General features: G+C 42.0%; 26 protein-coding genes and 1 pseudogene (2 of these 27 running past the window's edge). 20 read left to right on the top strand and 7 right to left on the bottom strand.

Translation table 11 applies throughout. From position 1 onward, the window contains the following. Nucleotides 1-1868, top strand: partial view of a beta-galactosidase, LacZ type gene (gene lacZ / locus DWW10_RS08075; protein WP_022391594.1) — the 3' portion only. Its footprint begins 1228 nt before the window's first position; only the last 1868 of its 3096 coding nucleotides appear in the window; its start codon lies off the left edge, out of view; it ends in the stop codon at nucleotides 1866-1868. 79 nt (nucleotides 1869-1947) lie between these two features. After that, nucleotides 1948-2931 (top strand): glycoside hydrolase family 43 protein, encoded by a 984-nt coding sequence (locus DWW10_RS08070; protein WP_022391595.1) that lies wholly within the window; start codon nucleotides 1948-1950, stop codon nucleotides 2929-2931. 196 nt (nucleotides 2932-3127) lie between these two features. Here DWW10_RS08070 and DWW10_RS08065 read toward each other — a convergent pair whose 3' ends face one another. Further along, entirely contained in the window at nucleotides 3128-4009 is an 882-nt protein-coding gene (locus tag DWW10_RS08065) for a helix-turn-helix domain-containing protein (RefSeq protein ID WP_007210253.1), read from the bottom strand. A gap of 202 nt (nucleotides 4010-4211) precedes the next feature. On the opposite strand from DWW10_RS08065, the gene DWW10_RS08060 reads away from it, so the two are divergent. The 3 genes from DWW10_RS08060 (at nucleotide 4212) to DWW10_RS08050 (ending at nucleotide 9712) form a co-directional block, all read left to right on the top strand. After that, a complete protein-coding gene (locus DWW10_RS08060) occupies nucleotides 4212-5234 on the top strand; it encodes an efflux RND transporter periplasmic adaptor subunit (protein ID WP_182021369.1) in 1023 nt (340 codons plus the stop codon). Nucleotides 5235-5295: 61 nt separating this feature from the next. Continuing rightward, the gene (locus tag DWW10_RS08055; protein WP_118421213.1) at nucleotides 5296-8403 is read left to right on the top strand and encodes an efflux RND transporter permease subunit; all 3108 of its coding nucleotides are present in this window, start codon (nucleotides 5296-5298) and stop codon (nucleotides 8401-8403) included. After that, nucleotides 8396-9712, top strand: coding sequence for a TolC family protein (locus tag DWW10_RS08050; protein WP_118421214.1), 1317 nt, complete (start codon nucleotides 8396-8398; stop codon nucleotides 9710-9712). The genes DWW10_RS08055 and DWW10_RS08050 overlap by 8 nt, the downstream gene beginning before the upstream one ends. Here DWW10_RS08050 and DWW10_RS08045 read toward each other — a convergent pair. Then, entirely contained in the window at nucleotides 9709-13761 is a 4053-nt protein-coding gene (locus DWW10_RS08045) for a hybrid sensor histidine kinase/response regulator transcription factor (protein WP_118421281.1), read from the bottom strand. The two genes, DWW10_RS08050 and DWW10_RS08045, sit on opposite strands and share 4 nt — an antisense overlap. Nucleotides 13762-13868: 107 nt before the next feature. Then, nucleotides 13869-14492, bottom strand: a complete 624-nt coding sequence (locus DWW10_RS08040; RefSeq protein ID WP_022391741.1) for an HU family DNA-binding protein — start codon at nucleotides 14490-14492, stop codon at nucleotides 13869-13871. A gap of 447 nt (nucleotides 14493-14939) precedes the next feature. On the opposite strand from DWW10_RS08040, the gene DWW10_RS08030 reads away from it, so the two are divergent. Next, entirely contained in the window at nucleotides 14940-16901 is a 1962-nt protein-coding gene (locus tag DWW10_RS08030) for a carbohydrate-binding protein (protein ID WP_022391742.1), read from the top strand. Nucleotides 16902-16985: 84 nt separating this feature from the next. Here DWW10_RS08030 and DWW10_RS08025 read toward each other — a convergent pair. Further along, a pseudogene (locus DWW10_RS08025) lies at nucleotides 16986-18199 on the bottom strand (glycoside hydrolase family 28 protein). Nucleotides 18200-18478: 279 nt separating this feature from the next. Here DWW10_RS08025 and DWW10_RS08020 point away from each other — a divergent pair. The 8 genes from DWW10_RS08020 (at nucleotide 18479) to DWW10_RS07985 (ending at nucleotide 36654) form a co-directional block, all read left to right on the top strand. Beyond that, nucleotides 18479-20884 (top strand): glycoside hydrolase family 2 TIM barrel-domain containing protein, encoded by a 2406-nt coding sequence (locus DWW10_RS08020; RefSeq protein ID WP_022391745.1) that lies wholly within the window; start codon nucleotides 18479-18481, stop codon nucleotides 20882-20884. Between the two features lie 184 nt (nucleotides 20885-21068). Beyond that, nucleotides 21069-24359, top strand: a complete 3291-nt coding sequence (locus tag DWW10_RS08015; protein ID WP_022391746.1) for a SusC/RagA family TonB-linked outer membrane protein — start codon at nucleotides 21069-21071, stop codon at nucleotides 24357-24359. Nucleotides 24360-24374: 15 nt separating this feature from the next. Continuing rightward, nucleotides 24375-26426: a RagB/SusD family nutrient uptake outer membrane protein gene (locus tag DWW10_RS08010; RefSeq protein ID WP_022391747.1), complete on the top strand. Its 2052-nt coding sequence runs from the start codon at nucleotides 24375-24377 to the stop codon at nucleotides 26424-26426. A 196-nt stretch (nucleotides 26427-26622) separates the two neighbouring features. After that, nucleotides 26623-27999 (top strand): family 43 glycosylhydrolase, encoded by a 1377-nt coding sequence (locus DWW10_RS08005; RefSeq protein WP_022391748.1) that lies wholly within the window; start codon nucleotides 26623-26625, stop codon nucleotides 27997-27999. A 14-nt stretch (nucleotides 28000-28013) separates the two neighbouring features. Further along, entirely contained in the window at nucleotides 28014-30359 is a 2346-nt protein-coding gene (locus DWW10_RS08000) for a glycosyl hydrolase 115 family protein (protein ID WP_022391749.1), read from the top strand. A gap of 55 nt (nucleotides 30360-30414) precedes the next feature. Next, entirely contained in the window at nucleotides 30415-32487 is a 2073-nt protein-coding gene (locus tag DWW10_RS07995; protein ID WP_259320448.1) for a six-hairpin glycosidase, read from the top strand. A 99-nt stretch (nucleotides 32488-32586) separates the two neighbouring features. After that, a complete protein-coding gene (locus DWW10_RS07990) occupies nucleotides 32587-34284 on the top strand; it encodes a polysaccharide deacetylase family protein (protein ID WP_022391751.1) in 1698 nt (565 codons plus the stop codon). Nucleotides 34285-34326: 42 nt separating this feature from the next. Continuing rightward, a complete protein-coding gene (locus tag DWW10_RS07985) occupies nucleotides 34327-36654 on the top strand; it encodes a glycosyl hydrolase 115 family protein (protein WP_022391752.1) in 2328 nt (775 codons plus the stop codon). Nucleotides 36655-36715: 61 nt separating this feature from the next. Here the strand turns inward: DWW10_RS07985 and DWW10_RS07980 are convergent, their stop codons facing one another. Then, nucleotides 36716-40741 (bottom strand): hybrid sensor histidine kinase/response regulator transcription factor, encoded by a 4026-nt coding sequence (locus tag DWW10_RS07980; RefSeq protein WP_118421216.1) that lies wholly within the window; start codon nucleotides 40739-40741, stop codon nucleotides 36716-36718. A gap of 320 nt (nucleotides 40742-41061) precedes the next feature. On the opposite strand from DWW10_RS07980, the gene DWW10_RS07975 reads away from it, so the two are divergent. The 3 genes from DWW10_RS07975 to DWW10_RS07965 all read left to right on the top strand — a co-directional run bounded on the left by DWW10_RS07975 (nucleotide 41062) and on the right by DWW10_RS07965 (nucleotide 48723). Further along, nucleotides 41062-44028, top strand: coding sequence for a SusC/RagA family TonB-linked outer membrane protein (locus DWW10_RS07975; protein WP_022391754.1), 2967 nt, complete (start codon nucleotides 41062-41064; stop codon nucleotides 44026-44028). An 11-nt stretch (nucleotides 44029-44039) separates the two neighbouring features. Continuing rightward, nucleotides 44040-45710: a RagB/SusD family nutrient uptake outer membrane protein gene (locus tag DWW10_RS07970; RefSeq protein WP_022391755.1), complete on the top strand. Its 1671-nt coding sequence runs from the start codon at nucleotides 44040-44042 to the stop codon at nucleotides 45708-45710. Nucleotides 45711-45822: 112 nt separating this feature from the next. Then, a complete protein-coding gene (locus DWW10_RS07965) occupies nucleotides 45823-48723 on the top strand; it encodes a glycosyl hydrolase 115 family protein (RefSeq protein WP_022391756.1) in 2901 nt (966 codons plus the stop codon). A gap of 104 nt (nucleotides 48724-48827) precedes the next feature. Here the strand turns inward: DWW10_RS07965 and DWW10_RS07960 are convergent, their stop codons facing one another. Further along, nucleotides 48828-52148: a beta-galactosidase gene (locus DWW10_RS07960; protein ID WP_118421217.1), complete on the bottom strand. Its 3321-nt coding sequence runs from the start codon at nucleotides 52146-52148 to the stop codon at nucleotides 48828-48830. 173 nt (nucleotides 52149-52321) lie between these two features. Here DWW10_RS07960 and DWW10_RS07955 point away from each other — a divergent pair, with 173 nt between their 5' ends. Then, on the top strand, nucleotides 52322-52939 hold the full coding sequence (locus DWW10_RS07955) for a NanQ anomerase/TabA/YiaL family protein (RefSeq protein ID WP_118421218.1): 618 nt from the start codon (nucleotides 52322-52324) through the stop codon (nucleotides 52937-52939). A gap of 182 nt (nucleotides 52940-53121) precedes the next feature. Here the strand turns inward: DWW10_RS07955 and DWW10_RS07950 are convergent, their stop codons facing one another. Continuing rightward, nucleotides 53122-53922: a gamma-glutamyl-gamma-aminobutyrate hydrolase family protein gene (locus DWW10_RS07950; protein ID WP_118421219.1), complete on the bottom strand. Its 801-nt coding sequence runs from the start codon at nucleotides 53920-53922 to the stop codon at nucleotides 53122-53124. A gap of 194 nt (nucleotides 53923-54116) precedes the next feature. On the opposite strand from DWW10_RS07950, the gene DWW10_RS07945 reads away from it, so the two are divergent. Both DWW10_RS07945 and DWW10_RS07940 read left to right on the top strand, forming a co-directional pair. Then, nucleotides 54117-56273, top strand: a complete 2157-nt coding sequence (locus tag DWW10_RS07945; protein ID WP_118421220.1) for an elongation factor G — start codon at nucleotides 54117-54119, stop codon at nucleotides 56271-56273. 275 nt (nucleotides 56274-56548) lie between these two features. Continuing rightward, nucleotides 56549-57671: the 5' portion of a sensor histidine kinase gene (locus DWW10_RS07940; protein WP_007660040.1), read on the top strand. 419 nt of this gene lie beyond the right edge of the window; only the first 1123 of its 1542 coding nucleotides appear in the window; the start codon lies at nucleotides 56549-56551; its stop codon lies off the right edge, out of view.

The raw sequence follows: 57671 nt of genomic DNA, 5'->3' as shown, positions 1-57671 counted from the left end.
AGGCTAATATCGAATCACACGGTATGGGTTATCGTGAAAAGACACTGGCAAAACGCACCGACTATGCCAAGGCTCACATGGAACGTAACCAGCGCAATGTACAACGCGGCTTCAACCATCCCAGTATCATTTTCTGGTCATTGGGTAACGAAGCCGGTTTCGGACCTAATTTTGAAGCTTGCTACCGTTGGATCAAGAACGAAGACTCCAGCCGTGCCGTACAATACGAACAGGCACACGGAAACGAATTTACCGACATCGACTGCCCCATGTATGCTGATTACAAGCACATGGAAAAATATGGTCAACGTACAGATGCCAAGAAGCCTCTTATCCAGTGTGAATATGCCCACGCTATGGGTAACTCACAGGGTGGTTTCAAAGAATATTGGGATCTGATCCGTAAATACCCCAACCTGCAAGGCGGTTTTATCTGGGACTTCGTAGACCAGTCCGTTCGTTGGAAAGGTAAAGACGGTGTAACTATCTACGCTTATGGCGGTGACTTCAACCGTTACGACGGTTCGGACAAGAACTTCTGTGATAATGGTCTGATCAGCCCCGACCGTATTCCCAATCCGCACATGTACGAAGTGGGTTACTATTATCAGAACATCTGGACAACTCCCGCTGACCTGAAGAACGGCGAAGTGAACGTGTACAACGAAAACTTCTTCCGTGACCTTTCCGCCTACTATCTGGATTGGCAATTGCTTGCTAACGGTAAAGTAATTCGTACCGGTCGTGTAGAAGACCTCAACGTAGCTCCGCAGCAGACTGCCAAAGTGAAATTGAACATCGGCAAAACCTGCGAATGCAAAGAATGGTTGCTGAATGTAACTTATCGTCTGAAGAATCGCGAAGGCTTGCTCCCTGCCGGATATGCCGTAGCCAAAGACCAACTTGTACTGAACCCCTACAAGGCTCCTGCCATGGACTTGAAGAATGTGGAAGTTGTGAACACTCCCACCATTGCTCCTCAAATCCAGGAAAACGACTGGCGTTATTTGATTATCAACGGTGATAACTTCCGTTTGGAATTCAACAAACATACCGGTTACCTGAATCGCTACAACGTAGCAGGCACGGAATTGATGAACGAAGATGCCGAACTGGCACCTAACTTCTGGCGTGCACCTACAGACAATGATTTCGGTGCAGGTTTGCAACAGAAATTCGCTGCCTGGAAGAACCCAGGTCTGAAGCTGACTTCCTTCAAATGGGAAACAGTAGACAATCAGACTGTGGTACGTGCAGAATACGAAATGAAGAATGTTTCTGCCAAACTGGATCTTACTTATGTAATCAATAACAAGGGTGCTGTAAAAGTGACTCAGAAGATGACTGCCGATCCGGAGGCTAAAGTTTCTCATATGTTCCGTTTCGGTATGCAGATGCAGATGCCCAAGACTTTTGAAACTGTAGAATATTATGGCCGTGGCCCGGTAGAGAACTACAGTGACCGCAATCATTGTACAGATCTGGGATTGTATCGCCAAAGTGTAGATGAACAATTCTATTCTTATATCCGTCCGCAGGAAACAGGTACGAAGACTGATATCCGCTGGTGGAAGCAACTGAATGATGCCGGACGCGGTTTGCAGATTGTAGCTGACGCTCCGTTCTCTGCATCAGCCCTGCACTATACTATCGAGTCTTTGGACGATGGTTGGGAGAAGGCCCAGAACCACTCTCCCGAAGTGAAAGAGGCTAACCTGACAAATCTCTGCATCGACAAGGCTCAGATGGGCTTAGGATGTGTGAACAGTTGGGGTGCATGGCCGTTGCCACAATATCAGTTGCCTTATGGTGACTATGAATTTACGTTCATTCTTACTCCGGTACAACACGGTATAGAAATTGAATAAGTAAATCTATCTCAATTTTCCTCCTCCCAGGAGGAGGGGAATTGAGATACTCTTTAATTATACTCATTATTATTATAGCATGAAGAAAAGAGAACTATTACTCCTTTTATTCTCCTTGTGTTCTGTCCTTGTATCTGCCCAGCAGAAAGTCCCAAACCGCTTCCGTACCAACATCCCTCTCGATTCCATCCACCTGAGTGACCCTTGCATACTGGCCGATAAGAAAACCTCCACTTATTACATGACCGGTACTGGCGGCCTCCTCTGGAAAAGCAAAGACCTTGCCCGTTGGGAAGGCCCTTATCGTGTAGCAGAAACTGATCCTAACTCCTGGATGGGCCCTAAACCCGAAATTTGGGCAGCCGAACTGCACGAATACAACGGAAAATATTACTATTTCGCCACTTTTACGAATAACGCCATCAAGATTGATACCGTAAAAGGAAACGTCATCCCCCGTCGTGCCAGCCACATCCTGGTCAGTGATAAACCGGATGGCCCTTATAAACCTATGAAAGACCCCACTTACCTGCCCGAGAATATGCCTACCCTTGATGGCACATTCTGGGTGGACAATGACGGCAAACCTTATATGATTTATTGCCACGAATGGCTGCAAAACTGGAACGGTACGATGGAAAAGATCGAATTAAAACCCGATTTAAGCGGTTCCATCGGTAAAGGAAAGATTCTTTTCCGTGCCAGTGACTCTCCCTGGAGCCGCGAAAAGATGGAGGACAAAGTATTGCCCAATCGTGTAACCGACGGACCATGGCTTTTCCGCACAGGTACGGGCCGGTTAGGTATGATATGGACAAGCTGGGTATTCCAGGACTATACACAAGGCGTTGCCTATTCCGAAAGCGGAACTCTGGATGGCCCCTGGATACAAGAGAAAGAACCAATCACTCCGCCTAACTTCGGACATGGAATGTTGTTCCGTACTTTGGATGGTGAGTGGATGATGTCGGTTCATAGTCATAAAGATGTGAATGGGCGATATATTCGTATTCCACACCTGTTTAAAGTCGATTTATCGGGAGATAAACTGAAAATTGACTGATTTATCACCTTTTATGAAACAATTGTGCTACTACTGAATAGAAATTTCACCCTATCTTTGCAACATCGACAATAGGTTATAGATTAACATAAGATTGGTATTAATAAACAAAGGGTAGTTTTTTAAGTCACAGTTTTCAGTAGGTAGTATTTATAAGAGAGGGCAATCTTCGAATCAAGAAGATTGCCCTTTTATATTAACCATATGAAGATTCCCTGTACTGTTTAGGCGACATACCCAAATGCTGTTTTACGTACTTTCCAAAAAAAGACAGATTGGGGAAATTCAGTTCATTGGCTATTTCTTTAATACTCTTCTGAGAGTTTCTCAACAGATACAAAATATCTTTCACCATGTATTGAGTGATGAGTTCGGAAGCCGTCTGTCCACTGACTTCTTTGCAGACTGCCGATAAGTACTTAGGAGTAACATACAGTTGGTTAGCGTAGAATCCAATCATGCGTTCTTTGGGGTATGATGAAGACAAGAGACTGATGAACTCCTTAAATAAGTTTTCGCCCGAGGTGAATGTCGGTGGTTTCAGCTTGATGAAGCGTTCCAGTGCATCATGAAACTCATAAAGAAATGCTTGGATCAGAGAGTCGATCAGTTCCTTTTGATGTTTGCAGGGAGTGCCCAGCATTTTAGAACGCAACAGGGAATAGTATTGGCAAAACAACTCTGCCTCTTCTGCATTCAGTGAAAGAATGGGGATTTTCTCAATGAACATTTTCAAGTCCCAGCTTTCACCTGCTATGAGGAGTAATTGCTTCATGTACTCCGATGACAGACAGATGCAACGGCATTCAAAATCAATACTTATCATACTATTTTCCAATATGATATTAGGATGGCAAATGAACAAATCGTTCACGTGTATCATTCGCGATTCTCCATTGATATAGAGTGAACCTTTTCCTTTTACGCACAACAAGATGATGTATGCCTCAACTTTTACAGCCTGTTCTATATTTAAACTTTGCAATTCATCAATGATAGCTATGCGGCTGTCATTATATACAGATATCTTTTTTACCAAGACATCATCCAAACATCCTGATCTCAGTTTTGCCTCCATACACTATATTTCTTTTTGGTTGCAAATAAACAGAATATCCGGTAGATGTAGATAATAGATATTTCCAGAATAGTGTCCTATTTAGCTTATTTGATATTTGTTTTGAAAAATAGAACACTTCTGTGGTAATATGGAAATTAAGCCCTTTTGATAAATCATTTTCCTTTGCACCGGAAATAATGAACTAAAAATGGAAAAAAGTATGAGACAACTTTGTAATGTAACGGTGCTATTGCTATTATTTGGCCTGACGAGTTGCCAGAATAATGGAGACAAACAGACTACTATGAGTCCGGTAAAGGTGAAAGTTTTACGAGTTTCTTCTTCTGAGATAGATGGAACGGAACGTTTTTCCGGTACGGTGGAAGAAGCGAACAGCACTTCGCTTAGCTTTTCGATTATGGGAACGGTGAAAACGGTACATGTGGGTTTGGGTGACCGGGTAGCGAAAGGCCAACTTATTGCTACGGTCGATCCGCTTGCCATGCAGAGCAGCTATGATGCTGCCAAAGCCTCACTGGAGCAAGCGGAAGATGCCTATCGGAGAATGAAGGAATTGTATGATAAAGGAAGCCTTCCCGAGATAAAGTGGGTGGAAGTGCAGAGTAAGTTGCAACAGGCAAAGTCAATTGAAGAAGTGGCGCGCAAGAATCTGGACGATTGCAAACTCTATGCGCCCTTCAGTGGAATCATATCGGAAAAGATGGCAGAGGTAGGGCAGAATATAATGCCGGGCTTACCGGTGGTCAAATTAGTGACAGCCAATCAGCTGAAAGTGAAGATTGCCGTTCCGGAGACAGAGATTGCCGCCATTGCCACGGGACAAAAAGCAACGATTACCGTCTCTGCCTTGAACGGGCGTGTCTTCGCGGGAACAGTAACAGAGAAAGGAATTGTAGCCAATCCGCTTTCACGCTCATACGATGTCAAGATACGGGTGGATGATGCTGATAAAGAGTTGATGCCGGGTATGGTGGTGGAAGCGGTCTTGTCCGGTACGGGGATGGGAACACTTCATGTTATTCCTGCCCACATTGTCCAACTGGACGAACAGAACCGTTCCTTCGTCTGGGTGAATGCCGGAGGAAAAGCCAGTAAACGCATTATCCAATGCGGAGGATTTACAAGTGAAGGAGTCGTTGTGCTGTCCGGTTTGGAGGAGAGTGAGGAAATCATTGTGGAAGGACAGCAGAAGGTATGTGAGAATACATCCGTAGTTTTATGACTATTCTATATAATGAGGAACAATCAAAATATTAGTCACATCACCGACAAAATATAAGATAATGAATAAGAAACGTAACGCAGTAGAATGGGCGATGCACTATCGCCAGATTATAATTCTCGTTGTGTGTTGCCTTGTTGCTTTTGGAATTTACAGTTTGCCGAATATGCGCAAGAATGAATTTCCAGACTTCACAATCCGTCAGGGTATTGTAGTGGCAGTAGCTCCGGGCAACACGGCAGAGGAAATGGTGGAACAGGTAGCCAAACCCTTGGAAAATTATATTTTCAGCTATAAAGAAGTGAAGAAAGATAAGACTTTCTCCATGAGCCGCGATGGCATTGTCTACATTCAAGTACAACTCAATGACGAGCTGAATAACAAAGATGAATTCTGGAGCAAGTTCAAGCACGGTGTTTCCACTTTCAAGGCGCAATTGCCCAAGAATGTACTGGCTGTACAGGTGATGGATGATTTTGGCGATACTTCCGCCTTGCTCATCACTATGGAAAGCGTGGACAAGACCTATCGTGAACTGGACGACTATATAGATGCCCTGCAAGACCGCCTGCGCCGTATCAACAGCATCGGCCGTATGACGGTAAGCGGAATGCAAAAGGAACAGATCTCCATATACCTGGATACCCATAAACTTTCGCAATACGGGCTGACTGAACAGACACTCGCCGTTACCCTTTTTACGAAAGGTTTCACTACTTCGGGCGGTCGGGTGAAGAATCCTGTATATGTTCAGCCTGTCTATGTGGCTAAGTCATTGAATACGGTACGCGATGTGCAGGAACAAATTGTTTATACTGATCCGATGGGAAATAACATTCGTCTGAAGGACGTGGCCCGTGTGGTAAAAGAATATCCTGCTCCCGACAGCTATATCACTAACAATGGTAAAAAATGCCTTTTGCTAAGTATAGAGATGAAGAAAGGCAAGAACATCGTTCAAATGGGAGAGGAGATAAACCGGACGATTGCAGAGTTCCAACCGTCATTACCGTCGGATGTCAACCTTTTCTGTATCACCGATCAGAGCCAGGTCGTAGGAGATAGTGTGGATAATTTCCTGCACGAACTGTTGGTTGCCATTATAGCGGTGATTATAGTGGTGATGCTCCTGTTGCCTATGCGTGTGGCACTGGTAGCCGCTTCCACTATACCTATTACAATATTCATATCACTGGGATTGTTTCATGCCTTTGATATCGAACTGAATACCGTGACTTTGGCGGCTCTTATTGTAACCTTGGGGATGATTGTGGATAACTCAATCGTCATTATCGATAGCTATCTGGAAAAGTTGGGTGAAGGTGTGTCGCGCTGGCATGCTTCGATACAGAGTGCCACGCATTTCTTTAAATCGATATTTTCGGCGACGTGTGCCATCAGCATCACCTTTTTCCCCTTCCTTATCACAACAACAGGACAGATACAGGATTTTCTGGTTAGTTTCCCTTGGGCCATCAGCATCGTGTTGGGAGTATCCTTGTTAGTGGCTGCATTGCTGGTGCCGTTCATGCAATTCTATTTCATTCGCAAACCGATGGAGAGCGCAACAAATAAGAATGGAAAAAAGAAATTTTCCTTTCTCGATACCTTGCAGAAATACTATAATAAATTACTGGATCTCTGTTTCACCTGGCCCCGTATGACGATGGCTTTAGGTCTTCTTTCTATTATCATAGGCATCGTCCTGATGGGTAAACTGCCGCAAAGATTGATGCCGATAGCGGAACGCAACCAGTTTGCTGTGGAAATTTCCCTGCCTACGGGAACCGCTGTAGAGAAGACCGGCCAAATAGCCGACAGCCTGGAGCATATCCTGCGCAATGATTCGCGTGTAGTGTCTGTGGCATCCTTTGTGGGGTGTGCTTCTCCACGTTTCCAGACAGCCTACGCTCCGCAGATAGCCGGGACTAATTTTGCACAATTCATTGTCAATACGGTAAGCAATCAAGCGACGGAAGACCTACTGAATGAATATGCGCCTAAGTATACCGATTACTTCCCGGAAGCCTTGGTACGCTTTAAGCAACTGAGCTATAACGAAGCGACGTACCCTGTTGAAGTACGCCTCAGCGGTGAGAATATCGACACATTACGTCGTGAAGCCGACAAGGTGACGGCACTGTTGCGCTCCATGCCCGAACTGGTATTGGTAAGCACTAACTTTAATGATCCGCTTGCCACTACCCGCATTGTACTGAAAGAGGATGAAGCCACCCGGTTGGGCATCAGTAATGTAATGCTGGAAACCACCCTTGCCATGCGTTACGGCAGTGGTATCCCCGTGGCAACCGTTTGGGAAGGTGATTACGATATTTCTGTCAAGTTGAAGAACTCCCAGGCAGATTCGGCCAACAGTTGTGATTTGGAAGACGAACTCATACCTGTTGCCGGAGGACTGGCGAATGTACCTTTGCGACAAGTGGCCGATGTGGTTCCGGCATGGGAGAACGGTCAGATTGTACGTCGCAACGGCATTTATACGATTACTGTCATGGCAGACCTTCAGCGCGGTGAGAATGGTATGGACGTAACCGGCAAAGTACAGAAAGCAGTAGCGAATCTTTCATTTTCTCCTGATGTAACCCTGACTTATGGTGGTGACCTGGAAGATAGTGAAGAGAAACTGCCTCCCATTCTGGCCGGATTGCTGATTGCTGCCGCTATTATCTACTTTATCTTGCTGATCCATTTCCGTAATGTCAATATTGCCTTGCTCATCTTTGCCTGTATGGCCCTTTGCGTGTTTGGAACGGCTGTAGGAGTACTTGTGCAGGGCGTGGACTTCGGCGTAACCAGTATTCTGGGCGTTGTTAGCCTGATGGGTATCATTGTGCGTAACGGTATTATCATGATAGACTACGCTGAAGAATTACGGAAAACGGAAAAGTTGGGTGTACGCGATGCCATTTATCATTCGGCCCGTCGTCGTATGCGTCCCATCTTCCTTACTTCGGCAGCTGCATCCATGGGTGTCATCCCGATGATATTGGGAGGCAGCGGACTGTGGATGCCAATGGGAACCGTTATCTGTTACGGCACACTCATCACAATGGTATTTTTGCTTACAGTGCTTCCGGTCTGCTATTGGTTCATGTTCAGTGGCTCTACACGTAAGCGCATAGCTATGGAGAAAATGGAAAATGAGTAAAACAATCAATAGATACAGCATTATGAAACAGGGATTGAATCGATATATATTTCTTTTGTTAGTAGGTTTCACACAGTTGGTTCCGGTTTCTGCCCAGCGTGTGTATACTCTGGACGAATGCCTGCAACGGGCTCTTGAAAACAATGTGCGGATAAAGAATGCCGGCAATAATCTGGAAATAGCCAAACAAGGCAGTCAGGAAGCATTCACCAAGTATTTCCTTTCTTTGAGTGCGACAGGTACGGGATTTATGGCCGACAAAGGATTACTCCAGTTGGACATGGGACCTGGAATGCAAATGTCACTTATGAAGAAAGGAGTGGTAGGGGGCGTATCGGCCTCGATGCCGCTTTTCACGGGAGGGCAGATTGTAAACGGTAATAAGTTGGCGAAGGTAAACATTCAGGTTAACCGGTTGCAATATAACCAGTCGGAAAATGAAGTGAAACTTACTACTGAGAACTATTACTGGCAGGTTGTGATGTTGAAAGAGAAGTTGCAGACCATTACCGTGGTCGAGGCACAGTTGGCTAATCTGCTGAAAGATGTCGAAGCTTCGGTAAATGCCGGAGTGACAACGCGCAATGATCTGCTCCAGGTACAGTTGCGGCAGAACGAGATAGAGAGCAGTCGCAGCCAGATTGAGAATGCGTTGACGCTTTCACAACAAGTGCTGGCACAGTATATAGGAGAAGATTCCGGAATTGTGGATGTTCCTCCTGTCGCTGGCGAAGTCTTGCCGGAACATCCGCAGGGACTTTACAGGAACCCTGAGTCCTCTCTGGTTCTGACCAATGAATATCACTTGTTGCAGCAGAACCTCAAAGCCAATAAGCTGCAACGCCGCATAACCGTTGGCAAATATCTGCCTACCGTTGCCATTGGCGGTGGATATATGTATGACAATCTGATGGATAAAGACCACCCTTTCTGGATGGGTTTTGCCACAGTTTCAATTCCTTTATCCGGTTGGTGGGGCGGTTCGCATGACGTGCGGAAACAGGAACTCCAGGTACGCAATGCCGAGAATCAGCTTACGGACCAGAGCGAACTGCTTATCCTCCGTATGCAACAGAATTGGAACGACCTGACGGATGCTTATAAACAGATGCAAATATCCATGCGATCCATTGAACAGGCCATGGAGAATCTTCGCCTGAATACGGACTACTACAAGGCCGGAACCTGTACGATGAATGACTTACTGGATGCCCAAACGCTTTTCCAGCAAAGTAAGGACCGCTATGTGGAGTCTTATGCCCGGTATGAGGTGAAGAAGTGCGAATATTTGCAGGCTACGGGGCGTTAGTCTTGCGATTTCCGTAACCTGATATATTCTGATGGTGCCATTCCATATTCCTCCCTGAAGCAGGAGCGGAAATATCCAAGGTCATTGAAGCCGCTTGCATAGGCTGCTTCTGAAATATTATGCCCTTCTTCCATCAGTAACCGCAAACTGTTTTTCAGTCTGATTTTCCGGATGAGTTCATTGCCTGACATTCCGGTCAGGCTCTTGATCTTCCGGTAGAGTGTGGAATGACTCATGTTCATTTTTTCCATCATGAAGGACATGTCCATCTTTTCCATGTCTATATTTTCCTCTACGATGGTGGTGAATTTGGTCAGGAATTCTTCATCCAGCTTATTTAGTTTGATGGTTTCTTCCTGTTGTTCTGGTTTCAACTCTTTGGTGCGGTTGGCTACTATAAGTGCCAGCTTTTTGCGGGATTCCAGCAGGTTGTGTACACGGCTGTTCAACAGTTTGGCACTAAAGGGCTTGGTCAGATAGGAGTCTGCACCACTTTCGTATCCTTCTTCTTTATCCTGGATGGAATCTTTGGCTGTGAGCAGAATGACGGGGATATGGCTGGTGCGTATATCTTCCTTCACCAGCTTGCAGAGTTCGATGCCGTCCATTTCCGGCATCATGATGTCGCTGATGATGATGTCCGGAATATATTTCTGCGCTTGCTCTAAGCCCTCCTTACCGTTCGTTGCTGTCAAGATGCGGTAGTTACTGCTGAATGAAGTGGCAATATATTCGCGTATATCGTCATTATCTTCCACTACCAGTACTACAGGGCGGGTATCAGTCTCTTCTTTTTCTTCTTCCACCGTTTCCGCGATTTCTGTCTCTTCCTGTGCGAGCGTTTCCTTTTCCTCTCTGTGCAGCGCATTCGGGTACGTGTTTTCAGTCAGAAGACGGAAAGTGAAAGTCGTTCCTTTACCTATTTCACTTTCCACTTGGAGTGTTCCTTCGTGCAGGTCGGCAAGCGACTTTACTAAAGCAAGTCCTATGCCCGTACCGGATGCCTGATGTTTCCCCTTTGCCTGATAGTAACGGTCGAAGATATGAGGAAGTGCCTCAGCATCTATGCCATATCCGGTATCGCTTACGATGATTTCCGTATACTGATTTCCTCCATCATCGGCTGAACGCAGGATCAGGTTGATTTCTCCTTCTGAGGTATATTTTATCGCATTACTCAGCAGATTGTTCAATATGGTGGAAATGACATCGGTATCGAAATAAATCTTTGCATCTTTTGCTGCAATATTGATGCGGAACTTCACTTTCTCATTCCTGTTCAGTTCTTTATAGCGCAGTCCTGTTTCTGTCACCAAGCTACTCAGGTTCCCTTTCGCTACGGTCAGTTTCCGGTTTTGCGTTTCTGTCTTGCGGAATTCCAGTATCTGATTGATAAGGTTCAACAATCGTAGTGCACTGCTGTGAATGACCTTAATCTTATTACCGTAGAAAGCTGGTATTTTCGGATCATTAATCAGATCTTCCAACGGTCCGAGTATCAATGTCAGCGGTGTGCGTAGTTCATGCGTAATATTGGTATAGAAGCGCAGGCGTTCGTTATTGAGTTCCTGTTCGTTCTGGCTCTTCTTCTTCTCCAGTTCGAGTGAGCTTTCCAACAGCAACTTGCGTTTGTAGAAACGGAACCAACTGTAGATGCCCAGCAATACCAGCAGGATGTAGAAAATCTTTGCATACCACGTCAACCATAGTGGCGGATGGATGTATACTTTCAATGTTGCCACATGATTGTCGTCCCATTCCTGATTTCTCAAACGTGCCTTTACCTTAAAGGTATATTCACCGGGAGAAATGTTGCGGAATGTAATCTGGCTCTCGCCTAAAGTATTGGTCCATGTATTCTCCAAGCCTTCTATCAGATATGCATACTCTACCTGTCCACTTTGTGAATAGTCCGATATGGAAAATGTGATTCGGAAAGAATTTTGGTCATATGGTAAGTCAATGTGCCCGTTTGTAATTGGAATCAATGCTTCCGCCCGGCGACTTTCTATCTGGTTATTGAGGTGCCTGCATTCCATGATCTGTACAGGGGCTACTTGGCGGTCCGTAGTCAGGCTTTGCGGATTGAAGTAACAGACACCGTTCAGTGAGGCGAAGTAGAGAGTACCGTCCGGTGTGCAGCAGGCCGAACCTTCTATGAAATTTCCCATCGGTATCCCGTCCCGGTAATCATAGTTTTCAAATTGCAGTTTTTGCTTGTTCCATAAAGAAATGCCATTGTTGGTACTGATCCAGATATTTCCTTGTAAATCTTCCTGGATGCTGCGTACGAAAGTATCTTCAAGCCCGTGGCTGTAACCATAGAGTTCAAATTCTTCCGGTTTACTGGTATCTTTTATATAACCAATACCTTTACGGGTTGCTGCCCAGACACCGCCTTGCGCATCCATAAAGAGAGAATTGATTCCGTTGGTTTTAAACCCATTGTTGTGGTCCAACCGCGTAACTGCCTTATAATCCCGGTCGAATATCGTTATTCTGCCACCATAGGAACCTATCCATAGCTTTCCCTGTCGGTCGCGCAAAATACCGTATATGGATTTATCGGATAATTGTCGGATTATATCTTCCTCTTTCCGTATGACTCCGTCTTTATAGGTGTATATGCCGTATTCGGCACCTACCCATATTGTTCCGTCAATGTCTTTGAAGAAGGAAAGAATATCTATGTTGTTCATATCGAGTTTGATTCGCTCTATCCGATTGCTTTTAGTGTCAAGCTTCAGCAGACCGTCATCGTATATTCCAAGTAAAAAAATGCCTGGACTATATTCTGAAAGAGAGAATACTTGCCCGTAAGGTCTGGATAAATATTTCGTGATGTCGAAACTTTTCAGTTGTTTATTGTCTTTAAATACAACTGCCTCATTTTCTCCCCCCAGCCATATCTCTCCTTCACTGTCCTGAAGTAGTCCCCAGACAGGTTTGTTTGTCTGTTTGTTTTTACCTTGGGTGGTGTAGGGAAGTACATGGAATATAGGTTGGGTATGACTGATAAAGTCCACTCCGCTGCTATAATTACCTATCCATATATTGCCAAACTTGTCTTGCAACAGGCTTCGTATATTTCCTGATGAAAGTCCATGTTTATCCATCGTTGCAGTGATGTTATAGAACTGTACGTTTTGGGGAGATTTGAAAGTGATGTTATGCAAGTCGAGTATACTGATTCCGCCGATGTCACTGGCTATCCATAAGGTGCCATCTTCCATTTCCTTGATGTCATATATATGGTCGGCTATCAATGAATGTGGATTATTGGACTCGTGTTTGAAGATGGTAAATTCATCTGTCTTTGGGTTCAGTAATCCGAGTCCTTGATTTGTGCCCACCCAGATATTCTCCAGATGGTCTTTATAGATTGTATAAACGCTGTTTCCGGGCAGGCTATTGGGGTTCTCTGGTATATGTGAGAGGTTGCGGATTGTTTTGTTTTCCAAATCAATGATACTCAATCCACCTTGTGCGTGTCCTATGTACAGATGCCTTTCTCCGTCATCGAAAGCGCACCAGCTTGACGGTTTTAGTTCCCCTTTGATCCGATCTGATAATGAGGTGTATTTCTCATCCTTTTTGTTATAGTGTATTATTTGGCCTGTGTGACCAACAATCCATATTCCGCCATCAGAAGCAGGAGCCAAGTATGAGACATTGTTGATTGCAATATCTTCTGAGGGTATGCATCTTCTGAATTGCTCTGTAGAGCAATCGAGTATATACAATCCGCTGTTACTTCCTATCCATAATTCATCTTCTTCTTCATTGTAGAGTAGCGTATTCAGCGCATCATTTCCCAATTTGGAATTAGTACTTTTGTAAGTGGTGAACTTAAGTCCGTCGAACCGGTTCAGTCCCAGTACGGTTGCAATCCAGATACATCCCCGTTTATCTTGCGCAATGTCCTGGACATAATTATTCGATAACCCGTCTTCTATACTTAGGTGTTGTAATATGTAAGGCTGCGCCGTGCCGCTTGTTGTAAAAAGCAACAAAAACAATAGAATCAATAGGGATGAATGTCGTTCCATAATCAGTTTGGTTATGAATTTGTCTTTGCAACAAAAATACAATAAATTCGCGTTACAGCTATTCCAAACAGGCGTTTTGCCCAATTTGTCCCTGCTGTTTGACGAATTTACCTTTGTATATATACCTTATGTGTGCCTCGTCCGGAAGTTGTAATACCACTTTCCGGATTCTCGGCCCATTTCCTTAACTCTACAGAGGCAGTAGTGGGGCGCAACCCTGTTAGCTGGACATAATTCCTGACCGTCATATAAGGATGTCCGGTAAGATATTGCTTTGCCTGTTCCAGGCGTTCTTCCGGTGTATATTTCTGCGAGGAACGGCGGAATTTCTGTTGCGAACGTTCCAGATCACAGTTATAATTGGTATTGTGAATCAATGATTTCTCTGCTCTGAAGTTGATGCTGCCTACTACGATGCTTCTTGCATTTCGTCGGGTGCTATCTGCTTCTCCGGTTTCCCGTTCTTTGTCTATGCGCAGAGCCAGTGAGGGAACAAAGGTTCCTATTCCATCCAACTTTACCGATTTCCCTTGTCCCATTTGGTAAGCCAGTTCATCGGCCAGTTCCTGTAGCAGACCTTTGATGTCACCTCTGGTAAATGAACTCTTTTCGGACAGTATCTTTGTGATGTAATCCGTACTTGCTTGTCCGGATTGTACGAGGCGGGGATAGAGTATGCGCTTCCCGTCTTTGTTTGGCAGGTTCATCTCCTGCATTTCATATTCAGCCATAAATAGATTTATTTAGTAGTTATATGTTTCCTGTTTGCTCTGTATAGGGAAGAAATCTGCTCTCTATTCGTATAAAACTTATTTTCTCTTTATACAAAACCTGTCAAAGTTAATAAAAAAGTATATTCATAGTCTGCGAATATAAAAATGTAATTTACGAATTCATATTTGTAGATTACGAATATATAAATGAATCTGCAATTTATAACTTTTTATTCGACGCCGCAAACTTTCCTCTGCATTATTAGGAACTTTCTGATGAAGAGAAGAGAACTTTTTCATTAACATGGGACAACTTGATTGCATATTGACCATTTTCACCCTTCTCTTCTCCCGATATCTCACTGCTTGTTCCGAAGTCAAACCCGTACTTTTGTCTGTCTCCTTTTGGTATGGGAGTATTGTAATTTAATAAGTCTTTTATCATTTAAAATCAGTAGAAGTATCATGAAAACGAACCTTTTCGTAAACAGAACTACAATTTGTATGAAGTCTGTTATTTTATTATGTATGGCGCTCTTACTTCCTTCTGCCATTACAGGCAAGGGGAAAAACTCTCAGAAGAAAGTAATTTCTTATGTAGACACTTCACTCAACGGTTCACAGAAGTATGTGCTGAGAGTGGACGACAAACCTTTCTATATGACCAATGTACAGGTGCGTTTCGACAAATTGCGCTACCGTTGGAATTGGGATATAGCCACCTGCGAAAGATTAATTAAAGAAACTGCCGCACTGGGATTCAATACCCTTTCCATCCCCATTCATTGGGTGGAAGTGGAACCGGCTAAAGACAAATTTGACTGGACCACCCTGGATCTCTACATGGGACTGGCACAGAAATATAATTTTAAGGTAGAAATACTTTGGTTCGGGCAGAACAGCGGTGGACATGTACAATGGCTGAAGCCCGACCAATTGCGAACTCCCGATTATGTGATGCACTCTCCGAAAGCCGGTGATTTCCAGTCTTTCTCTACGGCAGGTAGTTCTAAAGAAACTACCAGTGAATTTACAATCCGGCGTGATATCTCAGACTATACCTTAGACTTGAATGATAAGAAGCTATGTGCCCGTGAGGCCTATGTTTTAGGAAAAGTCATGGAGCATATCGCCCGCTGGGATGCGGAGAACGGAGCCAGACATACCTTGATCGGTGTGCAACTAAACAATGAAGTACGCAGTTTTCCGTCATCCACTATTGTAGAATATATGAGCGAATTGGGACGGGCTGTAAAAGAATCCCCTTACTCGGTATGGACACGAATGAACTGTACGTATGTCGATCTCTACTCCATACTTTATACGAATGAACAAATGCGTTCAACAACCGGTACTTATATAGACTTTGTAGGTATCGATACATACCGCCACCATTTCCAGACGGAAGACAGTTTTGCGGAAAGTACACGTACCAATGTGCCTTATATGGGAAAGAATTTTCGTATGATTATGGAGATAGGGGCTCGTGTACCCAATATAGCTCAGTTGCACCTTGCTGCTTTGTCCGGTAATAATGCTTTTGATTACTATGAACTGTGCGGCTCGGACGACTTGGGAATTTTTGTACAGGATGAGAAAGACGGTTTCGCACCTCGTGGTATCTATCTGGAAGATGTGAAGTTGGTTAATAAAATGCTGAATAGTGTCATGGCGGATATAGCGGTGAATGCCAGCAGATACGGTCTTTTTGTGCATAACTGGAAAGGTGATTCGCTGATGCCTACCGTAGGAGTCGAAGGTATCTCCTTTACTCCGGGATATATTAACTCACAGGCGGTTAGCATCCTTCGTAGCGGCAGTGAGATAGTGCTGGCTACTTCTAAGGGTGGGGTTTTCTCCTGGCCTGATTCTCTGAATATCCTATCTGCAAGTAAGGGATACTTTGACGCTCATAATAATTGGGTGGACGAAGGTGCTGTTGATTTCCAGACGGATAAGCGGAAACACATTGTTACGTTGGATGCGGGAATTTGTCAAACTGTTCGTTTGGTTCGTGCTGCGCAACCGATGCCATCTGTGGTTTGTCCTGCGGAGCACATGGAGTTTGGTGGGGGTGTGGTGTTGGAAGCTGATGCGGAAAATTGCATCGGTTTCACCGGAGCTGGTTATCTGAACTTTCCGTTGGCAGGTGGATATGCTATCTGGAAAGATGTGGATGGAAAGAATGGAGGACAGAAAACTATCAGATTGCGTTATGCCAATGGGAAGTCGCAAGTCGCTACTCCCAACCTGATAGTGAATGGAGTGCAGAAACGCCTCCGATTGCCTTCTACCGGTTCGTGGGATACATATCAGTATGTGGAAGTTGCTGCCGAACTTAAACCTGGAACAGGTAATGTGATTCGTTTGGAGTCCAGATGGGATGGCGCCGGACATGTGGCTGAACTTCAGTTTATGGAAGAATAAAGTTGTATTGAGAATAGAGAGTAATTAAAAAGGTGTTACCTGGCGACGGGTAACACCTTTTTAATAGGGGTAACTCTGAGAGAATTATTTATTAGTAATGTATCTGTCCAATTCCTTCAGTAAGGTAGTATCTATACTGCCGTAGGTGATATTTTCCGTGATTATATTCTCAATATTTTCCACCCGGTTTACGCTGTCGGCGATGTAACCCACATGTATGTTTTTGAGCTCGATGTCTTTTACCGGTAGTTTTTTATCTCCTCTCATTTCATAAATCATCTTTGCAGATTCGCAAGTGATGTTATTCATGTGGATACCTTCGATACGAGTGATGCGTTCTTCATAGGTGGGAACCAGATCTCTCCATTGATACAGAACATCCGTATCTATTTCAAAAACTCTCAGCGTGCCTCCCGTCTTTATGTTCTCCATATAAATGTTCTCTACAAAGGCACCCCGGCGATGGTTGGTCTTTATAAAGAAAAGACGGTGGACAGAGTTAGGGGCAGTACAGTCGTGCATGTAGATATTACGGATACCGCCGGATATTTCGCTGCCGACTCCAAGTAATGTTTGTCCATCCTGAATGATGCAATTGCGTATCACGATATTCTCGGTAGGAGTATTCAGACGCCATGCATCGCGGTTTCTTCCGGCTTTTATAACAACGGCATCATCTCCTTGATTGAATGTGCAATTCTCTATCAGGAAGTTGCGGGTCATTTCTAAGTCGATGCCATCACTGTTGTGGCCATGGGCTTTCACATTCAGGTTGCGGACGTTTACCATACTTTCCACAAATCCATGTGGGGCTTTAGCATTCCTTCTCCGGTGATGGCTATATTTTCACATTCAAAGGCATAGACGAGTGGTGAGTAGTTGTAACATTCCATCCCTTCCCATGAGGTCATTACTGCCGGCAGGTAATCTTCCGGATTATCCGTGAAGCGGACTACTGCATCTTTTTCCAGGTGGAGGTTTACATTGCTTTTGAAATGTATGGGACCTGTCAGCCATTCACCGGCAGGAATGACCACACGCCCTCCACCGGCTTTATTGCAAGCTTCGATAGCTTTACTGATAGCTTCTGTGTTCATATGTTTCCCTCCTTCGATGGCACCGTAATCCGCTATGGAGTAATCTTTCTCAGGAAAGATACATTCTCTGATCGGTTCCATGGGGAAAGGGGCAGCCACTTTAATCTCATTGTAAGATACCTTTGGAGAGCTGCAGGAAATAAACAGGAGACATACAAAACTTACAAGGTATAAATGATATACCGCATAGTGCTTTTTCATAATAGTTATATTTTAAATTAGTAAATTATACTTTTAATAATTAAGTGTCTGATTGCAAAGATAAAGCTGGTAAGAGTATGTCGATAGGGACAGATTGATCATTAAACAAGGGTAAATATGGCATTCCATGAATTGGAGAAACTGGTTTGCCTTTATTTATCCATGATGAACTATTTGCCAATGGTATCTGCCCGATTACTTCCTGTTCTTTAAAGTAAAATCGGGTATTTTTGCCTATGAGAACATCCTTTATTAACTTTATAATTAAAGAACACTTTTATGGTAAAACAAAGAATGATCAGTAGGGAGGTTATAATACTTTTAGTATTTGTATTTTTGCCGGGTTCATACACTATGGCCAATCGGCAACGTATCAATTTTGATTTTGACTGGTGGTTTCATCTGGGAGACGAACCAGATGCTTTGAAACCGGGATTTACACCTTCCGCATGGAAATGGGAAGCGGTCCAGCTGCCACATGACTGGTGTGTACACTTGCCTTTTGATAGAGAGGCAAAACCGGAAAACGGCTTCAAATCCGGAGGGGTGGGGCTGTACAAGAAAGAGTTTCATATCCCCTTATCTTATAAAGGCAAAGCGGTTTCCATTGTTTTCGACGGTATATATTATCAGTCAACTGTATATGTAAATGGAGAGAAAGTTGGATTTCACGCTTATGGATATACCAGCTTTGAATATGATATTTCTTCGTACTTGAAGTATGGTGAGGATAACTTGATAACAGTACATGTGAATCATACGGATGCTTCGCGATGGTATACCGGATCGGGTATTTACCGTCATGCCTGGTTGCAGGTGACTGAACCGGTACACGTAACGACTTGGGGAACTTATGTCACTACCCCGGAAATAAACAAGGATGAAGCAAAAGTACGGATACGTACCAGTGTAGTTAACAAGACTACTCAGGATGAAAGTGTACAAGTGTTGCAACTGTTGGTGAATAAGCAGGGACAACCCATTAAGATGAAAGGTAAGAAATTGGAAACTACGACTTCCCTGCACATTCCGGCTAATGACACAATGGACGTCGAACAATATCTGGTGGTGGATAATCCACGCTGTTGGTCGGTAGACGATCCTTATCGTTACTTTGTGCGTACTATGATAAAGAAGAAGGGAAAGACAGTAGATACTTATCAAACTCCGTTCGGCATCCGTACCCTTGAATTTAGCAGTACAGAAGGATTTAAACTGAATGGGCAGCCTATGAAGTTTAAAGGCGTGAATCTGCATCAGGATGCCGGTGGACTGGGAACTGCCATACCTGATCGTGCTTTTGAGCGCCGTCTCAGCATTCTGAAAGAATTCGGATGTAATGCAGTGCGTTGCAGCCATAACCCTCCGGCACCGGAATTCCTTGAAATATGCGATACACTTGGACTTTTAGTTATTGATGAGGCATTCGATGCCTGGAAAACAGGCAGCCTGTATTATGGTAAGTTGTTTGATGAATGGTGGCAGCGTGACCTGGCGGACATGATAATAAGGGATCGGAATCATCCTTCCATCATAATCTGGAGTATAGGCAATGAAACTCGGGAAGCTTTCCTGAAGACGGATGAAGGGATAAAGCGGGGCCGGATGATGCAGGACTTTGTTCATCAGTTAGAACCTACGCGTCCGGTTATGGTAGCTATGGCACCCAATTCACAGAACCAGTTCTGTGAGGTCTTTGATATCGTCGGGTATAACTATCAGGAGACCAGAATGCTGCAAGACCATCTCACGTATCCTAAGCGGTTGATGTTGGGAAGTGAGGTTTATCCTTATTATACGGCTGCACATCCGACCTCTTCACGTGACTATATACCATATAATTCATGGAACTATGTGAAAGATAACGATTTCATCTTAGGTTCGTTTATCTGGGCGGGTGTAGACTATTTGGGTGAATCTGTAGGCTGGCCCAGTAAGGGGTGGGCAAGTTGTCCGTTCGATATGTGTATGGTAGAGAAACCGGTTGCTGCCTATCATCGTGCAGTCTGGAATGATGAACCTGTTTTGAAATTGGCTATTGTTGATAACTCGCTCAATATAGATCCGGGAAAGGATCATTGGCAGTATCCTTTGATGGTGGATAACCTGAACTTGCCGTATATGGATGACCGGGTATTGGAATATCGTACAATGACTAATTGTGACTCCGTCCGGCTAATTGCTCCACATGCCAAACGAACTATGGATTTTGGGGTACGGAGCACAAAGGATTATCCGAATAATACGATTGTCTGGAATCAACCTTATCGTCCGGGTAAAGTTTTAGCTATCGGCTATAAGAATGGAGTGGAAGTCTGCCGGGATAGTCTTGTTACCACTAAGAAAACTTCAGCATTTAAACTTATAGCCGATAAGACGATACTGAAGGCTGACGGGCAGGACCTTTCGCATATAGAAATCAAATTATGCGATGAAGACGGACGTTTTGTCCAGATGGACGACCGTAACCTAACAGTGCAGTTGGAAGGAGAAGGACGATTGTTGGCATTGGACAACGGAGATATGCGCAGAGACATTCCGTTCGGAAGCAATAAGCTGAAAACTTTCTTCGGGCGGGCACTCTTGATTGTACAATCGGCGCGTGTTCCCGGAGTATTGAGAGTGAAAGTGGAAACAGAGGGCGTATTCCAACCTTATATATTAGATATCACAATGAAAGAATGAAAGAGGAGACCATGGACAGATAGGCCAAAGAAACAAGAGAAATAGGTCAATGAACAATTTACCCTTCTATTTGATCTGTCTGTCTCTCCTTTTTCAGCAAGTCAATCTTACATTTGCATCGTTATCTTTTCAAAAAAGTAACGCAGGGATTATTAACCTTATATTCATATTAAAACGAAAAACAATGAAATCAGATTCATTTAGAAACAATCGGAAGGCGCTTGCAGCCTTGCTACTTTGTAGTAGTTTCATTACCGGGTGTCCGCTGGCAGTGATGGCCGAGGGCAATGAGACTAATCTGGAAGTGGTTCAACAACAAATCAAAGTTTCAGGTGTGGTGAAAGATGCAATGGGCGAACCTGTTATCGGTGCCAGCATTCAGGAGAAAGGAACCTCAAACGGAATTATTACTGATGTTAATGGTAATTTCTCGCTTTCCGTAAATCAGGGTGCCACGCTTGTTATCTCTTATATTGGTTTTAAAACTCAGGAAATTCCGGTTGTGGCAGGGAAAATACTGGATGTTACCCTGAAAGAAGATACCGAGATGCTGGAAGAAGTTGTAGTAGTAGGTTTCGGTACGCAGAAGAAGGTGAACCTGACCGGTTCCGTAGGTATTGCTACTGCCAAAGAAATAGAATCGCGTCCGGTAACTTCTGCAACTCAGGCTTTGCAGGGTTTAGTACCGGGCCTGAAGATTACCACTAGTTCCGGACAGTTGGAAAAGGATATGAATATATCTGTTCGTGGTACAGGTACTATCGGTTCTGGTTCCAATAGCTCTCCATTGATTTTAATTGATGGTATGGTGGGAGATATTAATACTGTCAACCCGCAGGATATAGAGAATATTTCTGTATTGAAAGATGCTGCCGCTTCCAGTATTTATGGTTCGCGTGCACCGTTCGGTGTAATTTTGGTTACTACTAAGAGAGGAAAGGAAGGTAAAGTGTCTGTTAACTATAATAATAGCTTCCGTGTCTCCAGTCCTATCAATATGCCGAAGTCAATGGACTCTTATTCGTTTGCCGTCATGATGAATTATGCGGATGCCAATCAAGGTGTTAAAGGTGCATATTCGGATGAAACGATGCAGAAGATGATTGACTTCCAGAATGGAAAGTTTACGAATGGAGAAGTAGGGTTGGATGCTAAAAGTGAGACTGCCTGGCAAGACCGTTGGACTCAGGGATATGCTAATACAGATATCTGGGATGCCATGTATAAAGATCATGTGTTTTCTCAGGAACACAACATCAGTGTCACAGGTGGTAGCGAAAAGATGTCTTACTACGCTTCGTTCAATTATTTGGATCAGGGAGGACTTCTCAACTTCGGAAAAGAAAATTTGCAGCGTTTCAATACGACAGCAAAAATTAATGGAACATTGACAAAGTGGTTAAAATTCAACTATTCTACCCGCTTTACTCGCAATGATATTTGTAGACCAACGAGTTTTACAGATAGCTATTATGATGGGTTGGGGCGCTCAAACTGGCCGAATATGCCTATTTACGACCAAAACGGTCATATCAATCATGACAATCCTCGTGCATTGGCAGAAGGTGGACAAAGAACTCAACAGACGGATCGTCATTATCATCAGGCTGCCTTTATCATAGAGCCTGTCAAAAATTGGATTACAAATGTAGAGTTCAATTATAGTATTAAAGAAGAGAGCACTAAAGCGGCTACACTTCCTGCTTACAATTACGACCCGAAGGGGGATAAAATAGTAACGAACAAAGATTCAAGTTTAAAAGAAAACGATCAGAAAGAAAATTATCTGAATCTGAATGTTTATAGCTCGTATACTCATACTTTCGCAGATAAACATAACTTCAAGTTCATGGGTGGTTTCCAGGCAGAAGAGTTCAAACTGCATTATTTCGACGTTACCAAATACGGATTGTATGTAGAGGATGAAGACTTCTGGGAGTTCAATCTGACATCCGGATTGAGCGGTAAAGGTGAAGAGAAGACGACAGGGGTGAATGGTTATTCAAGAGAATGGGCCACAGCCGGTTTCTTCGGTCGTTTAAATTATGATTTCATGGGCCGCTATCTGTTGGAAGTTAATATGCGTTATGATGGTACTTCCCGCTTCCGCCGCGGCAGTCGCTGGCAACTATCCCCTTCTTTCTCGGCAGGTTGGAATATTGCACAAGAGAAGTTTTTCGCTCCGGCTACCAGTGTTGTTGATCAGTTGAAGTTACGTTTCTCTTACGGTCAGCTGGGTAACCAGAATACAAGCTCATATTATCCTACTTATCGTGTGATGTCTTTAGGTGCTGCAAATGGTGCCTGGATACAGAATGGCATGCAACCTAATACTGCTTCGGTGGGTGGCTTGATTAGTGAGGCTCTGACGTGGGAAACCGTTCGCACATGGGACATCGGTCTGGATTGGGGATTACTTAATAATCGTTTGACAGGTTCTGCTGATTATTTTGTCCGCTACACTAAGAATATGGTGGGACCGGCTAACCAAATGCCTAATACATTGGGTATTGAAGTTCCTAATACAAACAATTGTGACCTTCAGACCAGAGGTTGGGAAGTTTCCCTTTCCTGGAAGGACCGTTTGAATAATGGATTGAATTATGGTGTAACTGTGTCACTTTCCGATCAGGTTACCTATATCGACAGTTATCCCGGTAACAAGACTGGTTCTATCAGCACATACATGGCTGGCAAAAAGACAGGACTTATTTGGGGTTTTGAAACAGTAGGCATTGCCAAAACTCAGGAAGAGATGGATAACCATATTGCTTCATTGCCTAAAGGCGGACAAGACGCCATCGGTTCACAGTGGGCAGCAGGTGACATCATGTATAAGGATCTGAATGGTGATGGCAAAATAAGTAAAGGTGCAAGTACATGGGATGATCATGGCGATTTAAAGATTTTGGGTGACAGTAATCCTCACTACTTTTATGGTATTGACTTGACAGCCAACTATAAGGGATTTGATTTCCGTTGCTTCCTGCAAGGTGTTTTGAAACATGACTTTTGGCCGGGTGAGTCATCTTATTTCTGGGGTGTTCGTGGTGGCTATTCTAAATGGTATACTATTGGTCTGGAACAGCATAATGATTATTTTCGGGATCAGCCGATAGGGTTGGCAGGTTATGAATTACCAGTTAACTTAGATTCATATTATCCACGTCCTATCACTTCGAAAGATTCTGATAAAACGAGCTTTGGAGCTAAAAATCAAGAAAAACAAAGTCGTTATATGCAAAATGCAGGATATATGCGTTTGAAGAATCTACAGTTAGGTTATTCATTACCGAAGTCTGTAGTTGAAAAAGTAGGTATTTCCAATTGTCGCGTATTTGTGTCAGGTGAGAATCTGTTGACATTTACCTCTTTATCTTCAATCTTTGATCCTGAAACCTGTGTTGGTGGTTGGGGTGGTAACGCGTACCCCTTATCTTCCACTTGGTCATTTGGTTTAAGTGTAACCTTTTAATTTGATAATAAAATCATGAAAACAAAAAATATATTTTTAGCATTGATAGCTACAGCTTTGAGTAGTGCAATGATATCATGTGATGATTTCCTTGATAGGGAACCAACTTCAGAACTTGCACCTGAAACTTTTTTTACAGATGTCTCACACTTACAAGCATATGCTGATAAGTATTATTCCAGTATCTTACCTGGAAACTCTGGAAATTCTTATGGCTTTTATGCAAATGATAAAGGTACAGATAATCAGATTTCCCAGAGCGCACCTAGCTATTTTTGTACGGGTGAATGGAGAGTTCCTAATTCTTCTGGTGATTGGTCTTTTACCAATATCTATCATTTAAATTTCTTTTTTGCGAATGTTTTGCCACGTTTTGGTGAAGATTTAAACGGATCAGGCAATACTATCTCGGGTGATTTGAAAAGTATTCGTCATTATATAGGTGAGTTGTATACTTTGCGTGCATTGGAGTACTTTAAGCGTTACCAGGCATTTGGTGACTATCCTATCGTAACTGATCCTTTAACGGATAATATGGAAATACTGACTGATGCTGCTAAGCGTTCGCCGCGTAATGAGGTTGCACGTTTTATTCTTTCTGATCTAGATAAAGCTGCTATTTTGATGGATGGAAAAGATTTTCAAACTACACGTATCAATCGTGATGTAGCTTTGTTGCTCAAATCGCGTGTAGCATTGTTCGAGGCTACCTGGCTGAAATATTTCAAGGGCTCAGCGTTTGTTCCCAATGGAGAAGGTTGGCCGGGTAAGACGAAAGAATATAATGCCAATTATCAGTATCCGAGTGGAAGTATTGATAATGAAATCAATTGGTTTTTTGAAGAGGCTATGAGTGCTTCTAAAGAAGTGGCAGAAAAGTATAAATCTAGCTTGACTGAAAATACAGGTATTGTGAAGCAAGATTTAGCAACAACAGAGAATCCTTACTTTGCTATGTTTGGTCAGGAAGATTTGTCGGGTGTAAAAGAGGTGTTGATGTGGCGTCAATATGTACAAGGACTGGGAAGTGGACATGATATTGCTTTAGCAGCAGATGAAGGTAACTGGGGAGTTGGTGTGACGCGTGCTTTTGTACAGAATTTTCTTATGGAGGATGGCTTGCCAGTTTATGCGCATGGTACCTATGCAGATGGTGATGGTTATTATATGGGTGATAAAACGATTGCCGATGTGCGTACTAATCGTGATAGTCGCTTGACTATTTTTCTGAAAGAGCCGGGACAAAAGAATGTATTGATTGAAAGTGTGACAGGACTTACTAATATTTGGTTGGATGAACCATATCCCAAGATTACAGATGGAGCTTCACAGTACGCCTATACTACCGGTTATGCACTGCGTAAAGGTGGAGCTTGGGATAGTAAATATCTGGTTCAGAACAAGTGTTTCCTCGGTATCCCTATCTATCGTGCTTCTGAAGCCTTATTGAATTATATGGAAGCCAGCTATGAACGTAATCAGACTTTAGATAATACAGCCCGTGAATATTGGCAACTTCTTCGTCGCCGTGCTTTAGTTAGTGATAATATTGATGCTACTATTGCTGCTACTGATTTGAATAAGGAAGCTGAGAATGATTGGGGAGCTTATTCGGCAGGGAAGATTTTGACAGATAAGACTTTGTATAATATTCGCCGTGAACGTCGCTGCGAATATATATCCGAAGGTCTTCGCTGGATGGACTTATGTCGGTGGAGAGCAATGGATCAGATGACGGTTACGCCTTATGTTCCCGGAGGTATGCATCTTTGGAATACACCTATGGAACGTTGGTATGATGACTCAAAAGGTAATACTACACTTGTCTATGGCACTGACAAAGCAAATGTGTCTTCACCCAACGATAGCGAATATCTGCTTCCATATCGTAAAACTGCTAACCAGTTAGCCTATGAGGGTTTTGTTTGGAAAATGGCTCATTATCTTGATCCGATTCGTATTGATCAGTTCCAAATAACATCTACTGATGGTAAGAATATTGAAACTTCTCCGATTTATCAGAATCCATATTGGCCTACAACTGCGGATATGGCAGCAGAAAAGTAAATGACAGACAAGTAAGATTGTTTTTCCATATAATTTAAGAGGGAGTTTCTATATTCCCTCTTATTTATACATTCTTTATGTAACAGAAGTAGATTGGTTGGTAAAGCAGACTGATGATGAAACTCTGTTTGATTTCAACTTGTGTAATGGCGTGAATAGATATTAGTTTTTATTTTTTAAGAAATTGATAAGGTATATGAAATATGTATTATTAGTGTGGCTCCTCATTGGAGGAATAGGAGAGGGGATATATTGCTTTGCCCAAAATGTGGAGAAGGTTATTCGAAATGGCATGCCGTGGTTTGATGATCATGGCAATATTGTCAATGCGCATGGTGCTTGCATTGTAGAAGAAAAGGGGAGGTATTATCTGTTTGGTGAGTGGAAATCAGATGAAAGCAATGCTTTTCCGGGATTTTCTTGCTACTCTTCGGATGACTTGGTTAACTGGAAGTTCGAGCGGGTAGTCCTGACCGTGCAACCGGATGGCATATTAGGGCCTAATCGTGTAGGTGAACGTGTGAAAGTAATGAAATGCCCTTCTACCGGTGAGTTTGTAATGTTTATGCATGCTGATGATATGGGATACAAAGACCCTTATATCGGGTATGCCACCTGTAAAACCATTAATGGCGAATATCAGTTGCAGGGACCGTTACTTTATCAAGGAAAACCTGTTCAGCGTTGGGATATGGGAACTTTTCAAGATACGGATGGCAAAGGATATTTGCTGATTCATCATGGACCGATATATCGGTTGAGTGATAATTACCGATCAATAGAGATGGAGGTTGCGCATGTGAAAGGCTCAGGTGAATCACCTGCTATGTTCAAGAAAGACGGCATTTATTATATGCTTTATTCTAATCTGACCAGTTGGGAGAAGAATGATAACTTTTATTTCACGGCCCCGAAAATAGAAGGGCCTTGGACAAAGCAAGGCTTGTTCTGTCCGGAAGGAACTTTGACTTATAATTCTCAGAGCACTTTCGTTTTTCCCTTGAAGCGGGGGAATGATATCGTACCTATGTTTATGGGAGATAGATGGTCATATCCTCATCAAGCTTCAGCCGCTACATACGTTTGGATGCCGATGCAAGTTAATGGGACAAAGTTATCTATTCCTGAGTATTGGCAGTGTTGGGACCTTAATACCTTGAAGCCGGTGGATATACTTCGTAAAGGTAAGCAGGTATCTATGAAAAACATAAAACCTGCTGTGGGCTGGACTGAAAACAGAGGATGTTTTGTTTCAAATGCAAAAGGCAGTGTATTAGCTGTATCTTTCAGAGGGACTCATGTAGCAGTTGTCGGGAAATCTGATAGCCATAGCGGATATGCCCGGGTGAGTGTATTGAATGCGAAGAAGGATACAGTATATTCTTCGTTGGTGGATTTTTATAGCAAATATTCAGAAAAGGCAATCCGTATTATGACACCGGAAATGGAGAAAGGTAATTATACATTGTTGGTTGAAGTAACAGGTATAAAACCTGTGTGGACGGATAAATCAAAAACAATCTATGGAAGTGACAATACTTTTGTGACTATAGATGATATTTATTACTTTTGAAAAAAATACAATATATGAAGATAGGTATTTTAGGCTTATTGTTTCTTGGGGTTACGCAGATTTGTAGTGCACAATTCAGTCTCCGTTCTGGTCAATCGGTAACAGTGGCTTGTGATAATACGGAAGAGAAGGTGGTACAAACTGCTTTACAGTTGTTTGCACGTGATTATGAAACTGTATTTTCTGCTCCTGCTACTATTAGTGTTAACCATGGCGGAATTATTGTAGGTACAGTTGATAAAAGTCCTTTAATAGCCGCTACCGGAGTAGATATATCAGATTTAAAGAGTAAGAATCAGGCTTTTCTCATATCAGCATTGCCGGGTGGAAGGTTGTTGGTTGCAGGAAGTGATTCACCTGGCACTGCCTATGGTATAATGGAATTGTCCCGTTTGATAGGAGTATCTCCTTGGGAATGGTGGGCAGACGTAACACCTGAGAAGAAAGAGGCTTTTCACTTAGCTGCCGATTATAAGATGGTGCAGTCTCCTTCGGTAGAATACCGTGGTATCTTTATTAATGATGAAGATTGGGGATTGATGCCTTGGAGTAGTTTGAATTATGAGCCGTGGTATAAACCCGGACGCATAGGGCCACAAACAAATGAACGTATTTTTGAATTGTTGCTCCGTCTGCGAGCTAATACATACTGGCCTGCCATGCACGAATGTTCGGTTCCATTTTTCCTCACTCCCGGAAATAGGGAAGCTGCAGAAAAGTTTGGTATTTATATAGGTGGGTCTCATTGTGAACCTATGGCTTGTAGTACTGCCGGTGAGTGGAACCGAAGAGGAAAAGGTGATTACGACTATGTGAAAAATAGCAGTTCGGTATGCCATTTTTGGGAAGAACGGCTTAAGGAAGTTTCGGAGCAGGAAATTTTATATACGGTTGGCATGCGTGGTGTGCATGATGGACAGATGCAAGGTGCTAAAACAGTGGAAGAACAGAAAGCTGTGTTGGAACGTGTGTTGAAAGATCAACGTGATTTATTACGAAAATATGTGAATAAAGATGTTGAGGCTATTCCACAAGTTTTTATCCCTTATAAAGAAGTGCTCGATATTTATCGTGCCGGGCTGGAAGTTCCTGAAGATGTAACACTCATGTGGTGTGATGATAATTATGGCTATATAAAGCATTTTCCGACGGAAGTAGAGCGTACTCGTAAAGGAGGAAATGGAGTTTATTACCATGTTTCATATTGGGGGCGTCCACACGATTACCTTTGGTTAGGAACGTTTAGTCCGGCTTTGCTATATCAACAGATGAAAGAGGCTTATGATCGTGGCATACAAAAAATATGGATATTGAATGTAGGAGATATCAAGCCGATAGAGTATCAGACAGAGCTATTCTTGGATATGGCATGGAATATCGATCAGGTTATCGAAGAAGGTGTGTCTGGTCATTTATGTAATTTTCTGAAGCGTGAGTTTGGAGAAGCTATAGGTGAAGACCTCTTGCCGGTTATGATGGAACATTATCGTTTGTCCTATATCCGTAAACCGGAATTTATGGGAAATACCCGTGAAGAAGAATACCATACGAATGCATACCGGATTGTGAAAGATATGCCTTGGAGTAGGTCGTACATCAATAAGCGTCTTGAAGATTATCATGTCATTTCGGACAAAGTGGAAAAGTTGGCTTCACGAATTCAACAGGATAGACAGGATGCTTATTTCCAATTGATAAAATACCCGGTACAGGCTACTGCTGAAATGAATAAGAAAATGCTTTATGCACAGTTTGCCCGTCATGGGGAGATGAACTGGAATAAAAGTGATGCTGCTTATGATAGTATTGCTTCGCTGACCCGCATATATAATATAGGTATACGTAATAATGGTAAGTGGCACCGTATGATGGATCATCAGCCGCGCAGATTGCCAGTATTTGAGCCGGTAGACAGATCATCGGTCGAAACACCTATGTTAGAGGATTCCCCGGGTTTATATAAATGGAATGGAGCGGAATATTCGGCAGGTGATGCAGTGTCTTGTGAGGGACTTGGTTATGAAGAAAAGGCTGTAATGCTTGAAAAGAACAAAGAATTGTCTTTTGATTTTGGCGAATGTCCCGGTGATTCTGTAGAAGTTGAAATCCGGTTATTGCCAAATCATCCTATACATGGAGGACAGTTACGCTTTTCTGTTTCGATAGATAAAAAGAATGCTCAGACAGTTTCTTACGAAACTCAGGGACGTAGTGAGGAATGGAAAGAGAATGTTTTGCGCAATCAGGCTATCAGACGAGTGGTTCTTCCGGTTAAAAAGAGGAAGAAGCACAATTTGACTATAAAAGCACTTGATGAAGGAGTAGTGATTGATCAGATAGAAATGTATCAATTGAATTAGTAAAAACGATTAATCTATGGAAACATCTAATTTAAAATCAAGCAGCATGAGTATAATGCTGCTTGGTGTTTTTTTTCTTTTTTGTCCTTTAACTACATCTGTTTTTTCATCTGCTGAAAATCTCCCTGTTGAGTTGAAAGTTAATTCTTCAACCGGAGCAATAAGTGAGCTGAAAATAAAAGGAGATGAACGTGATATGAATTGGCTCGTCAAGGTTGATGGTACTCAATATGCTTGGGTGAAAGAAAACTATGGCTGGGGATTGGGCTATTTTACCATAACTAAAGGGCGGGAAAGCATAAAAAGAGAATGGAAAACTCCTGTTAATATTAGTGCTGACGGTATGGATGTGATGTATCGTGAGAATGATATTTGTGTTCAAGTAAGGCGGAAACTGGTTCAAGGTGATTTAATAGAGGGGTATTCTTTTACCAATGAAGGAGAAGAACCTGTGTCTTTATATGATGTGGCTATCTATACTCCTTTCAATGATAATTATCCGGATGCACAACAATGCATTAATTCCCGTGCTCATACGCATATTTGGAAAGGTGGAAGTGCTGCCTATGTCAATGCTATCCGTATGGGAGATTTTACTCCCCATCTGGGACTGGTGGTGACGAACGGAGCTATCAGAAACTATGAAATCTGGGAACGTGGACGTAAAAAGGCAAACTCACAAACAAGAGGTATCACTGCATTGGATCTGCCGGATTTATTGTTGAAGCCGGGAGAAAGCTATTCATTAGAGTGGCATATTTTTGCTCACAATGGGAATGATGATTTCCGCCGTAAGCTTCTGGAAAAAGGGAGTGTACTTGTATCTTGCAATAAATATGTATTTGAGAAAGGAGAGAAAGCCCGTGTGGAATGCCGGAGTCTGGAACCTTTGAAAGCGTGTACCGCTAAAATGAATGGAGTACCTGTCCCCGTAAAGCAGGAAGGGAATCTTTGTTTCGTAGAAGTACCGATGAAACAGGCTGGTGAGGTACGTTTTGATTTCTATTACAATGGAAATAAGCAAACTCATGCAGACTGTCTGGTCATCAGCAATACGGCTGATTTAATCCGAAAACGTGTCGATTTTATTCGTACTCGTCAACAGATGAACAATCCGTCTGATTTGCGTAATGGGGCTTATATGGTTTATGATAATGAAGGTGATAGCATTTATCTGAATGATACGCCAAACTGTAATCCGGTGGATCGCGATGAAGGCGCGGAACGTCTGGGCATGGGGGTATTACTGGTAAAACAGTATTTGCTGACTAAAGACCCGGAATTAAAGCAATCTCTTTTGAGGTACGCTGATTTTGTACGTCGGAAACTGCAAACGGATAATTACGTAACCTATTCGAGTGTAGACCAGAAGAATCGCAACCGTGGGTATAATTATATGTGGGTGGCAGAACTCTATTTTCAGATGTATAAAGTAACTGGCGACAAACAATTTGTGACTGATGGCTATAAGACTCTGAAATCTATGTTCCAGCAGTTTGGTTATGGCTTTTATGCAATAGGTATTCCTGTTCGGTTGGGACTGCAAAGCCTGAAAGAAGCCGGAATGAAGACAGAATACACGGATTTGCGGAACGATTTTATAAAGACAGGTGATGTGTTTGTAAAGAATGGTTTGAATTACCCTGCGCATGAAGTAAATTATGAGCAAAGCATTGTAGCTCCTGCCATTCAGTTCCTTGCACAGCTCTATCTGGAGACAGGTAGTCAGAAATATCTGGATGAAGTGAAACGGCAAATGCCTGTATTGGAAGCATTCAATGGTTTCCAACCCAGCTACCATCTGAATGAAGTTGCGATTCGTCATTGGGATGGCCATTGGTTTGGCAAACGTGAACTGTTTGGCGATACTTTTCCCCATTATTGGAGTACGATAACCGGTGCGGTGTATTATTACTATGCGTTATGTACCGGTGATAGCTCTTATCAGAAACGTGCGGAAAATGTAGTGAGGAATAATCTCTGTCTTTTCTTCGAAGATGGGAAGGCGTCTTGTGCTTATATGTACCCCTATAAGATTGACGGTGTGAAGGCGGAATTTTACGATCCTTATGCGAATGATCAGGACTGGGCGTTAGTCTATTATCTGTTGGTCAATAAGGGATTATAGAAAAATTGTACTTCTTTATGTACGATAATACATCTAATTGTACGTAGCTCCATACGCCGTATCTATGAACTTACTTATTTTTACTGAAAATTTCTTAGTATGAAAAATCTGAAAATAAAACTACTGTTTGCACTCTGTGCGATATTACTCTTTTCAGCCTTTATAACGGAAAAGAAAGACGTTATCACCATCTTTATGATAGGCGATTCTACTATGGCTAACAAAAGCCTGAAGAACGGTAACCTGGAACGTGGTTGGGGGCAGATGCTTCCCTGTTTTCTGACGGAGGATGTCGCAGTGGACAATCATGCCATGAATGGACGGAGTTCATTGAGTTTCATCAATGAAGGGCGTTGGGATGCGGTGCTTGCCAAATTGAAAAAGGGAGATTATGTGTTTATTCAGTTCGGACATAATGATGAGAAAGCTTCCGAAAAACTGCATACCGATCCGGGAACTACCTTCGATGATAACCTGCGTCGTTTCGTAAGAGAAACCCGCGAAAAGGGGGCTTATCCTGTACTGTTTAATTCCATTGTGCGGAGAAACTTTCCTCCTGAAGGGGTGACGGAGCCTAAAGGAAGTTATGAGGTGGAAGGAAATGTGCTTGTGGATACGCACGGCGAGTATCTGAATTCTCCCCGCCGGGTAGCTGAAGAAATGGACGTGCCTTTTGTCGATCTGAATAAACTGACGCATGACCTGGTGGTAGATATGGGCGTAGAAAAATCAAAAAGCCTCTTTATGTGGGTGCCTGCGGGGATTTATGATTTTTGTCCGAAAGGAAAAATAGACAATACGCATTTGAATATTTATGGCGGAAAGGTAGTGGCTGGCATTGCTATGGAAGCTGTTGCTAAGGTTGTTCCGGCACTGGCACCGTATGTACAGCAGCATGATCCTGAAGTGTATGTGGCCGATTATAAGGATAATAAGAAATGTGCTATCAGCTATACTTACGATGACGGTCTAGAAGAACACTATACGCTTGTTTTCCCGGAAATGGAAAAAGTAGGTTTCAAGGGTACTTTCTGGATATGGGGAAAAGGGATAGAGAATGTGGCGGAACAGCAAGGTAAAACACGTATGACTTGGGTGCAAATGAAGGAAATGGCCGGTAAAGGGCATGAAATATCCAGTCACAGTTGGTCGCATGCCAATCTGAAAAATATGAGTCTGAAAGAAGTGCAAGTGGAAGTTGACCGGAATGATAGTATTCTTCAGGCTGAAATAGGTGAAAGACCGCTGACTTTCTGTTATCCGTTTAATTCTTATAATGAAGATGTGTTACGGATTGCTTCAAAAGATAGAATAGGTACACGTACGAAGCAATATGCTATAGGTGGTGAGAAATCAAAGTCAACAGTTGAGTCACTGGATAAATGGGTGAAGGAACTTATCATTGCAGGCGACTGGGGAGTCACGATGATTCATGGTATTTCGGTGGGTTATGATGCTTTTACTTCTCCGGATATATTGTGGGAACATTTCAAACGGGTGAAGGCGCAGGAAGATGATATATGGGTGGGCACTTTCCGTAAAGTGGCTGCCTACGTTAAGGAACGGAATAATATCCAACTGGATGTGACGAAGAAAAAATCCCATTGGATGGTCAGCCCACGTTTGGCATTGAATCAGGAGTTATTTGGCGAACCTTTGACAATGGTGGTTGATAAGAAAGGAAAGAGTGGAGTAAAAGTTTTGCAGAATGGGAAAGAACTGTCTGTCCGGGAGCAGGACGATAAAATGATATTTGATTTTAACCCTTATGGAGGAAGCATTAAAATCAGTTTTTGAAGAAATGTATAGAATATAGCTTTGAAAAATAAATTGAAATATATGAAGAAGGGATTTATAGGTTTAGTTTTTCTTTGGGTGACACAGATTTGTTGTGCACAGTTTAGTCTGCGCTCCGACCAACCGGTCAAGTTGGCTTGTGATAATGCGGAAGAGAAGGTAGTGCAAACCGCATTGAAACTGTTCATACGTGATTATCAATCGGTATTTTCAGCATCTGCCGCCGTAGATGCCCGGCAAGGGAATATCATAGTAGGTACGGTTGGAAAAAGCCCGTTGCTGAAAGCTGTGAGTGCGGACGTAAGTGCTTTGATAGGCAAGAAACAGGCTTTCCTTTTGCAGGTTCTGCCGGATGGAAAATTGCTGGTAGCAGGTAGTGATTCGCATGGTACGGCTTATGGTATCATGGAATTATCTCGCCTGATAGGTGTATCTCCCTGGGAATGGTGGGCGGATGTAACATCGGAGAAGAAGATTTCTTTTATGTTGCCGGCAGAGTATCAGACATTGCAATCTCCTTCCGTGGAATATCGGGGTATATTTATCAATGACGAAGACTGGGGATTGATGCCTTGGAGTAGTCAGACGTATGAACCGTCGGATGTAAAAGGACATATCGGTCCGAAGACGAATGCACGTATTTTTGAACTGTTACTGCGTTTACGTGCCAATACCTATTGGCCTGCGATGCACGAATGTACTTTGCCTTTCTTCTTGACGGAAGGCAACAGGAAAGTTGCGGAAGAATATGGTATTTTTATAGGTTCATCGCATTGTGAACCGATGGTGTGTAGCGCTGCCGGTGAGTGGCGCCGTCGCGGTCAGGGTGATTATGACTATGTGAATAATAGTGCGTCTGTTTATAAATTCTGGGAAGACCGGGTGAAAGAGGTTGCTCAACAAGGTAATATCTATACTTTGGGTATGCGTGGTGTGCACGACGGACAGATGCAGGGAGCCAAAACCGTAGCAGAACAGAAGGCTGTATTGGAACGTGTGCTTAAAGACCAGCGCGGACTCTTGCAGAAGTATGTCAATAAAGATGTTACAACTATTCCGCAAGCATTTATTCCTTATAAAGAGGTGTTGGATATTTATAATGCCGGCTTACAGGTGCCTGATGATGTAACGTTGATCTGGTGTGATGATAATTACGGGTATATCCGTCACTTCCCGACGGCGGAAGAGCGTGCCCGTAAAGGAGGCAACGGTATTTATTACCATGTATCTTACTGGGGCCGTCCTCACGATTATCTTTGGTTGGGAACTTTCAGCCCTTATCTACTCCATCAACAAATGAAGTTGGCTTACGACCGTGGCATTCAGAAGATGTGGGTATTGAATGTGGGTGATATCAAGCCTGCGGAATATCAGATAGAACTTTTTCTGGATATGGCGTGGAACATCGATGAAGTGAACGAAATAGGAGTCACTGCCCATCTGAAATCTTGGTTGGAGCGGGAATTTGGAAGTAATTGTGCCGAGGAACTGTTGCCTGCCATGGAAGCACATTACCAGCTATCCTACATCCGTAAGCCCGAATTTATGGGAAATACGCGTGAAGAAGAGCGCGATCCGAAATACAAGGTGATTAAAGATCTGCCTTGGAGCGAGCAAACCATTAGTGAGCGTCTGAGATCTTATACCGTCTTGTCCGATGTTGTCGAGAGAATGGAGAGTAACATTCCGGCGGACAGGCAGGATGCTTATTTCCAGCTTGTGAAATATCCGGTGCAGGCCGCTGCACAAATGAACCGGAAAATTCTGACTGCCCAGCTTGCTCGTCACTCTAAGGCTGACTGGAAACAAAGTGATGCTGCTTTTGACAGCATTGCATCCTTGACGCAGCAGTATAATTCATTGCAGAATGGCAAATGGAACCGTATGATGGATTTTCAACCCCGTAAGTTGCCGGTATTCAAGCGTGTAGAGCATACTACCGCTACCGAACCTATGGTGACAGACCGGAAAATACTCTGCAAATGGAATGCTATGGAATGTACATATGGGAAACCTGTTCCGTACGAGGGCTTAGGATATGAAAGAAAAGCGGCAGGTATCCGTAAAGGTTCCTCTCTGACCTTCGCTTTTGATGATTATGGAAAAGATTCTGTTGAAGTTGAGATCAGGCTATTGCCAAGTCATCCACTGGATGAGAAACAGCTTCGTTTCGCTATATCTGTAGATGAGGCCGTTCCGCAAACGGTATCTTATGAGACGAAAGGACGCAGTGAAGAATGGAAAGAGAATGTATTGCGCAATCAGGCTATTCGGAAAGTGACTTTACCGATCAATAAACAGGCTTCTCATAAGCTGGTTATTACGGCTTTGGATGAAGGAGTGGTGCTGGATCAGGTGATACTTTATTAATAATTACAAATGTTTTAAGATGGAATCTCCCCTAAGAAATGAGCTTAGGGGAGATTCTTATTTATTTCAACTGCTTTATATATTCTGATGGAGACATTCCATATTCTTCTTTGAAACATTCTCTGAAATAAGATACGGAGTTTAGGCCAACCTGATGAGCTATTTCTGAAATATTGTACTTACCTGAGAGCAATAACTGCTCTGCTTTCCTAAGTCTTAGTTTGCGGATAAATTCTCCTGTGGACATTCCTGTCAAGGCTTTTACTTTCCTGTAGAGAGAAGAGTAACTCATGGATAGTTCTTGAGCTATTGTGGGTACATCTATTTTTTCATCCATCAGGTTCTCTTCTATGATTTTTGTTATTTTTTCAATGAATTCATTGTCTATCTTATTTAATGATTCTTTGATGATGGATTGTTTTAAATGAGTGCTGGAGGAAATCAAAGATGCAATTTTCTTTCTTCCTTCTAATAGATTGGCTACTCTGCTTTTAAGTAAAGATGCGCTAAATGGTTTTGTTACATACGAGTCAGCACCGGCATCATACCCTTCTGTTTTGTCTTGCAATGTGTCTTTCGCAGTTAGCAGTATTACAGGTATATGACTGGTTGCAATATTGTTTTTTATTTCTTTGCATAATTCAATTCCATCTTTTATAGGCATCATGATATCACTGATAATTACATCAGGAATACTTGTGAAAGCCGTCTGGCATCCTTGCTCTCCATTTTCTGCGACGAGAACATCGTAAGAACTCATCAAGGCTTCAGCGATGTAATCACGGATATCTCCTTCATCTTCTACAACTAAAACAATGGGTTTATTTAACTTTTCCTCATCTATGGACTCTCTGAGATTAGTATTAATATGTATGGCATTGGGGTACGAATTATTGGCTATCAGTCGGATGCGGAAAGATGATCCTACATTAGGTTCACTATGCACCAGAATTATTCCTTCATGTAAATCCACCAGATTTTTCACTAAAGCAAGTCCTATACCGAATCCGGGGATGTTTTTTCTTAAATTAGTTTGATAGTACCGTTCGAATATACGTGAAATATCCTCTTTAGGTATTCCGATACCTGTATCGGCTATCTCAATTTCTATATATTCGATATCATTAGCTATTATGGACCGTAAAGTAAGCGTGATATTTCCTTTATATGTATATTTGAATGCATTGGACAAAAGATTATCAACAATCATAGAAATAACTTCCTGATCAAAATAGATTTGTGTCTTGTCTGTATCTGTTATGATATCAAACGTGATGTCGGCATTTCTGTTTAGTTCTTTATATTTGAAACCAATTTCCTGAATCTTTTCAGCAATATTTTCTTTCATAACACACAATTTCTTATTTTGAGTTTCTGTTTTACGAAACTCTAATATTTGTGTGACCAAATTTAGTAGGCGGATTGTACTTTTATGAATAAGAGAAATCTTTTTCATATGTTCTTCCTGAATCCTTGAATCGCATTGTAAATCTTCAAGTGGTCCGAGTATTAATGTTAATGGAGTTTTTAATTCATGAGTGATATTTGTATAAAATCTCAATCGCTCTTCATTTAGCTCTTGTTGCTTTTGGATTTTTTCTTTTTCAAGAGATAATGAACTGCGTAACTGTAAACGCTTTTTGTAAGATTTAATTGTGGATAATGCAATTGTGGCAATAACTGCTACATATATAAACTTAGCCCACCAACTGAGCCAAAACGGAGGATTGATATTAATGATTAGGGTTGAATAATTATTTTGCCACTCTTGATTCTTATAACGGGCTTTGATATGTAATTTATAGTTTCGGTGAGGGATATTACGAAATGCGACTTGGTTCTCTTCACCTACATTTATCCAATTCTTCTCTAATCCTTCCAGTTTATAAGCATACTCAACTCTCCCTTGCAGGGATTTATTCATAACATTGAAAGTTATGTTGAATATATTCTGATTATAATTAAGTGTAACTTTCCCATCTGCCATAGGTATCGATATGTCAAATGCATCTTCTCGGGGATTTCTACCATAGACTTTGAATTCTGTAAATATTACTGGAGGAAGAATTATATTCGAAGGTCTGTCGTTAGGATAAAAGTAGCATACCCCATTGATGCTGCCAAAGTAAATGGCTCCATCTTGAGTCTTTCCAACAGAATTATTCATATATGTACCAAATAAGGTACCGTTTTTATGATCATAATTTAGGAATCTCTTTTCTGAATCTAAAAAGCAGCTGATACCAGAATGAGTGCTTAGCCAAATATTGTTTTCTGAATCCTCTTCAATTGAGCAAACTAGATTACACGCTAACCCATTTAAGGTGTTGAATACTTGATAAGTATCTAACTGTTCATTAGGAAATAACACTAACCCTTCTGTAGTCGCAACCCAAATTCTATTTTTAGAATCTCTGAATATTTGATTGATTGCACATTCTTCGAATATGGTATGTTCATTTATATGTTTCATTGTCTTGTGTTTCGAATTGTATATGGTAATTCCTTTATTGAGAGTTCCAATCCATATGTTTCCGTTTTTATCTTGTGAAATAGCTCTTATTTCATTGGTTAATAACTGACTGTTTTCTTTATTGAGAAGCTCTTTTTTCTTAGTTGTTAAGTTATAAATTTCTAGTCCGCTACTGTTTCCGATCCATATATTTCTTTGGTTATCCTCAAAAAGACAACGAATTACTGAGTTGTTTCTCAAAGGAGTATAATGAATAAATCTATTCTCTTTGCTTAAAAAAATATCGATTTCTACATCTCCAAACCATAAATCTCCATTGGAATCTTTTAATGAAGAATAATAAGCATTTGATGTTATTTCTCCTGTATCATGGGAATAAAATCTGTAGTTTTTGCCATCTTTGTTGACATTGATTCCTCCTCCATCGGTCCCCATCCATATATCCCCATTGTCGGCAACGCATATTGTCAATACTTCTTTGTCATTCAATCCATTTATAACTCCTGGAATTTTATTAATTTTCCAGCTATGAAAGAAAGAAGAGGTGCTGCTGATAAAACTGGCTCCTCCTCCGTTTGAACCTATCCACACATTTTTAAAGGAGTCTTCGAAGATACTGTAAACAGTTGGGTTTGAGATACCCCAATAGATATCTTGTATAAACATGTGATTAATGTTTTTCTTTCCGGATAAAATCAGGTCTGTATCTTTGGAGTCAAAATAGCAAAGGTCAGATATCGTGCCCACCCATATCTGACCATCGCTGGTTTTATAGACACAATTAACAACTCCTTGCATCGTATGATGCATTCCATTGATATCCTTAAAATTGCGGAATGTTTCTCTGAAGGGATCGAAAAGTGATAATCCTCTGTTGGTTGCAATCCAGATTTTTGAATTGGCATCGACAAATATAGAATATACGGTGTTGCCGGGAAGTGAATTCTTATTTTGAGGTGAAGGCATGAAATTTTTTAAAGTTTTGTTTTCTGGCGAGAAAATAGTGAAGCCATTATGAGTATGTCCGATATATAAATCACCATTACTGCCTTCAGACAATGTCATAATGTCATCTGAAGGAAAATTAGGAACTGTTGATGTATTATAGTGTATAAACTGTGAATTGCCAGAGTCGTATAAATCTAATCCTTTATTCGTAGCAATCCATACATCGCCATTGGAAGTGACCAGAATATCTTTGATTTCATTTGATATTAGCGTTTCCGGACAATTTTTATCGTGAAGAAATGATGAGAATTGTTGTGTTGCACAATCAAAGACATTCACTCCCATCCATCTGTTTGCAATCCATACCTTATTATTAATAGTATCCGTTGCAATTCTATTAATATCGTTACTATTAAGCAATTCCTGATTGGGCTTCTTTAAATATACAGTAAATTTATCTCCGTCAAATCTGTTAAGGCCATATCTGGTAGCAAACCATGTGAAACCATATTTATCCTGAGTAATATCCGTTACATAGTTACTGGATAGCCCATCTTTCATTACTAGATTAATAGTTGGAATTTGCTGGCAGAAACCTCCTATTGGGTAAGTCGCTAATGCAAATAAAAGGATTACCTTAAATAGCTCGCTTTGTTTCATCTTCATAATTAGTACTTAATCTCAAATAGATACAAAAATCAGCATTAATAAGTACAATGGCAGTCGCAATTCTTTCAAAAGTCGCTCACAATCCTGTCACTGAAAAAATAACGGTGGTATTTTGAATTATACAGATGCTTGGGATTCTGATGTGAATTTACATTTGTCCAATGAAATTTTTCAGTGAGAGAATTCTCTTGTTATGTTTAATCTTAAAATAATAGCCTATGAGAATCACATAAGAGTTACAGAGTTTTTAATTTCATTAGCTGAAAAACATAATGAATAAGTTGTTTTTAGTAGTTAATTTTAAATCACTATTGTTTATGAAACATTTTTTTATTTGGATTTTCTTATTTTTCTTCTCAATGTCCGGCTTTGCGCAAACTTTAAATATTAAAGGGCAAATAACGGATACATCTGGTGAATCAATCATTGGCGTTAATGTAAAAGTAAAGGGTAAGGATGCCGGTACTATAACAGATATAGATGGTAACTATCACCTTCAAGCTGCTCCGAATGATATTTTAGTTGTTTCTTATATAGGTTTTATTACCCAAGAAGTTCCAGTGAAAAATCGGACTGTTATTGATGTTTGTTTGATAGAAGACGTAAAAGCATTAGATGAGGTGGTTGTAGTTGGGTATGGAACACAGCGCAAAGCAGACTTAACGGGTGCTGTTATACGTGCAGATATTAAAACGTTGAAAAGGTCTCCCAATTCAAATGTTTTGCAATCCTTGCAGGGAAATGTACCAGGACTTAATATTGGACAAGTAACCAGTTCGGGAAGCACTCCTTCAATGTCTATCCGTGGTACGAATACTTTAGGAGGCAATAAAGATGTTTTGGTTATTCTGGACGGAATCATTTATACAAGCTCGTTATCGTCTATAAATCCTGACGATATAGAATCTATTGATATCCTGAAAGATGCGAGCTCTACAGCTGTTTACGGTGCACAAGCAGCCAATGGGGTAGTTCTTATTACCACCAAGAAAGGTGTGGAAGGAAAGCCCAAAATCAGTTTTTCTAGTAGTTATACGTTTTCTAACCCAACTCACAAATATCGTCCGATGAACCGTGAAGAGTATCTGGATAATATCAGAGACTTCTATTATACGGAGGCTTTCATGGGGCCCGATTATACTACTCCTAATCCGGATTTTGATCTTGCGTCTAAATTACCGGATGCTCCACTAAGAGATGAAAATGGAAATGTCAGTCCTTATAATTATAGTTGGTGGGATGAGGGGACACAAAGTGGACATTTGTTTGAAAACCGTTTTAGTATATCCGGTGGTAGTAAATCCGTCAACTATATGCTTTCGTATTCCAATACAGATCAACGTGGATTTATCGTGAATGATGATTTTAAGAGAAATAGCGTTCGTATGAATCTGAATGCGGAAGTAGCTCCTTGGTGGAAGATAGGAATTCAAACTTTCGGTGCATTTGTGAATCAAGATGGTGCAGAGCCGGGTTTATGGAATCTGATAACACAATCTCCATTAATTGAGCCTTATGATGAAAATGGGGATATAAAGCCATATCCTTTTAATACTCTGGATACTAATCCTTTTATGGGGTCGGATATTGATGATTACGAACGACATAATTATTTTTTCGGTAATATATCATCCGAAATAAAGTTACCTCTCAAAGGATTAGTATATCGGTTGAATTTTGGTAATAACTATAGGGTTGATAATCATTTTCAGGCTAGCCAGTATGGGTATAATCTGCAAGGGGAGGCTTATAAGGAGCATACTGGTTACTATGATTATACGATAGATAATATTTTGGCTTACAATGCTACATTTGGTGACCATCATATTGATGCCACATTGCTATATGGAGCTTCAGAACGAAAATATAATTATACAAAGGCTTTGGGACAAGGATTTACTCGCCTGACATTAGGCTATAATAGCTTGGAGCAGGCAACTACACGCTATGTATATTCGGATGCCTGGAGAGAAGCTCTTTGTTATCAGATGGCTAGGGTCAGTTATCGTTTGATGGATCGGTATTTGATAACGGGTACAGTACGTAGAGATGGCTTTTCGGGGTTCGCGGCAAATAATAAGTATGCCACTTTTCCTTCCTTAGCTTTAGGGTGGATTATTTCTGAAGAATCTTTTTTTAAAGTACCTTGGATTGATTATCTGAAATTACGAGGGGGATATGGTATCAGTGGAAACCAAACCAGCAGATATAAATCCTTGTCTACCGTTGCTTCCGAGATCAGATATGTTTTTGGTGATGGTGGAAAGCCCGTTATCGGACAGGAAATTTCTGCTTTGGGAAATAATAATCTGAAGTGGGAAAAGACAGCTGGAATAAACTTAGGGCTTGATTTTACCATATTGGGACAAAGGTTAACTGGTTCTGTGGAATATTATTCGACAACAACGAAAGACTTGTTGTATGATGTGGCTTTGCCTGATATAACGGGTTTTTCGAAGATTGCATCCAATCTTGGAAAAATCAGAAATAAGGGCTTTGAATTTATTCTCACTTCGAAGAATATACAAACTTCTAATTTTAAATGGACCACTTCACTTAATTTTTCTACAAACTCCAATAAAATCATCACCTTGACAGGAGAAGATAATAACGGAGATGGTGTAGAGGATGATAACATATCCAGTAATTTGTTTATAGGTCAGCCGATTTCTGCGGTATATGGATATGTAGTAGATGGTATTTATCAGTTGGATGATGACATCCCTACCGGTTTTCATCCGGGTAATTATCGCATTGTGGATATGACTGGAGAAGGAGAAATAACCCCTGAAGACCGTGTTATCTTAGGTAAAGGAGATCCGGCTTACCGATTTGGTATTATGAATACGTTGGAGTATAAGAACTTCACACTTAGCTTCTTTATTAATTCTATTCAGGGAGGGAAGAATGGTTATTTGGCTGCTAATTCTTCTTCGTTGGTCAGAGATCAGAATAATCTTCGCTGGAATCGTATCAGTGCGTGGGATTACTGGTCACCGCGAAATCCGGATGCTGTTTATGCGCGTTCTATAAGCACTCCTAAGATTACTCCTACGGTATATGAAGACCGAAGTTTTGTACGCTTGCAGGATATTTCATTGTCTTATGCATTTCCGAAATCTGTCACGAATAAGGTAGGTTTAAGTGATATTGATCTGTTTTTCAGTGGGAAAAACCTGCTGACTTTTACGAAATGGCATGGTTGGGATCCGGAAGCAGGTAGTACCTACGGGGGGAGACCGGTAATGAGAAGTTTTTCTTTCGGCGTTAGTCTTACTTATTAAACTGATTTATTATGAAAATAAAAATATATACTATTGCATTACTGCTTTCAACTGTGTTGGGTTCGTGTAGCAGCTCTTTTTTGGATGAGAAACCTTTGGACTTTATGAGTGCAACCAATTCTTTTCTGACACAAGAAGATATTGATTGTTCGGTAAATAATCTCTATTACCTGATAAGAAGAGAATTTTATAGTAGGGATGAACTCCGTCCGATGGATTACCTTTATGGTACGGACATCATATATGATGGAGAGCCAAATGGTACGGAACGGCATTCCAATATGATTTCAGCGTATCATTCAACCGGTAGTATCGCATCTGTACATTGGTCATTGCTTTATCATACCATATCAACGGCCAATACCATTATTGACCGTCTGCCTGTTTCTGAAGTATCAGAAGAACAAAAGACGGTTGCTGAAGCCAAAGCTCGTTTTTTTAGAGGATTTGCCTACAGGACATTGGCATATTTGTATGGTGGAGTGCCTCTTTTATTAACGGAAGTCGTTGAGCCCAAGTTTGATTATGTCCGGGCATCCAAGGAAGATGTATTGAAGCAGGCAATTGCAGATGTAGAATTTGCGGCAACTCATTTGCCCAGTTTATCCAGTGTGCAGGATGGGGAAGTATCTAATGCGGCAGCGTATCATTTGCTTTCAGAACTTTATCTGGCAACAGAACAATATCAGAAAGCAGTGGATGCAGCAACAACGGTTATTGATGATCCGGCTACAGGATTAATGTATACCCGTTTTGGCTCCAGATCCAATGAAGTGCCGGGAGATGTATATTGGGATTTGTTCCGGAAGAATAATCAAAATAGAGGCTCCGGAAATACAGAAGGAATCTGGGTCATTCAGATTGAGACGGATACTCCTGGTGGAAGTGGCTCTTTGACTGCTAAAGATCAGACATATACTTTGGAGAGACATCATGCTCCGATGGTTCGTGATGTGAAAGCTCATGGAATGAATCCCTTCAGCTGGCCGATTGGTGACTATACCGGAGGGCGTGGTATTGGTTGGGGCATTTCTACCCAATATTTCAGTGATGAGATATGGAAAGATGATTTTTATGGAGACATGAGAAATGCGAATCATAATTTTGTGAGAAAATTTGCTGTTCATAATAAAGAGTATGCCAAGCTGTATGGGGATACTATTGATACTCAGAATCCACCGGTAGGGGTTACGGTTCCATCCCGTTCGCTATATGCTTATCAGTCTAAGTGTACTACTCCATATAATCATCCGGAAGGGTTGTATTCCAATGCCAAGACCTATGCGCTGAATAGTGGAGCCGGTGCTACATATACGGACCAATATATGTTCAGACTTGCCGAAACATATTTGTTGCGTGCTGAGGCCTATTTGGGCTTGAATGATAAAGATAAAGCAGCGGCTGATATTAATGTTATTCGCGACAGAGCTCATGCCAAACCTGTATTGTCATCTCAGGTTACACTGGATTATATTCTGGATGAGAGAATGAGAGAGTTGGGTGTAGAAGAAAGGCGTCGGATAACGTTGATGAGAATGGGAAAACTCTATGACCGCGTGATGAAATGTAATCCTTACTATGCCAAGGAAATGGAAAAACATTATGAGTTATGGCCAATACCTTATAAAGAAATTGAAGCTAATAGAGGGGCGGTATTAGAACAAAATCCCGGATATGAATAAAGGTGATAAAAATACGATTAGGTATTAGGGGTAAAAGTTATATTGTTTTTAGTCATTGTGTGTCTGCTAATGCAGACACACAATAAATAGTAATTAGAATAAAGTTTATGTTATGAGGAGATTTTGGTTAATATTCATGTCGATGCTTCTTCCGGTACTGTCCTGGGGACAGATTAATGTTAAGGAAACCGGAAGTGGGACAGCCTTCCCGTTAGTGACTTCACATAAAGTGGTGATTTATTATGATGCCCGGGATTATAACGTAGTAGAAAAAACAGCTTGTCTTCTGGCAGAGGATATAAAGCGAGTGACTAATAAGAAGATAGCTGTTTCTTCAAAAAAAGTTTCTTCCGAGTATGCTGTTGTTGTGGGGACAGTGGGACATAACGCTTTTATTGATCAATTGGTGATAGAGGGGCAATTGGATGTCTCTGCTATTAGTGGAGGCTGGGAACAGTTTGTTATTAAAACAATTGAAGCTCCTGTCAAAGGAGTGAAAAAAGTACTTGTGATAGCTGGATGTGACAGACGTGGTACAGCTTATGGTGTATTCACACTGTCGGAGGCTATGGGAGTATCCCCTTTATATTGGTGGGCCGACGTTCCTGTGAAAAAAAAGTCTCAACTATATGTTGAGAGTGTAAACTACATTTCTCAGGCTCCGTCTGTTCAGTACAGAGGTATCTTTATTAATGATGAAGGCTGGGGAATAACCCCATGGGCTGGAAAAACGTTTGATAAAGAACTGGGAGATATCGGGCCTAAAACTTATGCCAAGGTGTGTGAACTGATTCTCCGAATGAAAGGCAATGTACTTGCCCCTGCGATGCATCCTTCTTCGGGAGCTTTTAATAAATATCCTGAAAACAAATTGGTTGCAGATAGTTATGGAATTATAATGAGCTCTTCTCACTGTGAACCATTATTATTTAATAATGTGACGGAGTGGGATAAGAAAACGATGGGAGAGTGGAATTATATGACCAACAAAGAAGGAATTAATAAGATACTTGATCAGCGGGTTTCTGAAAATGCCCCGTATGAGAATATCTACACGATTGCTATGCGTGGTATTCATGATTCCGGACTTGTAGGTGTGCCTAAAGATAAAGAAGTCAGTTTGGTGGAAGAAGTTATTGCTGATCAGAGAAGTATTTTGAAAAAACATATAGATGCTTCTCTTGATTCTATCCCTCAGATTTTTGTTCCCTATAAAGAAGTACTTGATATTTATGAGAGGGGATTAAGATTACCTGAAGATATAATGTTGGTTTGGCCAGATGATAATTTTGGCTATATTAAGCGTTTGAATAATGAGGAAGAGAAAAAACGTAAAGGAGGATCGGGCGTATATTATCATATTTCATACTTAGGTGAACCGCATGATTATTTATGGTTAAATACGACCCCTCCTGCATTGATGTTTGAAGAGATGCGAAAGGCTTATGATACCGGAGCAAAACGTTATTGGTTATTGAATGTGGGAGATATCAAACCGGGTGAATTGGGAATGAAAACGTTTCTGGATATGGCCTGGGATATCAATAAATTTAATTTTGATAATATAAACAATCATCAGGTAGACTTTCTGGCTTCCATTTTTGGTGAGAAGTACAGGGAAGATATGAATGACATCTTGAGTAGTTATTATCATTTGGGCTTTCAGCACAAGCCGGAGGCAATGGGATGGGGATATGAATGGAATAATGAACATTCCCATGAAAGGGTGACGGATACAGACTTTTCTTTTGCGAATTATAATGAGGCAGAAGGAAGAATGCAAGAATATGACCGTATTTCTGATAAAAGTGAAAAAATATGGAATGCCTTGCCTGAATCTTATAAAGCAGCTTTTTACGAACTGGTTTTCTATCCTGTAAAAGGAGCGGCACTTATGAACAAGAAAATGCTGACTGCACAACAAAATAGATGGTATGCGCGTCAGGGGCGTGCAGCGACTAACTATTTAGCCGATATGACTAAAGCTTATCATGATAGTATAGATTATTATACCAATCAGTATAACTCCTTGCTTGATGGTAAATGGGACCATATGATGGCCTTGGCACCTGGCTGGACTGCTACTTATCAAAAAATGCCTCCTGTAATGACCATAAAGTTACCTCAGCAAGCAGAAATGAGAATATTTCTTCCGGGACAGGATTGTTTCTTGGGAAAGACTACGTTGAATGTGCTTCCTTGTGTAAATCCTTATACACGGAAAAACTTATTTATAGAATTATATAATATAGGAAATCAAGAATTTAGGTGGAACGCTAAGGCTTCAGATTCTTGGATTAAACTTAGCAGATACAGCGGAACTACTTTACTGCAAGAACGAATTATTGTATCTGTTGACTGGGATAAAGTTCCGGTAGGAGAAAGGATCACAGGCGAAATAGAGGTCGTATCCGGTGACAATGTGGAAAAGATTTATTTACCAGTTTTTAATCCTGCTTTTCCTTCAGTCAGCGAGTTGAAGGGATGGTATGTGGAAGATAATGGATGCGTATCTATTAATCCGGGAAAATATCATAGAAAAGTGGAGAATGAGGATATAAAGATGAAAGTTATAGAGGGATTGGGATATGAAAATCAGTGTATACGATTAGGAGAACCTACAAAACCTGTCCAAAATCCGCGTCGTTCAAAGAAGGCTGCTAAAGTGGAATATGATTTTTATACCTTTAATGCCGGTTCAGTAACAGTCTATACTTATGCTTTGCCTGTTTTCCCTATTAACTTGGAACATGGCACTTGTTTTGGTGTAATGATAGATGATGGTCTGCTGAAGTATGCTTCGAACAATGCAAAAGAATATTCAGGCGAGTGGAGAGAAAATGTGTATCGCAACAGTACAGTAAATGCTGTAACTTTAAACATAGATAAGCCGGGTAAGCATACGCTGAAGTTAATATGTTCTGATCCTGGTATGATTATACAAAAGGTTGTAATAGATATGGGAGGGATGAAACGCTCTTATCTTGGACCTGAAACAACAATCGTACAGTGATGATTTTCAATAGGATGAATTTTCTTTGAGTAATATATACCAACGAAAGAGACGGTTATCATCTTTATGATAGTAACCGTCTCTTTTGTTTATAGAAATTCAGATTAGTATTTGAAGTTTTCCCCCTTCACATAAATCTTGAAATCCTTGATGCCTCCCGGTACTTCACTTTCCATTCGGGGCAAGCATTGGAAACCTGTCAATGCATGACTGGCGCCCAGATCGATTACAATTGTATGCGGATAAGGACTACCTTTCTCTGTGCTCCAATAGGTGGATTCCTGAAGGTCGAAAGTCTTGTCGGCAGAGCGGTTGACGTGAGCTACGTCTTCGCTGTCGGCATACTTCACAATCCAAGGCTCGCGGGACAGACGGCTACCATCCTTGTCCAAGAAATACATTTCGGCAATACAAGCCAGGTCTTTTCCATCCTGTGAGTTTAATGCTTCAATGCAAACATAGCGTCCGGTAACAGGTTTGTTGAATTTAACTTCCTGCCAGCCGTTACCCGGTTTGAAACTTCCCGTGAATACAGGTTTTTCACCTGACAAGTTCAAGTTCTCGCCTTCATTGCGATGTGTCAAAGGTTTCTGTACAAGCAGCTGGTCAAGGAGCGGTTCACTTAAACCTTCGGACTTAGCTTCTTTAGGGCCTACAATATCGAAAACTACGATTTCATTCTCACCTTTCTTCAACCAGCATCCCGGTACATAAAGAGTCTGCTGAGGACCGATCTCCCAGATACGGCCTAATGCATAACCGTTCACATAAACCAGTCCTTTGCCCCATGTTTCGAAGTTCAGGAAAGTATCGCTTGGTTTCTTCACCTGGAATTTAGCACGGTAAACACCCGGAATACGTTGTCCGAGACGGTCTGTCAATGACTCTATCGGCTGGAACTTCATGCCCTGATAGAATTCATAGGTATCTTCAATGTTGAAAACTTCCCAGTTCTTCAGGTCGCAAACGAAAGGATATCCGTTGATGTCCATAGAAAGTTCTACGTTTTTCGTGATTCCTTTGAAGTCTTTGATGGCACGACCGAAGTTGATGCGACCCATGGCCTCTACCAGAATATCAAGTCTGGAACCTTTGACGCAGGCGGGGAGTACCAATTGCTTTTCACCGTTTCTTCTGTCGAGTTTGCCGATGTATTTCCCGTCTACGAATACCTGTGCATAGTCGTGCGCATCGTTCACTGTGAGGGTAGCGGGCGATTTCAATTCAGGCAGGGTAGTGCGGTAGAGGATGCTTCCGAAGCCCTGGTTATATTCTTCCATGGTACGGATGTTTTCATCCTTCTTTGCTGCGGGCAGGTTCTCGAACAATGGTGCCATTTCTGTGAATCTGAAAGCAGGGATGCTGATAGGTTTGATCAGTGCAGGTACTTTCGCCTGTTTCTCACCATCCATGTATTTCGCCATGGCTTCTCTCAACGCCCAATACTTAGGAGTTGTCTGACCGGATTCACTGATAGGTGCATCATAATCGTAAGACGTCACATCGGGTGCAAAGCCGGGAGAGTTGGCGCCTGCCCAGTGTCCCCAGTTCGTACCTCCATGTGTCATATACAGGCTGAATGAAATGCCTCTCGATAACATATCGTCGATACCTTTGATCATATCAGCGGCAGGACGGGTTTCGTGGTTGGCACCCCATTTGTCGAACCAACCGCTCCAGAATTCAGAACACATCAGCGGGCTGTTGGGACGAAGTTGTTTCAGTTTGGCAAATTGCTGGTCGACGTTGGCACCTGTACCGAAGTTCATGGTCCAGATCAGATCATCGAGTCCGTTCAGGGTGAAGTTAGAGGCCCAGTCGCATTGGAACAGGGCGATGTCATTTCCGAAGTTGGCACGTACGATGTCTCTGATTTGGGATACATAACCCTTATCTTCTCCGTAAGATCCATATTCGTTTTCTACCTGAACCATGATGATGGGACCGCCATTGGCAATCGTCAGGTCTTTCACTTGCTTGGCTACGGCTTCTTCGAACAGAGCTACACGCTCAATGAAGTAAGGATCGGATTCGCGCAGACGTACATCCTTTTTCTTAAGCAGCCACCATGGCAGACCACCCATTTCCCACTCGGCGCAAACATATGGTCCGGGGCGAAGGATGACATACATATCATTTTGCTGGCACAGACGGCAGAACTCGGCCAGGTCGTTTTGCTCCGTAAAGTCATATACGCCGGGTTGCGGTTCGTGAGAGTTCCAGAATACATAGAGGCAGACGGTATTCATACCCAGTGCTTTGCACAACTTGATGCGTTGGTCCCAATAAGGTTTCGGGATGCGTGGGTAGTGCAGTTCGGCGGCTTTAACCACAAATGGTTTGCCATTCAGCAGGAAAGTTCCTTTGCCGGCTTCAAAACGACCTTGGTCGGCAAAGCTGTCGAAGTTCCATTTGTCACGCCAGGGAATGGTGATTTTATCACCTTCGAAGGAGAATGGAAGCCATACATAACGTGAGTTTTCCAGGTCTTTCTTATTCCAGCGGTCGAACATGGCAATGTACATGTCTTTCTTGCCCATAATTTTCTGCACGTAAGTGCTTTGAGCATAGAATGTCTTGTCGGCATCTGTTCCGGTACAAGGGTTGCCGATTGTTTTCCATTCACCCATAATGGAGTCTGCTACTGCCAGTTCAGCCTGATTGGGATCCCAACCGGTACAGCCGGAAGAGAGCATGTAGTATTTTCCGTTACGCTTGAAGACGGCGGGAGCTTCGCGGCTTTCCTTGACGAAGTTACGGGTATAGCGTCCGCTCGGTCTTTGATAATCGTCAGTCAATTCGCTGATGTACAGCGTTGCATTGTTTTCTGACGAATAAAAGTGGTAGGCACGGCCATCATCGTCTACGAATACGGTTTGGTCGCGGCTCATGGCACCGTTGGGGCGGAAACTGCCCAGATAGGTGAATTCTCCGGTAGGGGAGTCACTGATGGCTACTCCGGCGCATGCCTTGCTGTAGTCGGCACTTTCCACATGTGCCCACATCACGAATTTCTTGGTTTTGGGGTTATAAATCACCTTCGGACGTTCCAGTACCTTGCTGGTGTGCAGGTCGTGACCTTGGTCGTCCTTCACTGCGGGAAGCACGATGCCTTCGAACTTCCAGTTCAGAAGGTCTTTGGATGAATAGCAGCTCACGCCGGTTACATCCGTGCGGTAACACTCCCATGTAGCCCATTCGGGCAGGATGGTTTTACCTTTTTTGTACTCACCGTACCAGTAGTACGTTCCTTCATGGTAGAGGATACCGCCGCCATGTGCATTGATGGGGTTACCGTCGGTGTCGTTCCATACTTCACCCGGCACGATGGCATTGTTGGTGGTTACTTGTTTTTGGGCTTGCGCTGTAGCAGCTCCAAACAAACAGGCAACAACTAATGTCATACTCCAGAAAATGTTTCTCATGATTTGAATGGTTTATTGTTAGTTTACGAATTAATTTCTGTTGCAAAGATAAGAACGACTTATCATTTAATGTTCCACAAATAATTCAATATAGGTAGACAGATGTTTCAATTTTATACGATTTATAATTTATATCTTTGTAGTCAGTAAACGAAATTATAGAAAACATTAACATGAAACACTTACAATGGTTATTGGCAACTGCCTGTATGCTTGCGGTTTGTCTGTCTGTCTCTGCTCAAAGTGGCAAGAAAGTAAAAAGTATCTCGCCTGAAAAATGGGTAAAATCGAAAGTCTGGAGTGAAGGTTTGAAGGCGAAGCCTCATTCTTCCACGAATTTAGCGGAATTCAAAGCGCAGTACGAAGCGAATCCGGAACAATGGAAGGCGGCTTTTCGCTGGTTGGCGTCGCACGACCTGACTACTATCGAGAAGGGAAAACATCCAATAGAAGGAACGTCACTTGTGGTTTCTGTTGAAGATAGTAAGAATGAACCGTTAGAGAAGCGGACATCCGAATCACACCGGAAACATATAGATTTGCAGTATGTGGTGAAAGGAACGGAACGTTTTGCATTGCTGGATCATGAGTCTTCAAAGGCTAATTGCGAATATAGTGAGAAAAAAGATGTTATTCACTATGATTTTGATCCGGAAAAAACTACCTTTATCGACTCTGTTCCCGGTGAGTTTTTCTTGTTCTTCCCGTCCGACTGGCATATTGCAAAGATAGCTACGGATAAGGAAGATCAGGATATAAGGGTGATTGTGATTAAGTTGGATTATATATGATACACGCGCGTACCTATATATTTTATATATAAGAAATCACTAAAGAATTACCGGAATATGACCTGCTCCCTACCAACTCCCTGTCAAGTCCGTACCAACTCCGTACCAAGTCCAAGCGTATAGATACGGAGTTGGTACGGACTTGACAGGGAGTTGAATATGTCCGGTAATGGATAAAACTATTATTTGCTTTTCCGGAATGTGATTGCTTTATCGATCAGGAAATAGAAGAATCTGGCAGATATGCTATCACCGGCTACCATTAATGCTTCCGGGTGGAATTGTACTCCCCAGATGGGCTTTCCTTCAATGTTTTCAATGGCTTCGGGAATACTGTCTGTGGCCCATGCCGTAATTCGGAAACCGGGTGCTACCTGCTTGACGGCCTGATGATGGTGGGTATTGGTAAATAGTTGTGTCTCTCCTGTTATCCGTGCCATTTCAGAATCGGGAAGCAAGTTGACTGCATGAGTGGGTACACTACTCGGTTCTTCCTGATTATGTCGCACGGTAGTATCCGGATGCTGGGCTGGAATATCCTGATAGAGTGTGCCACCGAATGCTACATTGATTAATTGTTCGCCCCGGCAGATTCCCAACATGGGTACACCACGTTGCGCTGCAAAGCGGATAAGGGAAATATCATAAACATCACGCAGTGAATCTACCTCTCCCAGTTGTTCGATAGGTTCTTCATTATAATAAGAAGGATGTATATCCGCTCCCCCGATTAAAATAATCCCGTCCAGCCGACCGATGATATCTGCCAGGACTATACTGTCTGTTGTGACTGGTATAAGTATTGGAATGCCTCCGGCTTGTATGACTGATTCGGTATAAGTCGTTCGTGCAGACGAATAGTCACTGGGATGTGAACAAGATAGGCCGATAAGTGGTCGTTGTTTGTGAGATGAACTTCCGGATTGACATCCGGTAAATGACAGGAGAATGAGCAGTACAATAGATGATAGTAGTTCTTTCATTGTAAGTTTGGGGGTTAATGATTTTGCTGTAAAGTTAAGAAAATCTTTCTGTTAGTAGTGATGTGTTACATAACATAGTTTAGTAACACTATCGATTTATTGCTTTTCTTTTGATAAATTCATAATTTGCGCCTCACTAAAAATTAAGGGTATGCGAAGGCATACTGAGTTATTCATTTTAAATCTTATATATCATGAAAGTATATCAGACGAATGAAATTAAGAACATTGCCCTGCTTGGCAATGATGGCTCGGGTAAAACCACTCTCACAGAAGCGCTGCTCTTTGAGAGTGGTATTATAAAACGTCGCGGCAGAATTACTGCCAAGAATACAGTCAGCGATTACTTCCCGGTGGAGCAAGAATATGGCTATTCTGTGTTTTCCACCGTTTTCCATGTGGAGTGGAACGGTAAGAAACTTAATATTATAGACTGTCCGGGAAGTGATGACTTTGTTGGAGCTGCCATGACAGCACTCAATGTTACCGATACTGCAATATTACTTCTGAATGGCCAATATGGTCCTGAGGTGGGTACCCAAAATCATTTCCGATATACAGAAAAGTTAGGTAAACCGGTGATTTTCCTGGTGAATCAGCTTGACCATGAGAAGTGTGATTATGATATGGTACTGGAGCAGTTGAAGTCTGCTTATGGTTCGAAGGTAGTTCCCGTGCAATATCCGTTGGCTACCGGACCGAACTTCAATTCGTTGATTGATGTACTTCTGATGAAAAAATATTCGTGGGGTCCCGAAGGTGGTGCACCCACCATTGAAGATGTTCCTGCAGAGGAAATGGACAAAGCAACCGAATTGCACAAAGCATTGGTGGAAGCTGCTGCAGAACACGATGAAAGCCTGATGGAGAAATTCTTTGAACAAGAATCTCTGACGGAAGATGAAATGCGTGAAGGTATCCGTAAGGGACTGGCTTCACGTGGCATGTTCCCCGTATTCTGTGTTTGTGCAGGTAAAGATATGGGTGTGCGCCGTTTGATGGAATTCCTGGGTAATGTGGTTCCGTTTGTAGACGAAATGCCTCCTGTACATAATACTCGTGGTGAAGTTGTAACCCCGGATCCGAATGGACCTACTTCTCTTTATTTCTTTAAGACCGCTGTTGAACCTCATATTGGTGATGTTCAGTACTTCAAGGTTATGAGCGGTAAAGTGCACGAAGGTGAAGACTTTACGAATGCTGACCGTGGCTCAAAAGAACGTATCGCCCAAATATATGCCTGTGCGGGTGCTAACCGTATCAAGGTAGAAGAAATGGTAGCCGGTGATATTGGCTGTACCGTGAAATTGAAAGATGTGCATACCGGAAATACTCTGAATGGTAAAGGCACTGAAAACCGTTTCAATTTTGTTAAGTATCCGAATTCTAAATACTCTCGTGCTATCAAACCTCTGAATGAATCCGATACGGAGAAAATGATGGTTATCCTTAACCGCATGCGTGAGGAAGATCCGACTTGGGTGATAGAGCAGTCCAAAGAGTTGCGCCAGACTATTGTTCACGGACAGGGTGAGTTCCACTTGCGTACGTTGAAGTGGCGTTTGGAAAATAATGAAAAATTGCAAATCAAGTATGAAGAGCCGAGAATCCCGTATCGTGAAACTATTACGAAGGCGGCTCGTGCAGACTATCGCCATAAAAAGCAATCGGGTGGTGCAGGCCAGTTTGGTGAAGTACATTTGATTGTAGAGCCTTACTACGAAGGTATGCCGGTGCCCGATACTTATAAGTTCGGTGGACAGGAATTCAAGATCAATGTGAAAGGTACTGAAGAAGTTCCATTGGAATGGGGCGGTAAACTGGTATTTGTTAATAGTATCGTGGGTGGTTCTATCGATGCACGTTTCTTGCCTGCTATCTTGAAAGGTATCATGGCTCGCATGGAACAAGGACCGTTGACAGGTTCATATGCTCGTGATGTGCGTGTAATCGTGTATGATGGTAAGATGCACCCGGTAGACTCCAATGAAATTTCCTTCATGCTGGCTGGCCGTAATGCATTTAGTGAAGCATTCAAGAATGCAGGTCCGAAGATTCTTGAACCTATCTATGATGTGGAAGTATTTGTTCCGTCGGATAGAATGGGTGATGTAATGGGTGACTTACAGGGACGCCGAGCCATGATTATGGGTATGAGTAGTGAGGCTGGTTATGAAAAGCTGAGTGCTAAAGTACCTTTGAAAGAAATGTCATCTTACTCCACAGCTTTGAGTTCTTTGACAGGAGGACGTGCTTCATTTATCATGAAATTTGCCAGCTACGAACTTGTTCCAAGTGATGTACAAGATAAGTTGGTTAAGGAGTTCGAAGCTAAGCAAGCTGAAGAATAAAAGACTTCACTTCGTCTGTTTTTATAATTTGTTAAAGCCGTTACTCCCTCAGAACGAGGGGTAATGGCTTTTTTATTAACACTGATTAAGAACATGTGCAAATGTGAATGTGAATGATTAATTTTTTATTAAATTTGCAAACCAAAGAGACTCCTATTTGTTATAATGCTCGTAATGCAACTTAAAAAACACTTTTCGGTTAATTTACGAGAACTTGCGGTTAAATCAGGTTAATGTGTTAGGAGTGTTAATTAGGGAGTGTTAATTTTGTGACTATGAAGAAGTCAACAATATGGATATTAGGCGTCGTTATGGGGTTATCTTTCCTCAGTCTCTTGTACCTGCAAATCAGCTACATAGAGAAGATGGTAAAGATGCGTAACGAGCAATTTGATGAATCGGTGAAGCGTGGCCTGATGGCAGCTTCCAAAGAAGTGGAGTCCGCGGAGGTTGACCGTTGGTTAAGGGAGGACATCTCCGAGGCAGAAAAGAGAGCGTGGGAATTGACTGCGCAGGGTAAAGCAGTGGTGCAGACACAGCGGTTTACGGCTACATCGCCAGATGGTTCTCAGTATTCAGCTATAGAACTACAGACGATAACAAATAATCCGTCAGAGTTGCCGCGAGCCATGATTTCGCGTAAGCATGGTGCCAAAACGATACCCAAAACAGCTCGTTCGCATGTCGATTTCGTGAAGAATCGTTATGTATACCAGCGTAACTTGTTGGATGAAGTGGCTTGGCAGATGGTATATACAGCAAGTGACAAACCAATAGAGGAGCGCATCAACTTTAAGAATCTGGATCAGTACTTAAAGTCGGGTTTGGTAGATAACGGAATTGATCTGGCTTATCACTTTAAAGTGATTGACCGGGATGGGCGGGAAGTATATCGCTGTTCGGACTATGTGGATGAAGGTAATGAGTATTCTTATTCCCAACCTTTGTTCCTGAATGATCCACCTGCCCGTATGAGTATCGTAAAGATACATTTCCCGGGTAAAAGGGATTATATTTTCGACTCAGTCAACTTTATGATACCGTCGATGATATTCACCTTTGTATTGCTGATAACATTCATCTTCACGATTTATATCGTGTTCCGCCAAAAGAAACTGACGGAGATGAAGAATGACTTTATCAATAATATGACGCATGAATTCAAAACACCGATATCGACGATATCGCTGGCAGCGCAGATGTTGAAAGACCCCGCAGTGGGAAAATCGCCTGCTATGTTCCAGCATATATCGACGGTCATCAATGATGAGACGAAACGATTGAGGTTCCAGGTAGAAAAGGTTCTTCAGATGTCGATGTTCGACAAGCAGAAGGCTACCTTGAAAATGAAGGAACTGGATGCCAATGAATTGATTACAGGTGTTATCAACACATTCA

It is taken from the genome of Bacteroides intestinalis, from assembly GCF_003464595.1.
In the GTDB taxonomy this organism is placed as follows: domain Bacteria; phylum Bacteroidota; class Bacteroidia; order Bacteroidales; family Bacteroidaceae; genus Bacteroides; species Bacteroides intestinalis_A.
Note: the sequence above shows the minus strand (reverse complement) of the source record. Positions and strands in the feature narration are given on the sequence as shown.

Coding starts and splice junctions, on each gene's coding strand:
- DWW10_RS08070 (WP_022391595.1), top strand. CDS start 1,948: ATGAAGAAAAGAGAACTATTACTCCTTTTATTCTCCTTGTGTTCTGTC.
- DWW10_RS08065 (WP_007210253.1), bottom strand. CDS start 4,009: ATGGAGGCAAAACTGAGATCAGGATGTTTGGATGATGTCTTGGTAAAA.
- DWW10_RS08060 (WP_182021369.1), top strand. CDS start 4,212: ATGAGACAACTTTGTAATGTAACGGTGCTATTGCTATTATTTGGCCTG.
- DWW10_RS08055 (WP_118421213.1), top strand. CDS start 5,296: ATGAATAAGAAACGTAACGCAGTAGAATGGGCGATGCACTATCGCCAG.
- DWW10_RS08050 (WP_118421214.1), top strand. CDS start 8,396: ATGAGTAAAACAATCAATAGATACAGCATTATGAAACAGGGATTGAAT.
- DWW10_RS08045 (WP_118421281.1), bottom strand. CDS start 13,761: ATGGAACGACATTCATCCCTATTGATTCTATTGTTTTTGTTGCTTTTT.
- DWW10_RS08040 (WP_022391741.1), bottom strand. CDS start 14,492: ATGGCTGAATATGAAATGCAGGAGATGAACCTGCCAAACAAAGACGGG.
- DWW10_RS08030 (WP_022391742.1), top strand. CDS start 14,940: ATGAAAACGAACCTTTTCGTAAACAGAACTACAATTTGTATGAAGTCT.
- DWW10_RS08020 (WP_022391745.1), top strand. CDS start 18,479: ATGGTAAAACAAAGAATGATCAGTAGGGAGGTTATAATACTTTTAGTA.
- DWW10_RS08015 (WP_022391746.1), top strand. CDS start 21,069: ATGAAATCAGATTCATTTAGAAACAATCGGAAGGCGCTTGCAGCCTTG.
- DWW10_RS08010 (WP_022391747.1), top strand. CDS start 24,375: ATGAAAACAAAAAATATATTTTTAGCATTGATAGCTACAGCTTTGAGT.
- DWW10_RS08005 (WP_022391748.1), top strand. CDS start 26,623: ATGAAATATGTATTATTAGTGTGGCTCCTCATTGGAGGAATAGGAGAG.
- DWW10_RS08000 (WP_022391749.1), top strand. CDS start 28,014: ATGAAGATAGGTATTTTAGGCTTATTGTTTCTTGGGGTTACGCAGATT.
- DWW10_RS07995 (WP_259320448.1), top strand. CDS start 30,415: ATGCTGCTTGGTGTTTTTTTTCTTTTTTGTCCTTTAACTACATCTGTT.
- DWW10_RS07990 (WP_022391751.1), top strand. CDS start 32,587: ATGAAAAATCTGAAAATAAAACTACTGTTTGCACTCTGTGCGATATTA.
- DWW10_RS07985 (WP_022391752.1), top strand. CDS start 34,327: ATGAAGAAGGGATTTATAGGTTTAGTTTTTCTTTGGGTGACACAGATT.
- DWW10_RS07980 (WP_118421216.1), bottom strand. CDS start 40,741: ATGAAGATGAAACAAAGCGAGCTATTTAAGGTAATCCTTTTATTTGCA.
- DWW10_RS07975 (WP_022391754.1), top strand. CDS start 41,062: ATGAAACATTTTTTTATTTGGATTTTCTTATTTTTCTTCTCAATGTCC.
- DWW10_RS07970 (WP_022391755.1), top strand. CDS start 44,040: ATGAAAATAAAAATATATACTATTGCATTACTGCTTTCAACTGTGTTG.
- DWW10_RS07965 (WP_022391756.1), top strand. CDS start 45,823: ATGAGGAGATTTTGGTTAATATTCATGTCGATGCTTCTTCCGGTACTG.
- DWW10_RS07960 (WP_118421217.1), bottom strand. CDS start 52,148: ATGAGAAACATTTTCTGGAGTATGACATTAGTTGTTGCCTGTTTGTTT.
- DWW10_RS07955 (WP_118421218.1), top strand. CDS start 52,322: ATGAAACACTTACAATGGTTATTGGCAACTGCCTGTATGCTTGCGGTT.
- DWW10_RS07950 (WP_118421219.1), bottom strand. CDS start 53,922: ATGAAAGAACTACTATCATCTATTGTACTGCTCATTCTCCTGTCATTT.
- DWW10_RS07945 (WP_118421220.1), top strand. CDS start 54,117: ATGAAAGTATATCAGACGAATGAAATTAAGAACATTGCCCTGCTTGGC.